The organism is Flavobacterium sp. 120 (genome assembly GCF_003633605.1).
Classification (GTDB): Bacteria; Bacteroidota; Bacteroidia; order Flavobacteriales; family Flavobacteriaceae; genus Flavobacterium; species Flavobacterium algoritolerans.
Genome location: NZ_RBKZ01000001.1, coordinates 1,614,805 through 1,672,475 on the forward strand (window position 1 = coordinate 1,614,805; position 57,671 = coordinate 1,672,475).

General features: G+C 34.2%; 50 protein-coding genes (2 of these 50 only partly in view). 25 read left to right on the forward strand and 25 right to left on the reverse strand.

Annotation, left to right across the window (positions count from 1 at the left end):
- The 5 genes from C8C87_RS06945 to C8C87_RS06965 form a co-directional block, all read left to right on the forward strand.
- A protein-coding gene (locus C8C87_RS06945; protein WP_121342078.1) for a response regulator crosses the window boundary here: on the forward strand, nucleotides 1-1,050 show its 3' portion. It extends 504 nt beyond the left edge of the window; only the last 1,050 of its 1,554 coding nucleotides appear in the window; its start codon lies beyond the left edge, outside the window; it ends in the stop codon at nucleotides 1,048-1,050.
- A gap of 72 nt (nucleotides 1,051-1,122) precedes the next feature.
- A complete protein-coding gene (gene tsaE / locus C8C87_RS06950; RefSeq protein WP_121342079.1) occupies nucleotides 1,123-1,530 on the forward strand; it encodes a tRNA (adenosine(37)-N6)-threonylcarbamoyltransferase complex ATPase subunit type 1 TsaE in 408 nt (135 codons plus the stop codon).
- A 9-nt stretch (nucleotides 1,531-1,539) separates the two neighbouring features.
- On the forward strand, nucleotides 1,540-2,013 hold the full coding sequence (locus C8C87_RS06955; RefSeq protein ID WP_121342080.1) for a GNAT family N-acetyltransferase: 474 nt from the start codon (nucleotides 1,540-1,542) through the stop codon (nucleotides 2,011-2,013).
- Nucleotides 2,014-2,107: 94 nt separating this feature from the next.
- Complete coding sequence (locus C8C87_RS06960; protein WP_199074797.1) at nucleotides 2,108-3,307, forward strand: alanine dehydrogenase; 1,200 nt, start codon at nucleotides 2,108-2,110, stop codon at nucleotides 3,305-3,307.
- Between the two features lie 36 nt (nucleotides 3,308-3,343).
- Nucleotides 3,344-3,718, forward strand: coding sequence for a DUF4258 domain-containing protein (locus C8C87_RS06965; RefSeq protein WP_099715469.1), 375 nt, complete (start codon nucleotides 3,344-3,346; stop codon nucleotides 3,716-3,718).
- Nucleotides 3,719-3,859: 141 nt separating this feature from the next.
- Here the strand turns inward: C8C87_RS06965 and ung are convergent, their stop codons facing one another.
- The gene (ung, locus tag C8C87_RS06970; RefSeq protein ID WP_121342081.1) at nucleotides 3,860-4,531 is read right to left on the reverse strand and encodes a uracil-DNA glycosylase; all 672 of its coding nucleotides are present in this window, start codon (nucleotides 4,529-4,531) and stop codon (nucleotides 3,860-3,862) included.
- Nucleotides 4,532-4,644: 113 nt separating this feature from the next.
- Here ung and C8C87_RS06975 point away from each other — a divergent pair, with 113 nt between their 5' ends.
- The 4 genes from C8C87_RS06975 (at nucleotide 4,645) to C8C87_RS15950 (ending at nucleotide 7,967) form a co-directional block, all read left to right on the forward strand.
- The gene (locus tag C8C87_RS06975) at nucleotides 4,645-6,810 is read left to right on the forward strand and encodes a DNA mismatch repair protein MutS (protein WP_121342082.1); all 2,166 of its coding nucleotides are present in this window, start codon (nucleotides 4,645-4,647) and stop codon (nucleotides 6,808-6,810) included.
- A gap of 107 nt (nucleotides 6,811-6,917) precedes the next feature.
- Nucleotides 6,918-7,136, forward strand: a complete 219-nt coding sequence (locus C8C87_RS06980) for a GIY-YIG nuclease family protein (RefSeq protein WP_369869776.1) — start codon at nucleotides 6,918-6,920, stop codon at nucleotides 7,134-7,136.
- Between the two features lie 206 nt (nucleotides 7,137-7,342).
- On the forward strand, nucleotides 7,343-7,759 hold the full coding sequence (locus C8C87_RS06985; RefSeq protein WP_121342083.1) for a thiol-disulfide oxidoreductase DCC family protein: 417 nt from the start codon (nucleotides 7,343-7,345) through the stop codon (nucleotides 7,757-7,759).
- 76 nt (nucleotides 7,760-7,835) lie between these two features.
- The gene (locus C8C87_RS15950) at nucleotides 7,836-7,967 is read left to right on the forward strand and encodes a hypothetical protein (protein WP_255409051.1); all 132 of its coding nucleotides are present in this window, start codon (nucleotides 7,836-7,838) and stop codon (nucleotides 7,965-7,967) included.
- Nucleotides 7,968-8,028: 61 nt separating this feature from the next.
- Here the strand turns inward: C8C87_RS15950 and ettA are convergent, their stop codons facing one another.
- From ettA to holA, 3 genes are all read right to left on the reverse strand, one after another.
- Nucleotides 8,029-9,723 carry an energy-dependent translational throttle protein EttA gene (gene ettA / locus C8C87_RS06990; protein WP_099715464.1) on the reverse strand — a complete coding sequence of 565 codons (1,695 nt, stop codon included), beginning with the start codon at nucleotides 9,721-9,723 and terminating at the stop codon, nucleotides 8,029-8,031.
- A 78-nt stretch (nucleotides 9,724-9,801) separates the two neighbouring features.
- Nucleotides 9,802-9,984, reverse strand: a complete 183-nt coding sequence (locus C8C87_RS06995; RefSeq protein WP_091169561.1) for a CAL67264 family membrane protein — start codon at nucleotides 9,982-9,984, stop codon at nucleotides 9,802-9,804.
- Nucleotides 9,985-10,060: 76 nt separating this feature from the next.
- Nucleotides 10,061-11,065 (reverse strand): DNA polymerase III subunit delta, encoded by a 1,005-nt coding sequence (holA, locus tag C8C87_RS07000; RefSeq protein WP_121342084.1) that lies wholly within the window; start codon nucleotides 11,063-11,065, stop codon nucleotides 10,061-10,063.
- A gap of 92 nt (nucleotides 11,066-11,157) precedes the next feature.
- Here holA and C8C87_RS07005 point away from each other — a divergent pair, with 92 nt between their 5' ends.
- Genes C8C87_RS07005 through C8C87_RS07015 form a run of 3 tightly spaced genes read left to right on the forward strand, consistent with a single transcriptional unit; the run spans nucleotide 11,158 to nucleotide 13,506 of the window.
- Nucleotides 11,158-11,607, forward strand: coding sequence for a type I restriction enzyme HsdR N-terminal domain-containing protein (locus C8C87_RS07005; protein WP_099715462.1), 450 nt, complete (start codon nucleotides 11,158-11,160; stop codon nucleotides 11,605-11,607).
- A 13-nt stretch (nucleotides 11,608-11,620) separates the two neighbouring features.
- The gene (locus C8C87_RS07010) at nucleotides 11,621-12,622 is read left to right on the forward strand and encodes a glycosyltransferase family 2 protein (RefSeq protein WP_121342085.1); all 1,002 of its coding nucleotides are present in this window, start codon (nucleotides 11,621-11,623) and stop codon (nucleotides 12,620-12,622) included.
- 50 nt (nucleotides 12,623-12,672) lie between these two features.
- Complete coding sequence (locus C8C87_RS07015; protein ID WP_099715460.1) at nucleotides 12,673-13,506, forward strand: OmpA family protein; 834 nt, start codon at nucleotides 12,673-12,675, stop codon at nucleotides 13,504-13,506.
- Nucleotides 13,507-13,607: 101 nt separating this feature from the next.
- On the opposite strand, the gene C8C87_RS07020 is transcribed toward C8C87_RS07015, so the two are convergent.
- From C8C87_RS07020 to C8C87_RS07030, 3 genes are all read right to left on the reverse strand, one after another.
- Nucleotides 13,608-14,228, reverse strand: coding sequence for an L-threonylcarbamoyladenylate synthase (locus tag C8C87_RS07020; RefSeq protein WP_099715459.1), 621 nt, complete (start codon nucleotides 14,226-14,228; stop codon nucleotides 13,608-13,610).
- 113 nt (nucleotides 14,229-14,341) lie between these two features.
- Entirely contained in the window at nucleotides 14,342-16,681 is a 2,340-nt protein-coding gene (locus C8C87_RS07025; RefSeq protein WP_121342086.1) for an ATP-dependent helicase, read from the reverse strand.
- A 125-nt stretch (nucleotides 16,682-16,806) separates the two neighbouring features.
- The gene (locus C8C87_RS07030) at nucleotides 16,807-17,577 is read right to left on the reverse strand and encodes a TSUP family transporter (protein WP_121342087.1); all 771 of its coding nucleotides are present in this window, start codon (nucleotides 17,575-17,577) and stop codon (nucleotides 16,807-16,809) included.
- Nucleotides 17,578-17,706: 129 nt separating this feature from the next.
- On the opposite strand from C8C87_RS07030, the gene C8C87_RS07035 reads away from it, so the two are divergent.
- Nucleotides 17,707-18,228, forward strand: coding sequence for a hypothetical protein (locus C8C87_RS07035; RefSeq protein ID WP_121342088.1), 522 nt, complete (start codon nucleotides 17,707-17,709; stop codon nucleotides 18,226-18,228).
- 8 nt (nucleotides 18,229-18,236) lie between these two features.
- On the opposite strand, the gene C8C87_RS07040 is transcribed toward C8C87_RS07035, so the two are convergent.
- Complete coding sequence (locus tag C8C87_RS07040; protein ID WP_121342089.1) at nucleotides 18,237-20,300, reverse strand: M1 family metallopeptidase; 2,064 nt, start codon at nucleotides 20,298-20,300, stop codon at nucleotides 18,237-18,239.
- Nucleotides 20,297-20,884 carry a transposase gene (locus C8C87_RS07045; protein ID WP_121342090.1) on the reverse strand — a complete coding sequence of 196 codons (588 nt, stop codon included), beginning with the start codon at nucleotides 20,882-20,884 and terminating at the stop codon, nucleotides 20,297-20,299. The genes C8C87_RS07040 and C8C87_RS07045 overlap by 4 nt, the downstream gene beginning before the upstream one ends.
- A 99-nt stretch (nucleotides 20,885-20,983) precedes the next feature.
- On the opposite strand from C8C87_RS07045, the gene C8C87_RS07050 reads away from it, so the two are divergent.
- Entirely contained in the window at nucleotides 20,984-21,721 is a 738-nt protein-coding gene (locus C8C87_RS07050; protein ID WP_121343319.1) for a diphthine--ammonia ligase, read from the forward strand.
- Between the two features lie 19 nt (nucleotides 21,722-21,740).
- Here C8C87_RS07050 and C8C87_RS07055 read toward each other — a convergent pair whose 3' ends face one another.
- From C8C87_RS07055 to C8C87_RS07075, 5 genes are all read right to left on the reverse strand, one after another.
- Nucleotides 21,741-22,961: an ATP-binding protein gene (locus C8C87_RS07055; protein WP_121342091.1), complete on the reverse strand. Its 1,221-nt coding sequence runs from the start codon at nucleotides 22,959-22,961 to the stop codon at nucleotides 21,741-21,743.
- Between the two features lie 307 nt (nucleotides 22,962-23,268).
- Nucleotides 23,269-24,753: an aminopeptidase P N-terminal domain-containing protein gene (locus C8C87_RS07060; RefSeq protein ID WP_121342092.1), complete on the reverse strand. Its 1,485-nt coding sequence runs from the start codon at nucleotides 24,751-24,753 to the stop codon at nucleotides 23,269-23,271.
- Nucleotides 24,754-25,006: 253 nt separating this feature from the next.
- Nucleotides 25,007-25,432, reverse strand: a complete 426-nt coding sequence (locus C8C87_RS07065; protein WP_121342093.1) for a hypothetical protein — start codon at nucleotides 25,430-25,432, stop codon at nucleotides 25,007-25,009.
- 205 nt (nucleotides 25,433-25,637) lie between these two features.
- Nucleotides 25,638-26,183 carry a DUF1697 domain-containing protein gene (locus C8C87_RS07070; RefSeq protein WP_121342094.1) on the reverse strand — a complete coding sequence of 182 codons (546 nt, stop codon included), beginning with the start codon at nucleotides 26,181-26,183 and terminating at the stop codon, nucleotides 25,638-25,640.
- 42 nt (nucleotides 26,184-26,225) lie between these two features.
- Entirely contained in the window at nucleotides 26,226-27,173 is a 948-nt protein-coding gene (locus C8C87_RS07075) for a hypothetical protein (RefSeq protein WP_121342095.1), read from the reverse strand.
- Between the two features lie 206 nt (nucleotides 27,174-27,379).
- Between C8C87_RS07075 and recG the strand changes: the two genes are divergently transcribed.
- The 6 genes from recG (at nucleotide 27,380) to C8C87_RS07105 (ending at nucleotide 37,294) form a co-directional block, all read left to right on the forward strand.
- Nucleotides 27,380-29,485, forward strand: coding sequence for an ATP-dependent DNA helicase RecG (gene recG / locus C8C87_RS07080; protein ID WP_121342096.1), 2,106 nt, complete (start codon nucleotides 27,380-27,382; stop codon nucleotides 29,483-29,485).
- 294 nt (nucleotides 29,486-29,779) lie between these two features.
- Nucleotides 29,780-30,838 (forward strand): efflux RND transporter periplasmic adaptor subunit, encoded by a 1,059-nt coding sequence (locus C8C87_RS07085; RefSeq protein WP_121342097.1) that lies wholly within the window; start codon nucleotides 29,780-29,782, stop codon nucleotides 30,836-30,838.
- A gap of 68 nt (nucleotides 30,839-30,906) precedes the next feature.
- The gene (locus C8C87_RS07090) at nucleotides 30,907-34,002 is read left to right on the forward strand and encodes an efflux RND transporter permease subunit (RefSeq protein WP_099715445.1); all 3,096 of its coding nucleotides are present in this window, start codon (nucleotides 30,907-30,909) and stop codon (nucleotides 34,000-34,002) included.
- Nucleotides 34,003-34,091: 89 nt separating this feature from the next.
- Complete coding sequence (locus C8C87_RS07095) at nucleotides 34,092-35,405, forward strand: TolC family protein (RefSeq protein WP_121342098.1); 1,314 nt, start codon at nucleotides 34,092-34,094, stop codon at nucleotides 35,403-35,405.
- A gap of 28 nt (nucleotides 35,406-35,433) precedes the next feature.
- Nucleotides 35,434-36,297: a bestrophin family protein gene (locus C8C87_RS07100; protein WP_099715443.1), complete on the forward strand. Its 864-nt coding sequence runs from the start codon at nucleotides 35,434-35,436 to the stop codon at nucleotides 36,295-36,297.
- Nucleotides 36,298-36,370: 73 nt separating this feature from the next.
- Complete coding sequence (locus C8C87_RS07105) at nucleotides 36,371-37,294, forward strand: AraC family transcriptional regulator (RefSeq protein ID WP_121342099.1); 924 nt, start codon at nucleotides 36,371-36,373, stop codon at nucleotides 37,292-37,294.
- A gap of 1 nt (nucleotide 37,295) precedes the next feature.
- On the opposite strand, the gene C8C87_RS07110 is transcribed toward C8C87_RS07105, so the two are convergent.
- Nucleotides 37,296-37,670, reverse strand: a complete 375-nt coding sequence (locus C8C87_RS07110; protein ID WP_121342100.1) for a DUF779 domain-containing protein — start codon at nucleotides 37,668-37,670, stop codon at nucleotides 37,296-37,298.
- Nucleotides 37,671-37,747: 77 nt separating this feature from the next.
- On the reverse strand, nucleotides 37,748-39,253 hold the full coding sequence (locus C8C87_RS07115) for an aldehyde dehydrogenase family protein (RefSeq protein ID WP_121342101.1): 1,506 nt from the start codon (nucleotides 39,251-39,253) through the stop codon (nucleotides 37,748-37,750).
- Nucleotides 39,254-39,518: 265 nt separating this feature from the next.
- On the opposite strand from C8C87_RS07115, the gene pheT reads away from it, so the two are divergent.
- Complete coding sequence (gene pheT / locus C8C87_RS07120) at nucleotides 39,519-41,939, forward strand: phenylalanine--tRNA ligase subunit beta (RefSeq protein WP_121342102.1); 2,421 nt, start codon at nucleotides 39,519-39,521, stop codon at nucleotides 41,937-41,939.
- Between the two features lie 126 nt (nucleotides 41,940-42,065).
- On the opposite strand, the gene C8C87_RS07125 is transcribed toward pheT, so the two are convergent.
- From C8C87_RS07125 to lon, 6 genes are all read right to left on the reverse strand, one after another.
- On the reverse strand, nucleotides 42,066-42,620 hold the full coding sequence (locus tag C8C87_RS07125; protein WP_099715439.1) for a fasciclin domain-containing protein: 555 nt from the start codon (nucleotides 42,618-42,620) through the stop codon (nucleotides 42,066-42,068).
- 328 nt (nucleotides 42,621-42,948) lie between these two features.
- A complete protein-coding gene (gene rpsA, locus C8C87_RS07130) occupies nucleotides 42,949-44,724 on the reverse strand; it encodes a 30S ribosomal protein S1 (protein WP_099715437.1) in 1,776 nt (591 codons plus the stop codon).
- Nucleotides 44,725-45,095: 371 nt separating this feature from the next.
- Entirely contained in the window at nucleotides 45,096-46,472 is a 1,377-nt protein-coding gene (locus tag C8C87_RS07135) for a nucleoside permease (protein ID WP_099715436.1), read from the reverse strand.
- 73 nt (nucleotides 46,473-46,545) lie between these two features.
- A complete protein-coding gene (gene cmk / locus C8C87_RS07140; protein ID WP_121342103.1) occupies nucleotides 46,546-47,238 on the reverse strand; it encodes a (d)CMP kinase in 693 nt (230 codons plus the stop codon).
- Between the two features lie 63 nt (nucleotides 47,239-47,301).
- Nucleotides 47,302-48,324, reverse strand: coding sequence for a type IX secretion system protein PorQ (gene porQ / locus C8C87_RS07145; protein ID WP_121342104.1), 1,023 nt, complete (start codon nucleotides 48,322-48,324; stop codon nucleotides 47,302-47,304).
- A 164-nt stretch (nucleotides 48,325-48,488) separates the two neighbouring features.
- Nucleotides 48,489-50,942: an endopeptidase La gene (gene lon, locus C8C87_RS07150; RefSeq protein ID WP_099715433.1), complete on the reverse strand. Its 2,454-nt coding sequence runs from the start codon at nucleotides 50,940-50,942 to the stop codon at nucleotides 48,489-48,491.
- Between the two features lie 308 nt (nucleotides 50,943-51,250).
- Between lon and C8C87_RS07155 the strand changes: the two genes are divergently transcribed.
- From C8C87_RS07155 to C8C87_RS07170, 4 genes are read left to right on the forward strand one after another with little or no spacing between them, the layout of a single operon-like run.
- Nucleotides 51,251-51,805 carry an RNA polymerase sigma factor gene (locus C8C87_RS07155; RefSeq protein WP_099715432.1) on the forward strand — a complete coding sequence of 185 codons (555 nt, stop codon included), beginning with the start codon at nucleotides 51,251-51,253 and terminating at the stop codon, nucleotides 51,803-51,805.
- Nucleotides 51,802-52,338, forward strand: a complete 537-nt coding sequence (locus C8C87_RS07160) for an anti-sigma factor (RefSeq protein WP_121342105.1) — start codon at nucleotides 51,802-51,804, stop codon at nucleotides 52,336-52,338. The genes C8C87_RS07155 and C8C87_RS07160 overlap by 4 nt, the downstream gene beginning before the upstream one ends.
- A complete protein-coding gene (locus tag C8C87_RS07165; RefSeq protein ID WP_121342106.1) occupies nucleotides 52,322-53,386 on the forward strand; it encodes a hypothetical protein in 1,065 nt (354 codons plus the stop codon). Before C8C87_RS07160 ends, C8C87_RS07165 begins: the two co-directional genes overlap by 17 nt.
- 16 nt (nucleotides 53,387-53,402) lie before the next feature.
- Entirely contained in the window at nucleotides 53,403-54,137 is a 735-nt protein-coding gene (locus tag C8C87_RS07170) for a head GIN domain-containing protein (RefSeq protein WP_099715430.1), read from the forward strand.
- A gap of 34 nt (nucleotides 54,138-54,171) precedes the next feature.
- Here the strand turns inward: C8C87_RS07170 and C8C87_RS07175 are convergent, their stop codons facing one another.
- From C8C87_RS07175 to C8C87_RS07185, 3 genes are all read right to left on the reverse strand, one after another.
- The gene (locus C8C87_RS07175) at nucleotides 54,172-55,497 is read right to left on the reverse strand and encodes an MFS transporter (protein ID WP_121342107.1); all 1,326 of its coding nucleotides are present in this window, start codon (nucleotides 55,495-55,497) and stop codon (nucleotides 54,172-54,174) included.
- Between the two features lie 184 nt (nucleotides 55,498-55,681).
- Nucleotides 55,682-56,497, reverse strand: a complete 816-nt coding sequence (locus tag C8C87_RS07180) for a M48 family metallopeptidase (protein ID WP_121342108.1) — start codon at nucleotides 56,495-56,497, stop codon at nucleotides 55,682-55,684.
- Nucleotides 56,498-56,585: 88 nt separating this feature from the next.
- Nucleotides 56,586-57,671: the end of a glycoside hydrolase family 31 protein gene (locus tag C8C87_RS07185; RefSeq protein ID WP_121342109.1), read on the reverse strand. 1,314 nt of this gene lie beyond the right edge of the window; the window shows 1,086 of its 2,400 coding nt (coding positions 1,315-2,400); its start codon lies beyond the right edge, outside the window; it ends in the stop codon at nucleotides 56,586-56,588.

Genomic DNA, 57,671 nt, shown 5'->3' on the forward strand with positions numbered 1-57,671 from the left:
AATATCGACGATCAGGGTATGGTTGAAATTTTGGAATCCCAAAAAACAGAAGCCAATTCACAATTTGGAAAATTCATTGAGCGCAATTATGAGGATTGGTTTGCACCAAAAGCGGATAAACCGGTTCAATCGCACACGTTATTCAAAGAATTAGTACTTCCAGAACTTAAGAAAAAAGACAAGCCTATTTTGTTTGTAGTGATTGACAACCTGCGTTACGACCAATGGAAAGCCTTTGAAAGTGTGGTGGGAAATTACTATAAACTGGAAAAAGAAGTGCCCTACTACTCTATTCTTCCTACGGCAACGCAATATGCGAGAAACGCTATTTTCTCAGGTTTGACACCATTGGAAATGGAAAAACAGTTCCCTCAATACTGGAAAAATGACCCGGAAGAAGGTGGAAAAAATCTTTTTGAAGCCGAATTTTTGACAGCACAATTGAAACGATTAGGTTTGAATATCAAGGAAGATTATTTTAAAATAACCAGTCTTGCAGGCGGAAAAAAATTAGCCGAAAGCTTTAAAGCTTTAAAAGATAATGATTTGGTTACCATAGTTTACAACTTTGTGGATATGCTTTCGCATGCCAAAACAGAAATGGATGTGGTAAAAGAACTGGCCTCTGATGATAAAGCGTATCGTTCGCTTACGTTGAGTTGGTTTAAGAATTCCCCACTTTTGGAAATCATTCAACAGGCTCAAAAAATGGGTTTCAAATTGATTTTAACAACAGATCACGGAACGATAAACGTAAAAAATCCATCGAAAGTGGTAGGTGATAAAAACACCAGTTTAAATTTACGTTACAAAACCGGACGTAGTTTGACCTACGAACACAAAGATGTTTATGCGGTAAAAGAACCAAAAAATGTTGGCTTACCTACCATAAATATGAGCAGTTCTTATATTTTTGCAAAAAATGATTTGTTTTTGGCGTATGTCAACAACTACAATCATTATGTGAGTTATTACAAAAATACGTATCAACACGGTGGAATTTCATTGGAAGAAATGATTATTCCGTTTTTAGTTTTTAATCCGAAATAAAAAAGTAGTCAGACTCCGTTTTCAGTTTTTTGGTAGAACCTTAAACTTTAAACTTTAAACAATTTTAAAAGAATGAATATCATTTTTTCTATCGACCAACTCGAAGAAGTAGCACAAAAAATCATAGCCGAAAACCCCAAAAAAGTGATTCTGTTTCATGGTGAAATGGGCGTTGGGAAAACCACTTTGATCAAGCAATTGTGTAAAACACTTGGTGTAACCGGCGCGACGAGTAGTCCAACCTTTTCTTTAGTTAATGAATACGAAACCGATGATAATCAGCTGGTTTATCATTTTGATTTTTATAGATTAAATCATGAAACAGAAGCTTTGGATATGGGTGTTGATGATTACTTGTATTCCGGGAATTGGTGTTTTATAGAATGGGCAGAGAAGATTCCAAATTTGATTCCTGAAACACATTCGGTTATAACTATTTCATTGCTTCCTGACGGAAAGCGTTCTTTAACCTTAAGTTAAAAAGTAATTATGAGTTTAGACAATACAGTAGAAATCATTCCTTTTTCAACCGCACTAAAAGAACCTATAAAAACCTTAAACCTGGAATGGTTGAAAAAGTATTTCAAGGTAGAACCTAAAGACGAAATTGTACTTTCGGATCCGCAAGGTCAAATTATAGACAAAGGCGGAATGATTTTTTATGCTAAATACAATGATGCTATCGTAGGTACAGTTTCCTTAATGAAAATTGATAGCACTACCTATGAATTAAGCAAAATGGCAGTAACAGATGGCGTTCAGGGCTTAGGCGTTGGAAAGAAATTGATGCTGCATTGCCTTGCCGTTGCTGAAGCAAAAGGAATTGAAAAGCTGATTTTATATTCGAACAGGAGATTACTGCCGGCGATTCATTTGTATGAAAAATTTGGTTTTGTAGAAGTACCTTTGGAAGGTGGCGTTTATGAAAGAGCCGATATAAAAATGGAAAGAGTCATGCACTAATTTCAGATGTAAGTTCACGTGCATTTATCCCCGTAAATAGTGCACTTTTTTTAAAAGTTTTTACGTAAATTGTACCCTTAATTTAACAACATCAATGTCAATTACTATAACGCCATTCACAAAACAACAGCTATTACCCCAAGAAGAAAAACTTGAGGTAGCAAGAAAAAAAAGCGAGCTTTTTATAGGAATCCCAAAGGAAACCAGTTATCAGGAACGCCGTATCTGTCTTACTCCAGACGCTGTAAACTCGCTGACCTATCATGGACATCGGGTGATGATTGAGGCTGGCGCGGGTTTAAATTCCAGTTATACGGACAAAGAATATTGTGATGCCGGTGCCGAAGTTACCAGTGACACCAAGAAAGTTTTTAGTTGTCCGATGATATTGAAAGTAGAACCGGCAACGCTTGCCGAAATTGAAATGATGAATCCTCAAACGATTCTGCTCTCAGCAATTCAACTGAAAACCCGAAAGAAAGTCTATTTTGAGGCTTTGACCAAAAAGAAAATTACCGCACTGGCTTTTGAATACATAAAAGATGAAGATGGCACCTATCCTGCAGTGAAAGCGTTAAGCGAAATTGCCGGAATTGCATCGATTCTAATTGCTGCCGAGTTGATGATTACCAATGAATTCGGAAAAGGACTGTTATTCGGGAATATTACAGGCGTTCCTCCTACTGATGTTGTAATTCTTGGCGCAGGAACTGTTGGAGAATTTGCCGCTAAAACCGCCATTGGTTTAGGTGCCAATGTTAAAGTTTTTGATAATTCTATTACCAAATTACGCCGTTTACAGAACAATTTGAATCAGCGTATTTTTACTTCTACCATACAACCAAAATCTTTACTGAAAGCATTGAGACGATGTGATGTCGCTATTGGCGCCATGCGAGGAAAAGAACGTTGTCCCGTGATTGTTACGGAAACCATGGTGGAGCACATGAAAAGTGGTGCTGTAATTGTGGATGTAAGCATTGATACCGGCGGTTGTTTTGAAACTTCAGAAGTGACTTCACACGAGAAACCTACGTTCATCAAAAACAATGTCTTGCATTATTGCGTACCCAATATTCCTTCCCGATATTCTAAAACAGCATCGTTGTCCATTAGCAATATCATAACGCCTTATTTGATGCAAATCGCTGCAGATGGCGGTATCGAAAGCGCTATTCGTTGTGATAAAGGATTGAAAAATGGTGTTTATATGTACCACGGAATCCTCACAAATAGTGCCATTGGCGATTGGTTCGATTTGCCTAACAACGACATTAATTTAATTGTTTTTTAAGAAAACTTTCTTCTACCTTTGCCAAAAATTTAATTCATGAAGTTTATACATCGTTTTGCTTATTATTTAGTAGGTTTAGTTATCGGATTGTTTTTTGTAGCGTTAGTTTTCAGTGGTAAAGACACTCGTTGTAACTATTTTCCAAATGCCAGAGTCTTGAATGATTTAAGAAACAAACCTTTCCATTATTCGGATAAAGCATCACAGATTTTGGCTGAAAAATGGATTGATACTTCCGATATAAAAAATACATTGCAATATGGTGATGTAGATTTTGACAAAAGCAATATAGAACTTAAAAAAGGAAAGCTGTATATCATCGAAGGGAAAACAATCAAAAACCAAGAGGTTACTTTGAAAGTGATTAATTACGCTGATAAAGCTGTCTTAGAAGATATTATAAAAAAATAATTTCTCTTTTATACCAAAAAAAGTAAATTTTAGGAAACAGTACTTTTAAAATAAAACCATTAAGCTATTTAGAAAATTAAGTTTTATAGCCTTAATTAAACTTAATTTCTTAATGGTTTAGAAAAAGATAATCTTAAAAAACTACAACCACTTTATAGGTTCTAATCCGTTTTGTTTTAAATACGCATTCGTTTTACTGAAATGCTTATTCCCAAACCATTTCCCTTGATTGGCACTCATAGGCGAAGGATGCCCGGATTCTAAAACCAAATGTTTGTTTCGGTCGATTTTTAGTCCTTTTTTGTGCGCAAAATTTCCCCAAAGCAAGAAAACAACATGCTCTTTTTCTTCCGAAATTTTTTGGATTACTGCATCAGTAAAAACATACCATTTCAAGTGTTTATGACTATTTGCATTGTCTTCTCTAACCGTCAGCGAAGCATTTAACAATAAGACGCCCTGCTTTGCCCAAGTTTCTAAATTCCCTGAAGTCGGCATAAAAATAGTCCCTAAATCATCACTCATCTCCCGAAAAATATTACGCAACGAGGGCGGAATTCGAACGCCATCATTTACAGAGAAACACAAACCATTCGCTTCACCTTTCCCATGATACGGGTCTTGACCAATAATAACCACTTTTACATCTTTGAAAATGCAATAGTTAAACGCAGCAAAAATCAATTCTTTGGGAGGGTAACAGGTATAATTTTTGTATTCCTCCGCAACAGTTTCCATTAAATCCTGAAAATAGGGTTTCTTGATTTCATACGATAAAATGGTTTGCCAAGAGGTATTTAGATTGATTTGCATGTAATTTATTTTGCCGTAAAGTTCGCAAAGTTTTTCGCAAAGTCCGCTAAAAAAATTAATGCATTTCACTTTGAATCTTTGTAACTTTGAAGCTTTACAACTTAGATCATAAAATGATATCCATCACCGAAAAAACATTACAAGATTTACAATTTCCAACTGTTCTCGAAACCATTTCGACAATTTGTAATACTGACATTGGAAAACAAAAAGCATTAGAAATAACTCCTTTTAAAGACAAGGAAACGTTGATGCAGGCCTTAATGCAAACATCTGAATATGTTTCGTCTTTCCAAAATAACAATGCCATTCCAAATCATGGTTTTGACGCCATTACGCATGAGATAAAATTTCTGGCCATTGAAGACAGTTTCTTGGAAGTGGGCAGTTTTAGAAAAATTGCCACGATTTCTTCAACGGTAAATTTCCTGTTGAGTTTTTTGAGAAAATTTGAGGATTATTATCCAAATTTAAACGCAAGAGCAAACCAAGTCGAACTGACTAAAGAAATCATCACTATGGTCGATGAAGTAGTCGATAAATATGGCGAAATAAAAGACAATGCCTCCCCGGATTTATTGAACATCCGCAGAAGTATGAATGCAGTTCGCGGGAAAGTCAACCAAAGTTTTGGATCAGCAATGACCCAATACAATGCGCTGGGATATCTTGACGACATCAAAGAAAGTTTTGTGCAAAACAGACGTGTTTTGGCTGTTTTAGCGATGTACCGCCGTAAAGTCAAAGGATCGATTCTGGGCAGTTCCAAGACAGGGAGTATCGCCTATATTGAACCCGAAGCTACTTTGCAATATTCTCGGGAATTGAGTAATCTTGAATACGAAGAAAAAGAAGAAATCACCCGAATATTAAAACAGTTATCGAATCAGATTCGTCCTTTTTTACCGCTGTTAATCAAATACCAGGATTTCCTTAGTGATATTGACGTAATTGCCGCCAAAGCAAAATATGCAAATAAAATCAATGGAATTTTACCAACAATTACTGAAGAACGCCGACTTTATTTTAGAGATGCCTACCATCCTATTCTGTATTTGAATAACAAACAGAAAAACGAAATTACACATCCGCAAACCATTGAATTAGGTCAGGAAAACAGAATTATTGTGATTTCAGGTCCTAATGCAGGAGGGAAAACTATTTCGTTAAAAACTGTTGGATTACTGCAATTAATGTTACAATCCGGAATGTTGATTCCGGTACATGAACGCAGTGAAACTTTTTTGTTTGATAGAATTTTAACAGATATTGGAGACAATCAATCTATTGAAAATCATCTAAGTACATACAGTTACCGATTGAAGAACATGAACTACTTCCTAAAGAAGTGCAATAGAAAAACCATGTTCCTAATTGATGAATTTGGTACGGGTTCTGACCCTGAATTAGGAGGTGCTTTAGCCGAAATTTTTTTGGAGGAATTCTACCATCGGGAAGCTTTCGGGATTATTACAACCCATTATTCAAACCTAAAAATTCTGGCTAACGAATTGCCTTTTGCCACCAATGCCAACATGCTTTTTGATGAAAAATCATTGGAACCCATGTATAAATTAGCTTTGGGACAAGCAGGAAGTTCATTCACTTTTGAAGTGGCTTTAAAAAACGGAATTCCTTTTAGCTTAATCAATCGAGCCAAAAAGAAAATTGAAGTTGGAAAAGTACGTTTCGACAAAACCATTGCAACCCTTCAGAAAGAACGTTCCAAAATGGAAAAAACTTCTCAAACGCTGAAAGAAGAAGAAACCAAAGCGCGTGAAGAAGGCAAAAAAATGGAGAATATCAATGTAAAAATCAAGCAAAAACTGGAAAGCTATCAAGAATTGTACGACAGCAACCAGAAAACGATTTACATTGGTCAAAAAATTGAAGACATTTCGGAGAAATATTTTAATAATAAGAACAAGAAAGAACTCCTTGGAGAATTTTTGAAAATCATTGAAATCGAAAATTCAAAACGCAAAAAAGCCACAACCAAAGAGGCAAAAGCACTGATTGAAAAGAAAAAAGAAGTCATTCAAGAAGTGACCGTTCAGGTTGAAGAAATCAGAAAAGAAAAGAAAGAGAAGAAATTAAAAGTGGTGGTTGAAAAACCAAAACCTATCCTAAAAGTAGGCGATCGCGTGCGAATGTTTGACGGAAAAGCGGTGGGAACGATTGATTCTATTGAAAAAAACAAAGCAACGGTTAATTACGGTGTCTTTACTTCAAAAGTGAGTCTGGAAGCACTGGAATTTGTTGAAGCGGGGAAAAAATAGACTAAAGTCATTGTGAGGAACGAAGTAATCACACTAACGAGGATAAAAGTTGAGCAACTAAATGCGATTGCTTCGTTCCTCGCAATGACAAATTCAAATAAAAAACCATGAAACCTGGATTTATCTATATCATCACTAATAAATACCAAACCGTAGTTTATACAGGTGTTACTTCTAATCTTCCGCAAAGAATTTTGGAACATAAAGAAAAAAGATATCCTACTTCATTTTCTGCTTGTTATAATGTGAATATATTAGTTTATTATGAGCAATTTCAATGGATTGGTGATGCTATAGCTAGAGAAAAGCAAATAAAAGCAGGTTAAAGAGAAACAAAAAACACTTTAATTCGTTCTCTAAACCCTACTTGGAAAGATTTATTTGAAGAAATTAAAGATATAATGACGGAATGACTCTCACATGACAAACACTAGTCATTGCGAGGAACGAAGCAATCACACTAACGAGGATAGAAGTTGAGCAACTAAATACGATTGCTTCTTTGCTCGCAATGACATAAGGACACATAAAAATGGAAAACTTACCTAAAGACAAAAAAATTATCCTCTTTGATGGCGTTTGCAATCTGTGTGATTCGGCAGTGCAAAGAATCATTAAGCATGATTCAAAAGATGTTTTCAGGTTCGTTGCCTTACAATCTGATTTAGGTCAAAAAATCATTAAGCACTTGGGAATTGATACACAAAAAACGGATAGTATTATTCTGTATCAGCCCGGTTTTGCCTACTATTATAAATCCGAAGCAGCTTTAGAGATTGCAAAAGATTTATGTGGACTATTTTATTTTGGCACTTTATTTTCAATATTACCCACTTCACTAAATAACCATATTTACGATTATATTGCTAAGAATCGTTACAAATGGTATGGAAAAAAGGAAACTTGTCTGATTCCCACAAAAGAGCTCCAAGCTAAGTTTTTAGAATAAATGACCAATATGATAATTATCATACCTTTTATTTTGCAAGAATAATATATTTGGACAATCTTAAATTTAATTAATCATGAAAGACACTACACTTTTTTCTTGGGATAACGGTTCCTTTATAATGATTGTCGTATTTGGTTTAGTAATCATAGGACTGGTTGCCGCAGTTTTAATTATGATGAATTCCGACAAAAAAATAAAAAAATAGCACAAAAAAAAGAGGATGCCCAGTGGACATCCTCTTCTATTATTAAGACAATTAGAATGAATTAGCTTCTAATTAACTTTCTGTATTTCAATCGCTTTGGAGTTAAATCACCACCTAAACGTTTTTTCTTGTTTTCCTCATAATCAGAGAAACCACCTTCAAAATAATATACTTCAGAGTTTCCTTCGAAAGCTAGAATGTGGGTACAAATTCTGTCCAAAAACCATCTATCGTGAGAAATAACTACCGCACAACCTGCAAAACTCTCCAAACCTTCTTCTAATGCACGTAGCGTATTGATGTCCAAATCATTCGTAGGCTCATCCAGTAAAAGTACGTTTCCTTCTTCTTTTAAAGTCATTGCAAGGTGCAAACGGTTACGTTCTCCACCAGAAAGCATAGAAACTTTCTTGTTTTGTTCACCACCACCAAAATTAAATCGTGATAAATAAGCTCTTGAATTTACTTGCTTTCCGCCCATCATAATCAATTCCTGACCGTCAGCAAAGTTTTCCCAAATTGATTTATTAGGATCTATGTTTGAGTGTGCTTGATCTACATAAGCGATTTTTACAGTGTCTCCAATTAAAAATTCTCCAGAATCTGGTTTCTCTTCACCCATTATCATTTTGAAAATGGTTGATTTACCAGCACCATTTGGTCCAATAATCCCAACAATTCCTGCTTGTGGTAACGTGAAATTTAAATTATCATACAGTAATTTATCTCCAAAAGCTTTAGCTACATTTTTGGCTTCAATTACATTAGTTCCTAAACGTGGACCATTTGGAATATAAATTTCCAGATTTTCATCCAATTGTTTTTGGTCTTCATTCAGTAATTTATCGTAGTTCTGCAAACGCGCTTTTTGTTTCGTTTGACGCCCTTTGGCACCTTGACGAACCCAGTCCAACTCACGTTCTAAGTTTTTTCTGCGTTTCGAAGCTACTTTTTCTTCTAGTGCCATACGGCTTGATTTTTGGTCTAACCAAGAAGAATAATTCCCTTTCCAAGGAATTCCTTCACCTCTGTCTAATTCCAAAATCCAACCGGCAACATTATCCAAGAAATACCTATCGTGCGTTACTGCAATAACAGTTCCGGCGTATTGTGCTAAATGTTGTTCTAACCAAAGTACACTCTCTGCATCCAAGTGATTCGTAGGCTCATCCAAAAGCAAAACATCAGGTTGTTGCAACAACAAACGACATAAAGCTACACGACGACGCTCACCACCAGATAAATTCTTGATTGGCGTATCACCTTCAGGCGTACGCAAGGCATCCATTGCAATTTCTAGTTTGGTATCAATTTCCCAAGCTCCCAATGCATCAATTTTATCTTGCAAAAGCGCTTGACGATCCATCAATTGCTCCATTTTTTCGGCATTTTCATAGACTTCAGGCAAACCAAAACTATCATTGATTTTATTGAACTCATCAAGAACTGCCATTGTTTCAGCAACACCTTCTCTTACAATTTCAATAACCGTTTTACTGTCATCTAAAATAGGTTCTTGTTCTAAATAACCTACCGTATATCCAGGAGCAAAAACCACATCGCCTTGATAGTTTTTATCAACACCGGCAATAATTTTTAATAAGGAAGATTTTCCGGAACCATTTAAACCTAAAATACCAATTTTAGCTCCGTAAAAGAAACTCAAATAGATGTTTTTAAGTACTGGTTTATCTGCTCCTTGATACGTTTTACTCAATTTTGACATTGAGAATATCACTTTTTTATCGTCTGCCATCTTTATTTTTTAATTTAAAATTTAAAATTACATTATCAATTTTCACTTTCAGTCTCGAATCTACATTTAAAACAACTACTACAGTCTGCCTTTAAGCGAACTAAACACCCAAGCATTAGCCAAAAAACCAACACCTACAGCTGCAAATCCCCAGCCTGCTACATCATCATATCTAAAAGCGCCTAATGCAATAAGCAATAAACCCATTACAATCATTATCAAAGTAGCCCAACCTAAAATAGTGTTTTTATTCATTCCCATAATTGTGGTATTTGTTTTTAATAAACCGATTCCGAAGTCTCGGAACGGGAGTGCAAATATCGGAAATTTTTGTCCTTTAATTAAATATTTTATAAAGCATTTCTCGTAACAAATCGGATTGTGACATTGCATTAGCACCAACACCTTTACTTTTTACATCAATATCTCTTAAAGCACCAACAATTTGACTTACTTTTTTCATCGGATAGTTTTTCAAAGCCACATCATATTCTTTCAAAAAGAATGGATTTACACCCAATACAGCCGACACATTTTTGGGATTTCTGTCCTTCAAACCGTGGTATTTCAGTAATTGGATAAAAAATCCAAAAACCAAACTTGTAGTCACCACCATTGGATTGTCTTTTGGATTTTGTGCAAAGTTTTCCGCAATCGTATACGCTTTTAGCTGGTTGCGTTCGCCAAGTGCTTTTCGCAATTCAAATACATTAAAATCTTTACTGAACCCTATATTTTCCTCAATATGCTTGGGAGTTATGGTGCTTCCAACCGGCAAAATGATTTGTAATTTCTCCAGTTCATTGTTTATTTTACTCAAATCTGTTCCAAGAAATTCTACCAGCATGGCATTTGCTTTGGGCTCTATGGAATATTTTTTACCTGACAAAACACGTTTGATCCACTCTCCTACCTGGTTTTCATATAGTTTTTTACTTTCGTAGACAATACCGTTTTTCGCTAACAACTTAGTTACTTTTTTGCGTTTATCCAACGTTTTGTATTTATAGCAAAAAACTAAAACCGTTGTTGCCATTGGGTTTTCAGCGTAGCTTTCCAGTTTATCTATGGTTCTGATTAAATCCTGTGCTTCTTTTACGATGACCACTTGACGCTCTGCCATCATTGGATAGCGTTTTGCTGTCGAAATGATATCTTCTATAGAAACGTCTCTTCCGTATAAAACGGTTTGATTGAAGCCTTTTTCTTCTTCGGATAAGACTTTTTCTTCAATATAATCTGATAGTTTATCAATATAATACGGTTCTTCACCCATCAAAAAATAAATTGGTTTGATGTTGCCGCTTTTTATATCATTTACAATTTTTATAACCTCGTCCATTTATTTTTGGTTTAAAGTTTAAGGTTTAAAATTTATAGCATCGTGTGAAACTTTAAATCTTAAACTTTAAACTAAATAACTATTTTTGCTTCATGCAAAAACTCAATTTTCAGCTTTATAATTTTCGTTTCAAAAATAGCGAAAATAAAGTCTCCATTTTTGATGAAATCAGGAAAAAATTTATCATTCTTACTCCCGAAGAATGGGTTCGTCAGCATGTAGTCCAATTTTTATTGGAAGAAAAAAAATACCCAAAATCATTGATTAACGTAGAGAAAGTTTTAAAAGTCAATGGCTTGCGCAAAAGATATGATGTTGTGGTTTTCAATTCTGATGGTTCCATTTTCATTTTAATCGAATGCAAAGCCCCTGAAGTAAAAATTGCACAAGCGACTTTTGATCAAATCGCCCGTTATAACATGACTATGAATGCACAATTTTTGATGGTAACCAATGGTTTGAATCATTACTTTTGCCAAATGGATTTTGAAAATGAAAAATATCAATTCCTCCCCGAGTTGCCAATGTATAAAAATATATAATCAAGTAATCTAAATGAAAATAGCTGTTGTCATCCTGAATTGGAATGGAATTTCATTGTTAGAAAAATTTTTACCTTCGGTGTTGAAATATTCTCCAGAAGCCACCGTGTATGTTGCTGATAATGCCTCTACAGATGATTCTGTTTCCTATGTGAAAGCTTTTTTTCCTTCGGTTAAAATTGTAAAAAACGACACTAATTTAGGATTTGCAGATGGATACAATCAATCTTTGAAGCATATTGAGGCTGATATATATGCCTTAATCAACTCGGATATTGAAGTAACCGAAAATTGGTTACAACCTATTCTTAAAACTTTCGAGAATGAGCCAAAAATCGCTATAATTCAGCCTAAAATATTGGATTTCAAAAATAAGGAATACTTTGAATATGCTGGTGCTGCCGGTGGTTTTATAGATCAATATGGATATCCGTATTGTCGCGGTCGTATTTTTGATACTTTAGAAAAAGACAACGGACAATACGATGACAACTGCGAAATATTTTGGGCAACAGGAGCTTGTTTTTTTATTAGAAGCGTAGTTTATAAAGAACTAAATGGTTTTGATGATGTTTTTTTTGCACATCAGGAAGAAATCGATTTATGCTGGCGTGCTTTTAATAAAGGATATAAAATAAAATACATTTCAGAATCGGTTGTGTATCATGTAGGAGGAGCAACTTTACAGCAGGGAAACCCAAAGAAAACGTTTTTGAATTTCAGAAACTCCTTATTGATGCTGACAAAAAACCTTCCTAAAAATAAATTGTATTCAATTCTTTTAGGTCGAATGGTTCTGGATGGAATTGCTGGAATACAATTTCTTATGAAAGGAAAATTCAATCATTTTATTGCCATTTTAAAAGCACATTTTTCTTTTTACAAACTTTTTTTAGATCATTATAAAAAAAGAACTAAATTTCAAGAACAAAGATACTACAACACAAAAAGTATCGTTTACATCTATTTTATTAAGAAAATCGTCGTTTTTAACGATTTATTTAGAACAAAATAAATATAAAAAAGTAAATTTGTCTTTAACATTTAATTAAATTAATACCATTTATGAAAAAAATAGTAATTGCCTTATCTGTATTAGCACTATTGACTTCATGTGTTTCTAAAAAGAAATACACTGATTTAGAAGCTAGAAATAAAGAAACTCAAGACTTATTAAATACTGCAACAGTAAAATTGAATGCTTGTTTAGAAGAAAAAGCAGCACTTTCTGCTACTGCGTCTCTTTTAAAAGAGCAAAACCAAGGATTAATAAGCACTTCAAAAGACATGACTATCTTGTCTACAAAAGGAGCTGAAAATATTGAAAAAGCTTTAGAATCTATCAAAGAGAAAGATTTAAAAATCAGTAGAATGCAAGATGCTTTGACTAAAAAAGACAGTGTAACACTTGCTGTAGTTACTAGTTTGAAAAGCGCTGTAGGAATCTCTGATCCAGATATCGAAATAAATGTTGAAAAAGGAGTTGTATTTATATCTATTGCTGACAAATTGTTGTTTAAAACAGGAAGTTACGATGTAACTGATAAAGCAAAAGGTGTTTTAGCTAAAGTGGCTAAAGTAGTAAATGATAAACCGGATTTTGAATGTATGGTTGAAGGTCATACTGATAATGTTCCTTACAATGGTTCAGGTATTTTATTAGACAACTGGGATTTAAGTGTAAAACGTTCTACTTCTATCATTCGTGTATTAACAACTCAATTAGGTGTTAAACCAGAACAATTGATTGCAGCAGGAAGAAGCTCATATATTCCTTTAGTAGCAAATGATTCAGCTGAAAACAGAGCTCGTAACAGAAGAACACGTATTGTTGTTTTACCTAAAATCGATCAGTTTTATGATATGATTGAAAAAGAGATGAAAAAACAAAGACCATAATTTCAGATTGTATTTGAACTAAAAAACGTCCCGATATTCGGGACGTTTTTTTTATGTTTTCTACTGAACACTAATCCCAACTCTTTGGGACTGAATACTAATTAAAGAATGTCCAAACTTCCTTTACCTTCTCTCACTACAATAGGCTCATCACCTGATAAATCAATAATTGTTGACCCCATATTATCACCATAACCGCCATCAACAACCATATCCACTAGGTTTTGCCATTTCTCAAAAATAAGTTCCGGATCAGTCGTATATTCAATCACATCATCATCATCGTGAATAGAAGTCGAAACAATTGGATTCCCTAACTGCTTCACAATTTCTATAGCTATCGCATTATCAGGAACCCTGATTCCAACAGTAGTTTTCTTTTTAAATTCCTTTGGTAAATTATTATTTCCGGGTAAAATAAACGTATAAGGTCCTGGCAAAGCTCTTTTTAATAGTTTAAAAGTAGGTGTGTCAATTTGCCTTACATAATCGGATATATTACTCAAATCGTGACAGATAAAGGAAAAATTAGCTTTATCCAGCTTTATTCCTTTAATCTTTGCGATGCGTTCCAAAGCTTTGGTATTGGTAATATCACAACCCAAACCATAAACAGTATCCGTTGGATAAATTACCAATCCTCCATCTTTTAAAACCTTAACTACTTTGGCAATTGCCGCTTCGTTAGGTTTATCTTCGTATATTTTTATAAACTGAGCCATCAGATTTAAGATTTTTGATTAACGATTTTTGATTTCCTGATTTAAAACTTCAGTCATCTGATTTTAGATTTACTCAAACTGTCACTGAACACTGAAAAACTGACCACTTGGTACTATCCAATAATATCCAGTTTTGCAAAGCGTAACAATAATTTCTTTATTCCACCAACCTCAAATTTAATTTCGGCTTTTTTATCTGCTCCCACTCCTTCCAGGTTTAAAACTTCGCCTTTACCAAAACGTTCGTGCATTACAATATTTCCGGCAACCAATTTATTATCAAACAAATTTGCACTACCGCTTGAAGTTGCAGTATTGGATACAGGTTTCAACTTGCGAATATTTATATCCGATTTGGGTTCATTATCATTATTATATTTGACTGGTGGAGTTCCGTTGGCTGGTTTTGCCAGACGTAATTTGGATTTATCCACATCTCCAAAAATATCACTGTCAATCATTGGTTTATACCTGTAATTTGATTCAGCCGGAGTTAGATATTCTAAATACTGTGCATCAATTTCCTCAATAAATCGGGAAGGTTCACTATCAGTCAATTTCCCCCAACGGTAGCGCGATTGTGCATACGTCAAATAGGCTTGATGCTCCGCACGAGTCAGAGCCACATAGAACAAACGACGTTCTTCTTCGAGTTCACTTCTTGTACTCATACTCATCGCACTCGGAAACAAATCTTCTTCCATTCCTACTACGAAAACATGAGGAAATTCCAATCCTTTTGCCAAGTGAATTGTCATCAAAGCCACACGATCTTCATCGCTGGTATCTTTGTCTAAATCTGTTGCCAAAGCCACATCTTCCATAAACTCAGACAAGGCGCCACGAGCACCATCGATTTCTTTTTGCCCTTCGGTGAAATCTTTGATACCGTTTAATAATTCCTCTATATTCTGGATTTTAGCCATTCCTTCCGGAGTAGCATCTTTCTTTAATTCTTGAACCAATCCCGTTTTTTTCGCAACGTGATCAGTGATATAAAACGCATCTTGATTTTGATCAATAACCTGAAAACTCTGAATCATCGTTACAAAATCCTGCAGTTTTTGCTTGGTTCCCGAATTCAGTTTCAAGTCAATTTTATCAATATTCTGCATCACTTCCCAGATGGAACGTTTGTAGTGATTTGCTGCAATCGTAAGCTTTTCAACAGTTGTATCTCCAATTCCTCGAGCCGGATAATTGATTACGCGAACCAAAGCTTCTTCATCTTTTGGATTGATAACCAACCGCAAGTAACACAATACATCCTTGATTTCTTTCCTTTGATAAAAAGATAAACCACCATAAATTCGATATGGAATATCTCTTTTTCTAAGGGCATCTTCCATCGCACGGGATTGCGCATTGGTACGATACAAAATTGCAAAAGAACCGTTACTAAGTTGGTTTTGCATCTTTTGTTCGAAAATAGTACTGGCCACAAAACGCCCTTCTTCGGCATCAGTCATGCTGCGGTGCACTTTTATTTTTGGACCAAAATCATTGGCAGTCCAAACTATTTTATCCAGCTTTACTTTATTCTTATCGATAATAGTATTTGCAGCTTCCACTATATTTTTTGTCGAACGGTAATTTTGTTCCAATCTAAAGGTTTTCACACCTTCATAATCTTTTTGGAAATTCAAAATGTTGTTGATATTCGCACCACGAAACGCATAAATACTTTGCGCATCATCACCCACCACACAAATATTTTGGAATTTATCCGATAAAGCACGAACAATCAAATATTGAGAATGATTCGTATCTTGGTACTCATCCACCAATATATAACGGAAACGGTTTTGATATTTGGCTAAAACTTCCGGAAAACGAGTCAATAATTCATTGGTTTTCAATAATAAATCATCAAAATCCATCGCGCCGGATTTAAAACATTTATCTACATAATTTTGATAAATTTCTCCTAATCTTGGCTTTTTAGCCATCGCATCTGCTTCTTGTAATTCAGGATTATTGAAATAGGCTTTTACCGTAATCAAGCTGTTTTTATAACTGGAAATTCTGCTTAAAACCTGTTTTGGTTTATACACATCCCTGTCCAATTGCATTTCTTTGATAATCCCGGAAATACAACGCAATGAATCTTGGGAATCATAAATCGTAAAATTCGAAGGATATCCCAAATGATCGGCTTCGGAACGTAAAATTCTGGCGAAAACCGAGTGGAATGTTCCCATCCAAAGATTTTTGGCTTCACTTGCTCCAACAATTTGGGAGATTCGGGTTTTCATTTCCCGTGCCGCTTTGTTGGTAAACGTAAGCGATAAAATATTGAAGGCATCAACGCCCTGATTCATCAAATAAGCTATTCTAATAGTCAACACACGCGTTTTCCCAGAGCCCGCACCAGCAATGATAATCATTGGTCCGTCTTTTTGAAGAACAGGTTCACGTTGGGCTTCGTTGAGTTGATCGATATATTTATGCATGGAGAAATTTAAATTTATTATGCAAAAATAAGAATTTAAGATTTAGAAAACAGGTTTAAATTACAATCATAATGAGTTCTGATTTAACCAAAAATTCACTTGCTATAAAGTCATTATCAAAGTTGCTAATCTTTAAAAAACACATCGTACGCAAAACGAATTAGAGTACCAACAACAACTACCAAAAAGAAAATCCGAATAAAACTGTTTCCTTTATTAATGGCTAATTTAGCACCAATCCAACCGCCAAGAGCATTACTGGCAGCCATAGGCAATGCAACTGCCCAAATTATTTTACCTTTTAAAATAAAAAGACAAATGGAACCAAAATTTGTCGACAGATTCACCATTTTGGCATTTGCGGAAGCATGCAAAAAATCGAATCCCATAATGGCAATAAAAGCCACTACTAAAAAACTTCCTGTTCCTGGACCAATAAATCCATCGTATAAACCAACTACAAAACTGATTCCAATCGCATTCCATATTTGGGTTCTCGAAGAATGATTCTTTTCAATATGTTGTCCAAAATTTTTCTTGGCGTACGTGTAAATCACTAAAAAAGAAAGAACGACCAACAATAATGGTTTCATGAAATCATTGCTCACATACGTCAATAAAGTAGAACCTAAAAATGCCGAAGGAAATGCCAAAAGCATCATGATAGCCAGCAATTTCCAGTTCATATCTACTTTTTTAAGATACTGATATGCAGCAAACGAAGTTCCACTAAAAGCAGGAACTTTCAAGGTTCCAATTACGGTTGAAACAGGAAGATTAGGCAATAAAATCAAACCCATAGGTGTTTGTATCAAACCGCCGCCACCAACAATGGCATCTATAAATCCTGCAGCGAAAGCAGCCAAACAAAGTAAAACTAATATGTAGGTTTCCATTTAACTATTATTTTTAATATTCCCGTAGTGATTGGCAAAAATACTATTCGTATTGATGTATTGCTATTAAAATGGAATTGATTTATAGTCAAAAAAGTATATTTTTGCTTTTATAAATTTTATCAAAGCATGGATACTACAAAAATTATAGAATTACTAAGTTATACGTTACCGGCAATAGTTACAGGTCTTGTTGCCTATTATTTTTTTGATTTACATACCAAAAATGAAGAAGGAAGACGTCGTTATTTACTCAACAAAGAAGCACAAAAAAATGCTTTACCCCTGCGTTTACAAGCCTATGAGCGCATGTCATTATACATGGAACGCATCAATCCTACTAAATTATTGATTCGGATTACACCAATCTCTAACGATAAAAACGATTACGAAAATCTGATAATTGCACAAATCGAGCAAGAATTTGAGCACAATTTAACCCAACAAATCTATATGTCAGATGAATGTTGGACTATCATTGTAACTGCAAAAAATGCTACAATACAAATGATTCGAAAAGCGAATATGAGTGATCGTGTGGACAATGCCGATAAATTGCGTGAAGTAGTTTTAAGCGATTTGATGGAAAAGCAATCACCAAGTAATGCAGCATTAGCCTACATCAAAAACGAAGTGGGTCAGTTGTGGTAGATATTTAATTATTCTTTCAACAATCGGTTCAACTGAAATTGCTCGGCTTCATTTAAATTCGGAATAATTCTTTCCAATGAAACTCTCATTTCCGGATTTTTCAATAATTTTCTAATATTATCCCTTCCAAATTTCGAGAATTGCCACATGTGATGTGTGGTTGCGTTGACCAAATTCTCCAAAACAACATCATTTATTATTTTGAAAGAAAGCAATTTCTCCAAAGCATTTTGCCTGGTATTTGCTTCATAATTAATTGACGAATACTGTATTAATTCGTTTACGAGGGAAACCTTTTCTTCAGCATAATTGGGTGTTGACAAAGCGAGTGTCAACCACAATGTCCTTAAATTGTAATCATTAAAACCAATCCAGGTTCTTGATTTATCTAAATATTGAATGCGTTGCTCCGGAAAATTATTCCATAAATTATACAGCGCCATTTCTTGTGTTTGATAGGATTTGTCCTCTAATAAAGTTTCATATTGGGCTCTAAAACTTTCAGGAATTTCATTTAATGATGCAGCAACCGCTTGACGTAATTGTATGTTTTTAGTTTCTAAAGCTAAAATAAAAAGGCTCGTTACATCTTCCCATTTAGCATTTTTCAATTGGTTTACTATTGCTTCTTTTACCGTAAAATGCACCTCAGACTGGAGTGTTTTTTCAAAAAATTCTTTTTTCTCAAATAACGGTTGGTTCTTTAATTTCTCCACTTCAAACAATACTTGTATTGATTTATTTTTAAGCAATAAACTATTGGCTTGTTGTGTTTTAAAAACAGTTTTTTCAAGCCATACTTTACTAAAATTATCCAAATCATAATCCGATACTTTTTTGATTTCAGCAAAGAAATCTTCCGTATTTACACTCTGAAACGCATGTTTTTTCAAATAGTTTTTCACCGCTTTTTTAAACACCTTATCGCCTATTTCTTCGTGCAAAACAAAAAGTGCCCAAGCGCCTTTTTGATAGAAAGTCAACGAACTGGCTTTGGCATTCAAAACGGGAATCGTATCCGTTCGGGAAGCAAATTTCAATTGTTGCGCCGACTCATATAATTTAGAATAAAAATAATCTTCGCCATAGATTACCTTTTCGGCTAACAGCGCGTAATACGTGGCGAAACCTTCCTGCAACCAATGGTGTTTTCCGCTTTCGGCGGTGACTAAATTTCCAAACCATTGATGTCCTAATTCATGCGCATTGACATTTGTGTAACTTCTGTCCTCAAAACCTGTTGAATCGACCACATAACGGGTGTTGAAAAGCGTTGCCGATGTATTCTCCATTCCGGCATACAAAAAATCACGAACAGGCGCTTGTTTGTAAATTCCCCAAGGAAACTTCACTCCTATTTCCTTTTCTAAAAAATCAAACATTCTTTTTGAATCGCGATATGTTGGTTCAAATTTAGTTGCGTCTTTTGTTTCCAAATACATTTCTAAAGGAATTCCAGAATTTGATTTTTGACTGTTTTTTTCAAATTTTCCGATGGCGAGCATCAATAAATACGAACTCATCGGTTTTTGCATTTGGTATTGCCAAACCGAAAGTCCATCAAGTCCTGACTTAAATTTCAACACTCCATTTGAAATTACCTGATAGTCTTTATTATATACAATATTCAAATTGAAAATTACTTTTTCATTCACATCATCAAAACTCGGAAACCAATGACTGGTATATTTTCCTTGTCCCTGTGTCCAAATTTGTATATTGTCATTTGCTTCTGAACCAATGAAATACATCGTTTGCTTTGGCTTAGCCGAATACTGAAAAGTCAGGTTGTTTTTCCCTTTTTTAAACGGAAAAATGATTTGTAATTGTTTCTGTGTATTGAGAAATTTAATGGATTTTCCGTTGAGTTTTAAATTCGAAAATTCCATATTTTGAGCATCAATTTTAATCGTGTCAATCGATTTCAAAACATCAAAATCATAATCGACATCTCCTGAAACTATTTTTTCAATCGGATTTATGGTAATTTTTCCAAGAACAGATTTAAAATCAACAAATTGAGTTTGTTGGGCAAATGAGAACGTGGAAATAAAAAAGAATAGGTATTTCATTCTGAACTTGAATTTATGGAATCTGTATTCCAATTTTTTGGATTATTTTTTATGTAATGATATATGGTATCGAATGAATTATAATTTCGGACAATATGATCATGATAATTTGATTGCCAAATGGTATTGGCGTCGTAATTCATAATTACATTTATTTGTTTGGTTGTAACCGATTTAAAAATCGCAACAAACGATGAAATGGAATTGGGCTTTCGTGATAATTTTTGTGGTTTTGATTCCGAATGGGATTCCGATTCCAATTGTAGAGACGCACTAGGTAGAGACGCACTGCAGTGCGTCTCTACTTCGGATGATGAAATAATTTCAACTAACAAATGAATATGGTTGGGCATAATAACCCAATTATGGAAAAACCAACGTTTCCTAATTGTAATTGATTTCAATAATTCCGTTTCAATTATTTTCCCATTATCGTTTAATATCATTTTATTGTCATCAATCGCACCAAAAATACATTCTCTGTTTTGGGCAACTAACGTAATGAAATAGATAGCTTCACTGGAATAGTCCCAATTTTTTAATCGATTTGATTCGGTTTGATATCTATTTTTAAATAATGGCATTTAAAATGATTAGCTAAGATTCCCAAAGTTACAAAGGTTTACCAAACTAACCCGACTAATTTTGTAAGTTTGCCTCCAGAAAATTACAAGAAAATTACATTGAAAACGAAAGCCCTATTTAATTGGAGCAGCGGAAAAGATTCTGCGCTGGCCTTATATAAAACACTACAAAATCCTGAAATTGAAATTGCCTGTTTACTGACCAGCGTAAACCAACAATACCAGCGTATTTCTATGCATGGTGTTAGAGTTGAATTATTGCAACAACAAGCTGAAAGCATTGGATTACCGCTTGAAATCATGCAAATTCCCGAAATGCCCACCATGAAAGTTTACGAAAATGTGATGCGGAAAACATTGGCTACACTAAAAAACCAAGGCATAACCCATTCTGTTTTTGGGGATATTTTTCTGGAAGATTTGCGTAAATACCGCGAAGACAAATTAGCTGAAATAGGTTTTCAAGGTGTTTTTCCGCTTTGGAAAATCCCAACTCACGAACTCATTCAAGAATTTATCAGTTTAGGTTTTAAAACAATTGTGGTTTGTGTCAACGAACGATTCTTGGATAAAAGCTTTGTTGGTCGCGTGATTGATCAGGATTTCATAAACGATTTGCCTGAAAATGTTGATGTTTGTGGTGAAAACGGTGAATTTCACACCTTCACATTTGATGGTCCTATTTTTTCGAAACCAATTGATTTTGAAATTGGAGAAATTGTGTACCGAAAATATGAAAAACCAGAAAAAGAAGATTCCTCAGATACCGCTTGCGATACCAGTGCTTCTGATGCATTTGATTTTGGATTTTGGTATTGTGATTTAGTATCAAAATAGTTTCTCTAAATAGAAAAACCTAGACTACTAATTCTTTTTCGCGACCTAATGTGAATTTAAATTTTGATCCTTTTCCCATTTCAGACTCAATATCGATAGTTCCGTCTAAAGCTTCCACTATCTTTTTTACCGTTGCTAAGCCTATTCCGTTTCCTTTTACACCGTATCGATCTACTGTTGAAATTACTTCAAATATTTCAAAAATAACTTTATGATATTCTTTTAAAATTCCCGGTCCGTTATCGCTAACGGCAATTTTATAAAAGTCATTTTCTTCAATTATTTCAATTTCAATCTCAATATTTTCTTTATCGTTATACTTTATAGCATTTGTAACGAGATTAATCAATATTTGCTCAATCGCAGTTTTATTGGTGTACACAGAGCTTACATTTGATTTGAAAGTAATGGAACAGTTGTTTTTGAAAATAAAAAGATTCGAAAGTTCTTTTTCTAAAACAGCAATTTCTACTTCACTATTGTTTTCTTTCTCAATCACATTTGACTTGCTGTACGCTAACAAGCTGTCAATCATCTCTCGTAACTTAGCCGAAGAACTTTTAATTAAATTAATAATTTCTTTTCCATCCTCATCAATTGTTTCGTTGTAATTATCAATAAAAAAATCAGTCAGCCCAGATATATTAGCCAAAGGAGATTTTAAATCATGCGCCGCGATGTAAGCAAATCGTTCCAGTTCCAGATTCTTTTTTCCCAAGGCTTCCATTGTTTTTTCTAATTGCAATTTATTCAACCTCAGTTCCAATAATTTCATCGTCTGTTCAGAAAGTGCTTTTAACGAACCAATTTGAGCAGGAGTCAAAATTTTTGGCTTGTGATCAATTACACATATGGTTCCAAGTGGCAATCCATCTTCATTTGTCAAAGGTACACCGGCATAAAAAATCACGTTGGGTTGGCCGGCAACTATTGGATTATCATGAAAACGAATATCATTTCTTGCATCCGGAATAATGAAAACATTTTTGGGGTCATTGATTGCATATGCACAAAAAGAATAATCTCTTGGAGTTTCTGAAATATCTAATCCTGCATGCGATTTAAACCATTGGCGTTCTTCATCAACAAAAGTGATAAGAGCTATTGGAGTTCCACATATTTGCGATGCTATCAAGGTCAAATTATCATAGTCTGCTTCTGGAAGGGTATCTAGAATAGAATAGGATTCCAATAATTTAATTCTTTCTTCTTCTTGGATATACTTTTCTGGTACAATCATTTTTGTGGTATTTTTTTATGCTTTATTTTTGGAATGCTTTGTATAATACCATCTTAAATATTTTTAGTAGCACTTATTCGCTCATCATTAATATACAAATAGTAAAACGTTTGCAAAAGTATTTATTTTCTTAAGCTTTACTTTCTATAAGCATTCTTTTTATATAAATTTTAATACAAAAAGAAAGAACCGCTCTAAGTTAATTTGTGTTTATTAACTTAGAACGGTTCCTTACGTATTCAAATCTATCGCTATTAAATAGTAAAAAGTAATAAGACATTAATCTAATTACTTGAAAATAAATTAATTAATCTAAATTTGGTACAGAGAAAGTATCCAAAACACTTTTTTCATTCATAAGTGCTTCAATTTCATTTGATTTTCTAGGTGCTTCTCCAGATAAATTTACGGGTCCATTTGTAGTTATCAAAATATCATCTTCAATTCGCACCGCAATTCCCCACCATTTTTTATCACAATCACTACCAATAGGAATGTAAATTCCCGGTTCTACAGTAACGACCATATCAGCCTCAAAAGCATTGTACAAGCCCGGATCATGGACATCTAACCCAATGTGATGCGAAGTTCCGTGCGGAAAATATTTACGGGATTCTTGTTCCGTTTTAACAATTCCTAGTTTCACTAAACCGGCACTGATTATTTTGCGTGCCGCAGCATCTGGTGCATTAAAATTATTTCCAATTTTAGCAGCAGCAATTCCCGCTTCTTGAGCATCATATACTAAATCATAAATAAGCTTTTGCTCAGTAGAAAATTTTCCGTTAGCAGGAATCGTTCGAGTTACATCGGCAGTATAGCCGTGATATTCAGCACCTAAATCCATCAAAACCAAATCATTTTCGACTTTCATTTTGCTGTTTTCAATATAATGCAACACACAACCGTTGTTTCCAGCGCCTACGATTGACGGATAACCTTCAAACTCGCTGCCGTACTTTTTATAAACAAATTCGTGAATTCCCTGTATTTCCGTTTCAGACATTCCTGGATGCATCGCTTTCATAATTTCGCGTTGTCCCATTGCCGAAATTCGCACGGCTTTTGTCAACAAAACCAACTCTTCTTTGGATTTTTTCTCACGCAAACTCGCCATATAAGTCAAAATCGATTTGGTATTTATAGTGGCTTTTTTTGAAGTGATGCTTTTTTTAGCATTAATTTCGTTTTGCACATTCGAATCCATTTGAGATTTTACTTTTTCATTGTAGCCAATTTGGGATTTAAAGGCGCCAATTAACTTGTATAAATCGGCTTTTTCATTTTTCGAATTTCGAGTGTCTTCTTCAAATTCCTTAAAGAAAACAGTGTCAAAACTGGCGTAATCAATCCCCGAATTTAAAAACGCTGCTCCATTGAAAGCATTTTCAAAACCCAACTCTTTTTTGGCACCTTCCGTTCCTAAACGCACTCCTGTCCATTGCTCCGCTCTTGGATTTTTTTCCTGAACATACAATAACTCATTGAATGACCTTCCATCTTTATTAGTTTGATTGTTCGAAAAAATTACCAGAACTGAATTCGGCTCTTTATATCCTGTTAAATAATAAAAATCAGGATCTTGATGGTAGATAAAATCCACATCATTGGCTCGGTTCCTAATAGGATTACCAAAAAATACCGCCACACTATTCTGAGGCATTTTAGCACGCAAAGCTTCTCTACGCTCTTTATGGAATTGAGCCGATAAATAATCGTTTGGATTTCCGTTTTGTGCTATTGCTGCACAAACAAAAAGAACTGAAAAAACAAAAGAAAGTTTTAAATTCATAGCATTAAAATATTAGAGTTTTGCAAAATAAAGCGACGTTTTGGATGAATGAATTAATAGGTAAATATAATTTTTTTGTGCGTACCAATTACTATTTTTATTGAAACTCCCTTTCTTTTATTCGTTTAAAAATAGAAAAAGAGCACCAAAAGTTTTTCAACTTCTGAGTACTCTTTAGCAAAAGTGCTTCATCATTCTAAAATTAACCAAAACTAAATTTTATGAAAAATGTTTTTTAATAAGCACTTATAATTTACTTTTTATACTTTAATCCGGGACCATCGCAATAACTCCAAGTGCTGGACAAGGAATTATTGTCCGTTAAATACAATCCTTCTTTTTGATTTCCGTAACAGCTTCCTATAATTTCGCTGTCATTGGGATATGTTAATTCAAAAAATATTCCGTCTGATTGAGTGGTAGTCGTGTAGGTTCCGGAAAGTGTTGTTGTTACCCCATTTCTTTCTCTGGATTTTGTAAAAGTTCCGTTGGTGTTGAACAAATAATATTCTTGCCATTCCATTGCTGCACCTGTAGTTCCAGAATTTTGAAAAGAACCTGTCATCGCAACCAAAGTCCATTTTCCGTAAAAATCCGTAGTAACAATTGCTTCAGCTTCGTCCTTTGAACAGGAGCTAAAAATAGCAAGGAAAGCAACAAGAATGATTTGTTTTTTCATGTATCAGATTTTACAGATATTCTTTAGATGCTAATTCTTGTAAAAGGTTGCGTCAAATTATAATTATTTTTTTCTAAAGTAAAAAAATGCATAAAACGATACTATTTATAGGTTCTCGGTTGCCTATAAATAAATAGCCACAGATTAACTGATTTAAAAAAATCGGAGAATCTGTGGCTTATTTTATTACTTGTGAAGTCCTTATTTATCTTTCCTCATAGAGTTTCAGTAGCTGCGTCACCGTATTCCAATTGCGGATTGTTGCGGTAACATTCAATTTTTTCTCGATGTATTTTTGGTCAAATCTAGTTTTTCCGGCTCCAACAGCGTATTTAATAAAAATTCTGCTGCCGTCAATACTGGCTTCATCCGGTTTGAATTGGCTAATTTTCAAATCATTGATACTGGTACTTTGCAAGGTTGTAGAAATAAACGCCACGTATAACTTTTTAATATCAATGTCTTTTTCTTTCAAAAAAGGATTGTTCTTGAAACACGCTTCCAAGTCTTCTTTGGCAATTACCACAATAGGCACTTCATGTCCAAAAACCTTGAAAATTTCCTGCTTGATTAGAAAACCAACCTTCGCAGGGCTTTCTTCCTCCGTTTCCACAAAAACATTTCCCGATTGAATATATGTTAGCACATTTTGAAAACCAATGGCTTCCAAAGTCGTTTTTAGCGCCTCCATTTTTATCATGTTGTGACCGGAAACATTAATACCACGAAGCAATGCGAGATGAGTTGTCATTTTTTAAGCTTTTTATTTTGCGAAGGTAGTATGTTTTTGTTTTTATTTAAATAAAGCTGGATCTTTAAGATATTTTTTCTTTTCGGATCGACTTAATTCCTCTGAAAATACTATTTCATTACAAACAGACGTATATTCTGTATTGGAAACTAATTTTTCTACACCCTTTTCAGTTACAAAATATGGAGTTACAAATTCATACTTGCTTTTGTAATTCTGCAAAGATTGCATAGTAATAGAGTTAAAACTTTTATCAGATAAAAAAGCTATAGAAATATCTGCTCTGTAAACATTTGAATTAAACTCATCTATTACTCCTAATTCAGTTTGTGGATAGACAGTTTGACCTAATTTTACAAATATTAGATTTTTTTTAAATCCATTGTACATCGCTATTGTTCCATCTGAATGTTCTACAGTTATAGAATTTCTTTTGCTCGTATAAATCATATCTCGTGAAGAATTTTGATATTGATTATCAATTTTAACGACAATTCCTTTTCTCATACTACAAATTGTATCTGGCGTTGTAGAATTGATTACATAAGATTTCCAATTTTTAGGTTTTACTTGGTCAAAATATTTTTCACCTAAATTTGAAGCTTCAATAATATTATGTTTTTTCCCTTTCTTAAAAGGTAAAACATAATGAAACAAGCTGTCGACTTTTGGATTAGGTTTACCAAATATTACATAATACTGTAATGCATAACCTACTGATTGCTTGTTATTTGATGGCTTAAGTGTAAGTAAATTGCCTGAATGACCATCGATAACGGTTTTATAATTCGAAACGTAGCTATTTGTAACATTTGAAAAATTTAAATAAATAAAATAACTACCCGGTTCTTCCTTTTTATAACTCAAAACAATACTATTATCAGAATTAACAGTTCTTTCAATAGTTATTTTTGGCGATTGGGCATTTAAATTGAAATTTATTCCTACAATAGTTAAAAGTAGTAACAAGTATTGAATTTTATATTTCATATGATTTTAGAATTTTTATTTTTATTCTTTTTTTTTCAAATATACATATTTTCCTACGCTATTTCCAAACATTCCCATTTCCAAATTTCCAAACAAAAAACTATCTTCGCTCCATCGAATTAAAAATCCGTTTTAATCTGCGTTTTGCCATCTCGAGCGAAGTCGAGAGAAGCAAATCCGTTTCATCCGTGTCCAAAAAAAACTAAATGAGCAACCTCCTACTCACTCCCATTGAATACCTCAAAGGCGTTGGACCCAATCGGGGCGAATTGCTGCGTAAGGAATTGGGAATTTATAAGTATCAGGATTTGGTTAATTTTTTTCCAAACAGATACATAGACAGAACACGGTATTACAAGATTAACGAACTGCAAAACAACATTGCCGAGGTTCAGATTATCGGTAAAATCATCAACATAAAAACCGTTGAATTTGGACGAAATCAAAAACGATTGGTGGCGACTTTTGTGGATGATACAGGACAAATGGAACTCGTTTGGTTTCAAGGTCACAAATGGATTCGAGAGAGTTTGAAGCTGAATGAAATCTGTGTGATTTTCGGAAAATGCACGTCTTTCGGGAATGCGTTCAATATGGCACATCCGGAAATCGAACTGATGAGCGAACACGAACAAAGTCTGCGTTCGGCGATGCAACCCGTTTATCCTTCGACAGAAACCTTAACCAATCGTGGGATTTCAAACCGAGTGATTAATAAACTGATGCAACAATTGTTTCTTGAAACGCAAGCATTGTTTACGGAAACTTTACCAGATTATTTAATCAACGAACTGAAGCTAATTCCTAAAAAAGCAGCTTTATTTAACATTCATTTTCCAAAAAGTGCAGACGTTTTGGCGAAAGCCAAATTCCGATTAATATTCGAAGAATTGTTCTTTATTCAACTGCAATTAATCACTAAAAATCTGATTAGGAAACATAAAATAAAAGGGCATCCGTTTGCGACTGTGGGTGAATATTTCAATGATTTTTATCAGAATCATTTGCCTTTTCAACTGACCAATGCCCAAAAAAGAGTTATCAAAGAAATACGAACCGACATGGGAAGCAACGCCCAAATGAACCGTTTGTTGCAAGGCGATGTAGGTTCAGGGAAAACCATTGTGGCTTTTATGAGCATGCTCTTGGCACTTGATAATGGATTTCAAGCGTGCTTGATGGCGCCCACCGAAATATTGGCTAACCAACATTTTATTGGTTTATCTGAATTAGCAGAAACTCTAAATATAAACATTAGAATCCTAACGGGTTCCACCAAAATAGCACAACGCAGAATTATCCATGAAGAACTGGAAAACGGCACGTTACACATTCTCATCGGAACGCATGCTTTACTGGAAGACAAAGTAAAATTTAAAAATTTAGGGCTAGCTGTAATTGATGAACAACATCGTTTTGGCGTAGAACAACGCTCTAAATTGTGGAAGAAAAATGTGATTCCGCCACACGTTTTGGTGATGACTGCCACGCCTATTCCTCGAACTTTGGCGATGAGTTTGTATGGCGATTTAGACATTTCAGTAATTGATGAATTGCCTCCGGGACGAAAACCGATTCAGACCGTACACCGTTTTGACAGCAACAGATTGAAGGTTTGGAAATTCCTTCGGGACGAAATCGCTTTGGGTCGCCAGATCTATATTGTGTATCCGCTGATTCAGGAATCGGAGAAAATGGATTTCAAGGATTTGATGGACGGTTACGAAAGTATTTCCCGAGATTTTCCGTTGCCGCAATATTCAATTTCCATACTTCACGGAAAGATGAAACCGGCGGATAAAGATGCCGAAATGAAACGCTTTTCGGAAGGAAAAACCAATATTATGGTAGCTACAACCGTAATTGAAGTTGGCGTGAATGTTCCTAACGCCAGTGTGATGATTATCGAAAGTGCGGAACGTTTTGGATTATCACAACTGCATCAGCTTCGCGGTCGCGTGGGTCGTGGTGCGGAACAAAGTTATTGCATCCTGATGACGAGCCATAAATTGAGTTCTGACAGTAAAACCCGAATGGAAACAATGGTGCAAACGAACGATGGTTTCGAAATTGCCGAAGTCGATCTTAAACTTCGCGGTCCGGGAGATTTAATGGGAACCCAACAAAGTGGCGTACTTAATCTTCAAATTGCCGATTTGGTTCGAGACAGAGACACTTTGGCATTAGCCAGAAATTATGCTTTGAAACTACTTAAAGAAGATGCGAGCATGCAAAAACCGGAACATGCTGCTTTAAGAGCTGTTTTTATCGAAATGACCAAAAAGAAAAATATCTGGAATTATATTAGTTAATTCAATACGTGATGTGCATTTTTTATCTGTTTAAAATTACGCTACTAAATTTATTTTCTTAAAAAAGGGTTCTTTTTTCAATTCTTGATTAAACCATTTTCATTTTTAGCAGTCTCTACTAATTAGAGGTTGTTATTGCTTGCAATGATTTGTAAATCTTGTATTTTCTAAATGTTAATATTTGTATGTACAAACGTTAAATAAAAATTAACAAGATCATAATTGCCATTTCTAAAACCTAAATTTGTTTTTAACTAAAATTACTGAAACCTAATCCTACATTACTCTATACCTATGAAAATCAAATACCTAGTTTATGCCTTGTTGACCATTGGAATCATTGGATTTATTGGCTACCGAATCACAGAAAACAAAAATAAAAATGCCGATTCGAAAGATCAAAAAGGAAAAGGCAAATCCATGAGCGTTAACGGAATTGTGGCAATCCCACAAACTTTTGACAATAATTTATCCCTTTCGGGTTCAATTGAAGCCAACGAACAAGTAGAAATTCGTAGTGAAGTTTCTGGAATTGTGGAGGCTATTTATTTTCAGGAAGGAAGCAATGTGAGCAAAGGACAAGTACTTTTTAAAGTAAATGATTTAGAATTAAGAGCACAATTGAGACAAACGTCTACCAGAGAAGGATTGGCTTCGGAAAACGAAAGAAGAGCTAAATTGTTATTACAAAAAGAAGCCATCAGTCAGGAAGAATATGATTTGGCCAGAGCCGATTTAAAATCTGCACAAGCGCAAAGTCAGTTGATAAAAGCACAAATTGCAAAAACATCGGTTAGAGCCCCATTCTCAGGAAGAATCGGATTGCGTTCTATTTCGCCAGGAACCTACATTACACCTACAATTTTGGTGGCGAAACTAGTAAATACAGGAAAACTAAAAATCACTTTTTCAATCCCTGAAAAATACGCCAGTCAAGTAAAAACGAATACCTATATCAGTTTTACCGTTTCGGGTTCTACTGAAAAGTATACCGCTAAAGTATATGCTATTGAGCCAGAAGTTGCCGTAGCGACCAGAACATTACAAGTTCGTGCGATTGCCGAAAATAAAAACGGAAAATTATTACCGGGAACATTTGCTGATGTCGAATTGCCTTTGGACATCATAAAAGATGCCATCGTTGTACCTACAGAAGCTATTATTCCGGTGCAAAACGGTAAAAAAGTTTTCATCTCCAGCAATGGTCAAGCCAAAGAAGTGATGATAGAAACTGCCACAAGAACGGATGCTTCTATTTTAGTGCTTTCTGGTTTGAAAGCGGGTGATACCATTATTACCAGTGGTGTTATGTCTCTAAAAAATGAAACTCCGGTGACCGTTAAAATTAAATAGATTGAGATATTAGATTCCTTCAGAGCCATCTACAATCTAAAATCAGCAATCAAAAATCTAAAATCTAAATGAGTTTATCTACAACAAGTATTAGAAGACCCGTATTTACAATAGTAATCAATTTATCCATCGTATTGTTTGGAATAATTGGCTATACCTTCCTGGGCGTTCGAGAATTTCCATCGATTGATCCTGCACAAGTTTCCATCAGTACTCGATATGCCGGCGCAAATGCTGATATTATTGAGTCACAAATTACAGAACCGTTAGAAAAAGCAATCAATTCCATTGATGGGATAAGAAACGTGACTTCTTCGAGTGCGCAAGGAAGCAGTAACATCACCATCGAGTTTAATCTGGACAAAGATCTGGAAGAAGCTGCAAATGATGTACGAGATAAAGTTTCTCAAGCGGTTAGAAACCTTCCACAAGATATCGACTCTCCACCAGTAGTTTCTAAGGCTGATGCCAATGGTGAGGCGATTATTTCAATGACAGTTCAAAGTGATACGAGAAACGCATTAGAATTAAGCGATTACGCCGAAAATGTAATTTCACAACGTCTAGAAACGATTCCCGGTGTGAGTGGTGTCCAAATTTGGGGACAAAAAAGATACGCAATGCGTTTGTGGATTGATCCCATAAAACTGGCTGCTTATGGTTGCACCGTTTCTGAAGTGAGAGATGCATTGAACAAACAAAATGTAGAATTACCTTCTGGAAAACTAACGGGAGACAATACCGAATTAACGGTAAAAACAGTGGGAAACCTTTCTACAGCTGAAGAATTTAACAATATTATTATTCGTACCGAAGGGGAAAAAGTAGTTCGTTTTAGCGATGTGGGATTAGCAAGTCTTGGACCAGAAAATACGGAAACCAAAATGACGCAATCAGGTACGCCTTTAGTTGGTGTTGCTATCGTACCACTTCCAGGAGCTAATTATTTGGATATTTCTACTGCTTTCTATAAAGAATTCGAACGTTTAAAAAAGGATTTACCAAAGGATATTAAACTTAATATTGCCATTGACAATACTATTTTTGTGAAAAAATCAGTTATTGAAGTAGCTGAAACATTGGGAATTTCAATAATTCTGGTGATTTTGATTATCTATTTATTCTTTAGGGATTGGGCAATTGCTTTTAGACCATTGATTGATATTCCTGTTTCCTTAATTGCTACTTTCTTTATCATGTGGCTTTTCGGGTTTTCCATAAATGTATTGACTTTATTGGCTATCGTTTTGGCAACAGGATTGGTGGTCGATGACGGAATTGTAGTCACCGAGAATATTTTCAAAAAAGTAGAAGAAGGAATGACGCCTATCGAGGCAGCCATCAAAGGATCTAACGAAATATTCTTTGCGGTAATTTCGATTTCGATAACCTTGGCAGCGGTATTTCTTCCCGTGATTTTCCTCGAAGGATTTGTCGGGCGATTGTTTAGGGAATTTGGCGTCGTCATAGGTGCTGCGGTATTGATTTCGGCTTTTGTATCGTTGACATTAACACCAATGCTAAACGCCTATTTGATGAAAGGCGGCGAACAAAAAAAATCAAAATTCTACATTCGTACAGAACCTTATTTCCAAAAACTAAACAGTGGTTACGCCAGTGCATTAGACCGTTTTATGAAGAAAAAATGGTTGAGTTTCCCTATTTTGATTGCTTGTTTTGGATTAATTTATTTGTTTTTCAACCTTTTGCAAAAAGAAACCGCACCTTATGATGACCGTAGTGGTTTCGTATTGCGTATGTCTACTCCCGAAGGCTCTTCTTATGAATATACCGATCGCTTTATGCAAGAAGTATCTCAATTAGTAGATGACTCGATTCCCGGTAAAAAAGTAGCCTTAGTTATTACGTCTCCTGGTTTTGGATCTTCATCCGTAAATAGTGGTTTTATTCGGGTATCATTGGTTCAACCTGATGAAAGAAAAGATTCTCAAAAAGAAATTGCAGAGAAATTAACCAAATGGACCAAACAATATCCAGATGCAAAAACATCCGTAATTGAGCAACCAACAATTGCTGTAAACAGACGCGGTGGATTGCCGATTCAATACATCATACAAGCGCCAAACTTTAAAAAACTGGAAGAAAAAATTCCTGTTTTTATGGATGAAGTAGCTAAAAACCCAACTTTTGCGGTTAGTGATGTCAATTTAAAATTCAACAAACCAGAAGTTAATGTAACCATTGACAGAGAAAAAGCTGAAAGTTTAGGAATTTCAGTTATTGATATTGCACAAACCTTACAGCTTTCCTTGAGCGGACAACGTTTTGGTTATTTCATGAGAAATGGAAAACAGTATCAGGTTATTGGTCAATTTGACCAAAAAGACCGTTCGAAACCATTGGATTTAACATCAATGTATGTCAAAAATAATTTGGGACAATTAATCCAAATGGACAATGTGGTAACTATTGAAGAAAAAAGTAATCCGCCACAATTGTACCACAACAATCGTTACATGGCTGCAACTGTTTCTGCAGGTCTTGCTCCAGGCAAAAGTATCAGCGATGGAATTGATGCGATGAACGAAATTAAAGCTAAAGTTCTTGACGATACATTTACCACCGATTTAGGTGGAGAATCAAGAGATTTTGTTGAAAGTAGTTCGAATACTGCTTTTGCATTTGGATTGGCTTTAGTATTAATATTTTTGATTTTAGCGGCACAATTTGAAAGCTTTATTGATCCTTTTATCATTATTTTGACCGTTCCAATGGCTGTTGCAGGAGCGTTATTCTCATTATGGTTGTTTGACCAGACTTGGAATATTTTCAGTCAAATTGGAACTGTAATGCTTATTGGTCTGGTAACCAAGAACGGAATCTTAATTGTCGAATTTGCAAACCAGCTTCGAGAACAAGGAAAACCGAAAATGGAGGCCATTTTAGAAGCTTCGGAAGCGAGATTACGACCTATTTTAATGACAAGTTTGGCCATTTCATTAGGAGCTTTACCAATTGCAATGTCGCTTGGAGCAGCTTCAACCAGTAGAATTGGGATGGGTGTTGTAATTGTTGGAGGAACTATTTTCTCTTTGGTTTTAACGTTATTCGTTATTCCAGCAATGTATTTAATGTGGTCTAAAGCCAGAAAACATTATCCTGAGTTTGATCATATTGAAGAATATGAAAAAGAAGTTAAATAATTTGAATGGAACGCTGATGACGCGAATTAAATAGATTTATCAGAATTTTTTATATAAAATTCATTGATTCGTGGCTAAAAAATATAATTATGACACATACTAAAATACTATTTCAAAGCTTTATACTACTCGTATTTTGTGTAGTTAAAACCAATGCGCAAGAAGTTTTGACATTGGAAAGCGCAGTAAAAATTGCATTGGAAAACAATTACGAAATAAAAATTGCCACCAACAATTTAACCATTGAAAAAACAAACGTAGCTATTGGAAATGCAGGAATGTTGCCCACAGTTACTGCAACAGTTGTGGATAACAACAGCATTCAGAATAGTTCACAAACGCGTCAGGACGGAACAGAAACCGAATTAGACAATGCCAAAAACAATAGTTTGACGTATGGTGTCGGATTGGATTGGACTATTTTTGATGGAATGCGAATGTTTGCCAGACTGGATCAGTTGAAAGAATTGCAAAAATTAGGTGAAGCACAATTAAAACTGACTGTAATCACACGAATCAGCGACGTGAATGCAGCATATTACAATTTAGTTCAGCAACAGCAGCAATTGGCCGCTTTGGATTCGACAATTGTTATTTCAAACCAGCGATTGACTTTGGCACAAAACAGATTTACCATTGGAAAAGCCTCTAAATTAGAAGTTTTGAATGCTCAAGTAGATTTGAATACCGATCAGGTTGCATTGTTAAGACAAAAAGAATTGTATGCTAATAGCAAGATTTTATTAAACCAACTATTGGCCAGAGATGTTGCCACTGATTTCAAAGTAATTGATCAACTTCAAGTAGATGGATTATTATTACTGCCGGAACTTACTGCCTTAGCTAAAAAACAAAACCCACAATTAGAAGCCCAGATTATCAATAAAAGAGTAGCCGAATTAGAATTAAAACAAATTAAAGCGGCACGTTATCCTACTGTTCGAGTGAATACCGCTTACAATTTTTCAGAAAGTCAATCGAGTCTTGGGTTTGTGGCACAAGCACAATCCAGAGGTTTGAACTATGGTTTTAGTGCTTCCTTGAATATATTTGACGGTTTTGCACAGCACCGAAATGAAAAAATTGCCAAGATTCAAATTGAAAATTCTAAATTAAATATAGAGCAGCAAAATTTAGCTTTAAACTCACAATTAGCTACTTCCTATCAAACGTATTTAACTAATTTAGAATTGATTGCTTTAGAAGAAAAAAATGAATCGATTGCGAAACAAAATCTAAATATTACTTTAGACAAATTCAGAATTGGGACGATAACTACTTTAGAATTCAGAACCGCTCAATTGAATTATGTGAATGCCAAAGTGCGTTACAGCAATGCACAATTTCAAGGAAAATTATCTGAAATTGCGCTTCGAGAATTAGCAGGAAATCTTAATTTTTAATTTACTTTTGCTAAAAATAGTATCTTAAATGGTTTCATATAATACAAAAGACTGGTTTACTTTTATTTTTCGTTTCCACAAAGCGGACACTTTTAGAACATTAATGCCAATAATGCTCGCTATTGGAATTTATTCTGGAATTATCGGTTATTTAGAGGTTGAATATTGGAAATTAGCTGACAACAGTTATGTAAAGAATATCACAATCATGCACGGAATGCTTGGTTTCGTGATTTCATTATTGCTTGTTTTCAGAACCAATACTGCCTATGACCGTTGGTGGGAAGGACGCAAAATGTGGGGTGCTTTAGTAAACAACAGTCGTAATTTTGCCATTAAATTATCTGCAATATTGCATGATGAAAAAGATCGTAAATACTTTCGAAAAATGATTCCTGGTTATGCTTCCATTTTGCATAAACATTTGAATGATAATGATACCAGCAAACAATTGTTTGAAGATGTTGATTTAGAAATAGATCATCACAAACACAAACCCAATCAAGTCGCTAAAATGTTATTTCAGAAGATTAATGATTTATACGATTCCAAAAAAATAACCGGTGATCAACTGATTATTTTAAACGAAGAAGTAAAATCATTTACTGATATTTGTGGTGCTTGCGAACGAATCAAAAACACGCCTATTCCCTACTCCTACAGTGCTTTCCTTAAAAAATTCATCTTCTTTTATGTCATGACACTGCCTTTTGGATATTCTTTTAGTTTGGGTTATTATGTTGTTCCTGTTGTGGTATTTATTTTTTATGTTTTGGCAAGTTTAGAGCTAATTGCTGAGGAAATTGAAGATCCTTTTGGAAGCGATGAGAATGATTTACCAACTCATAAAATTGCGGAGAACATCAAAAAACATGTGGAAGAATTAATTTAAATTTTGTTAAACAGTGTTCCGGTTCTAATTATTTTCATTAAATTTAAGCTTTGCCTTTTTAAAGTTTAAAACTATGAATAGTAACCGCGCTTTTATAAATCCACCGCATTTATCAAACGAGAAATCGTTAAAAACATTAGTTGAAAACAGAACCGTTTACTCTTTAAACCATTGTGAACTGAACCTTTTTGAAACGTATGAATCTTCGGCATTAGTTCCTTTGAAATTCAATGATTTGGTCGTTACAAGCATGTTGCGAGGCAAAAAAATAATGCATCTTTTTGACGATCCAAGTTTTGTCTATTTACCGGGTGAAACCGTCGTGATTCCTTCTAATGTGGAAATGAAAATCGATTTTCCGGAAGCTTCAAAAAATAATCCTACACAGTGTTTGGCTTTGGCGATAGACCAAACTAAAATTACCGATACTTTACAGTTTTTAAACGAACGCTACCCAAAAGAAGGAAAAGACCAATTCTGGCAATTGAATTACCAAAATTATTTCTTTTACAACAATGTGGAATTGGCAACGACGATTAATAAATTGATTAAAGAATGCATGAGCACGTCAATTACTAAAGATGCTTTAGCCGATTTGACTTTGCAGGAATTATTAATTCGAATTATTCAGACACAAACTGCAAAAGCAATAGATGACGGTTTATTTGCTGATCCAAAAAATCCCATTATACAAGTAGTAGAATTCATCCGATTGAATTTGAAGGAAAATATCAGTATGAAACACTTGAGTGAGAAAGCGTGTATGAGCACAACATCTTTCTATCGTTTTTTCAAAAGAGAATTGGGCATGAGCCCTATAGAATTTGTGATTAGCGAAAAAATGAAATGCGCCAAACAGTTGCTGAAAAACCCTTCGATACAAATCAATGAGGTTTGTTATTTATCAGGATTTGAAGATTGTAATTACTTCATTCGTTTGTTTAAAAAACATGAAGGAATTACCCCAAAACAATATCAATTACTGTACGTAAACTAGATTATTCAATAAATGTCACTGGCTCAAGCGATAATTCTTCTTCTGGAGTAAAAATTCTATATTCAATTCGGAATGTTTTTTTCAATGGCGTTTCTAAGGAAAATCCTCCCACCCCAAACGCATCAATTACATCCAAAGTAAAATGAGCATGTTTCCAATATTCGAATAAATCTTTGTCAACCCAAAATTCAGTTCCTTCGATTGTACCAATACATACATCACCCATTCGCTGATAAAATCCGCCTTTTTCAAAACATTGTGGCTGCGTTCCCTCGCAACATCCTCCTGCTTGATAGAACATCAAATCACCGTATTTTTCCTTTAGGATCTTGATTAATTCTATTGCTTTTTCTGTGGCATCAATTCTTTTTATCATCTTTTTTAAATTTAAAATAAAACCTGACAAATTATAGAATCTGCCAGGTTTATGATTAACCAATAATCAGTAATTAACTAAAAGAAACCTAATTTCTTTTTGTCATAAGAAATCAGCATGTTTTTTGTCTGACGATAGTGTCCAAGCATCATTTTATGGTTTTCACGACCAATACCTGATTGTTTATAACCTCCAAAAGGAGCTCCCGCAGGATAAGAATGGTACTGATTAATCCAAACACGACCTGCTTGAATCGCTCTTGGAACCTGATAAATTTCGTGTGCATCACGTGTCCAAAGTCCGGCTCCCAAACCATACATCGTATCATTTGCAATAGCAATAGCCTCTTCAGTAGTTTTGAAAGTGGTAACTGCTAAAACCGGTCCAAAAATCTCTTCTTGAAAAATACGCATTTTATTGTGTCCTTTGAAAAGAGTTGGTTTGATATAATAACCTCCTGCTAAATTTCCGTCCAAATGATTTTCTTCGCCTCCAATTAAAACTTCAGCACCTTCTTCTTTTCCTAATTTAATATAAGTCAGAATTTTTTCTTTTTGAACCAAAGAAGCCTGTGCTCCCATCATAGTGGTTCTGTCTAAAGGATTTCCTAATTTGATTGCGGCTGTTCTTTCAATTACTCTTGCGATGAATTTATCATAAATATCTTCGTGAACTAATAATCTGGATGGACAAGTACAAATTTCTCCTTGATTCAAAGCAAACATTACCGCACCTTCAATTGCTTTGTCAAAGAAATCATCATCAGCATCACCAACGGACTTCATGAAAATATTTGGGGATTTTCCTCCAAGTTCTAAAGTAACCGGAATAATATTTTCGGTAGCATATTGCATCACTAAACGACCGGTTGTTGTAGAACCAGTAAAAGCAGCTTTTGACACTTTTTTATTGGTTACCAAAGCTCTTCCAAGTTCAGCACCAAAACCATTAACAATATTTATAACTCCTGGAGGCAAAATATCACCAATCAATTCCATCAAAACCATAATGGAGATTGGCGTACTTTCTGCTGGCTTTAAAACCACGGTATTTCCTGCAGCTAATGCTGGAGCTAGTTTCCAAACAGCCATTAAAATAGGAAAATTCCAAGGAATAATTTGAGCAATTACTCCCAAAGGTTCGCTTAAAGCGATAGAAACAGTTTGGGAATCCAATTCGGCGATGGAACTTTCCTCAGCACGGATTACACTTGCAAAATATCTGAAGTGATCAATTGCCAAAGGCATATCGGCAGCTAAAGTTTCACGAATGGCTTTTCCGTTGTCAATAGTTTCCACAGTTGCAAGATATTCGAGGTTATCTTCCATAACCTGAGCAATTTTATTCAATAGATTACTACGTTCTGTAACAGATGTTTTTCCCCATGTCTGGAAAGCTTCATACGCAGTATCAACAGCTAAATCTAAATCTACTTTAGTGGAATGCGCAGCTCTTGTAAATACTTTCCCGTCAACCGGAGAAACCACGTCAAAATACTGCCCACCAATTGGAGCAACAAATTTGCCACCTATATAATTATCATATGTTGCCTTAAAATCAGGTCTTTTTACCACGTTATCCATGTCGTTATCTTTTTATGTTTTATCAAATATACCTTCATCCTTATTCTTAGAATAGCACAATTCATTCAACTAATAGCATTAAATTTTCATATTTGTTTTTTTAACCTAAATTTATTATTTAATTCATATTTATTTACAACTAATAGTATTGAATTCTTATTTTAAATTCTTACTTAATACACCAAATCAGTTATAAAAAACCAAAAAAATTGTTTCTTTCTCCAAACTGCAATCCTTATATTTGCATTCTCATTAAAATTGACAGATGAAAATATCTTACAACTGGTTAAAACAATTCATTAAAATAGACTGGAAATCCGAAGAAACTGCAGCACTACTTACCGATTTAGGTCTGGAAGTAGAAATTGTTGACAAATACCAATCGGTAAAAGGCGGATTAGAAGGCATTGTTGTGGGACATGTTCTTACTTGTATCCAACATCCGGATGCCGACAGATTAAAAATAACTACCGTAGATTTAGGAAATGGCGTTCCTGTACAGATTGTTTGCGGTGCCAGTAATGTTGCTGCGGGACAAAAAGTACCAGTCGCCACAATTGGAACTACATTATACGATAAGGAAGGGGTTGCTTTTTCAATCAAAAAAGGAAAAATTCGGGGACAGGAAAGTCACGGAATGATTTGTGCCGAAGATGAATTAGGTCTTGGTGAAAGCCATGATGGAATTATGATATTGGACGATGCATTAATGCCTGGAACTCCTGCTGCAACGGTTTTCAAAATTGAAAATGACGAAGTTTTCGAAATTGGTTTAACACCCAATCGTGCCGATGCAATGAGTCATTTAGGGACTGCACGTGATTTGAGAGCAGGAATGTTGCAAAGCGGTGTAAACGTAGAATTGATTACACCATCAGTGAGCAATTTCAGAGTGGATAAAAGAACTTTGAAAATTGATATTGACGTAAAAGAACCTAAACTAGCTCCAAGATATTGCGGAGTGACAATTTCTGGCATTGAAGTAAAACCTTCACCAGCTTGGTTGCAAAACAGATTGAAAGCTATTGGATTGAATCCAAAAAACAATATTGTCGATGTAACTAATTACGTTTTGCACGAATTAGGTCAGCCGCTTCACGCCTTTGACGCTTCAAAAGTTAACGGTAAAATAGTAGTTCAAACACTTCCTGCGGGAACAAAATTTACTACACTTGACGATATTGAAAGAACTTTACACGAAGAGGATTTAATGATTTGTGACGAAAAAGGACCTTTGTGTATTGCAGGAGTTTTTGGCGGAAAAAAATCTGGAGTTTCAGAAAGTACCAATTCTATATTTTTAGAAAGTGCTTATTTCAATCCGGTAAGCATTCGTAAAACAGCCAAAAGACATCAATTAAACACTGATGCTTCTTTCCGTTTTGAAAGAGGAATTGACCCGACTATCACTGAATACGCATTGAAACGTGCTGCTTTATTGATTCAAGAGGTTGCCGGCGGAGAAATAACATCAGATGTTGTTAATGTGTACCCAAAGAAAATTGAAGACTTTTCTGTGTTTTTAAACTTCAGTAAAGTAGCTAAAATTATTGGACAGGAATTACCGAAAGACACTATTAAGAAAATATTAGTTTCATTGGACATTAAGGTAAACAGCGTTTCAGATGCAGGATTAGGATTGACTATTCCTTCTTACCGTGTTGACGTTCAAAGAGAAATAGATGTTATTGAAGAAATATTGAGAGTATATGGATACAACAATATTGATTTTTCTAAAAAACTAAATGCCACGGTTTCTAATTCTCCAAGAAACGAAGATTACAAAATACAAAATGTGATTGCTACGCAATTAAATTCTCAAGGATTTAATGAAATGATGGCAAACTCATTGACTACTGCGTCTTATGTTGAACTTTCAGAAGTTTTGAATCCAGCAAACAATGTGACAATGTTAAATCCGTTAAGTGCTGATTTAGCTACCATGCGTCAATCTTTGTTGTTTTCCGGACTAGAAGCAATCTCATATAATATCAATCGCAAAAATGCTGATTTGAAATTATTTGAATTTGGAAAAACGTACCATAACTATCTTGCCGGTTACGAAGAGAAAAAGCATTTGACTTTATTCCTTTCCGGAAATAGAAATCAAGAAAATTGGACTAGCGCTCAAAAACCATCTGATTTCTTTTTATTCAAAGGATATGTGAATGGAATCCTTTCCAGATTAGGCATTCAAAAAATACAAAATGTACCTGTAACTTCGGATGTATTTTCTGAAGGGATTGCTATTAGCGTTGGAACCGAAATACTGGTAGAATTAGGAGTAGTTAAAAAATCAATATTAAAACATTTCGGAATCAAACAAGAAGTATTTTTTGCAGATTTTAACTGGGCTTTGATTTTGAAATTGATTTCTACCAAGATAAAATATACTGAGATTCCTAAATACCCTGAAGTTCGTAGAGATTTAGCGTTGCTAATTGATCAAAACGTAACCTATGACAGCATTTACAATATTGCACGCCAAACAGAGAAAGCACTCTTAAAAGACATTAATTTATTTGATGTATATGAAGGGAAAAATCTTCCTGAAGGCAAAAAATCATACGCGCTAAGTTTTACTATTCAAGACAGTTCTAAAACTCTGACCGATACGCAAATTGATAAAATTATGAGCAAACTGCAAAATAATTTTGAAACTGAACTTGGAGCCAGCTTACGATAATAGCTCTTTTTACATACTATAAAATCCCAATTCTAAATTTTAGATTTGGGATTTTTTTTATACAAAAAAGCCCCGCAAGTTGCAGGGCTCTTAAGACTAACAAAATATCAACCTCTAATCCAAAAATTATTGTTTAGGCAATACTACAGCATCTATCACGTGAATCACACCATTTGATTGATTAACATCTGCAATTGTTACCTTAGCTTTATTCATATTCTCATCTGTAATGTATAAATCTTTTCCTTGCATCCAAGCTGTCAAAGTTCCACCACTTACTGTTTTCATTGTAGCTTTTCCATTACCCATTTTAATAGCTTTTGCTATATCCGAAGCGTTCATTTTTCCTGCTACAACATGATAAGTAAGGATTGTTTGCAATGTTTTTAAGTTTTCTGGTTTTAATAATGTGGTTACAGTTCCAGCAGGCAATTTGTCAAACGCGGCATTTGTTGGGGCAAAAACGGTGAATGGTCCTTTACTTTGTAATGTTTCAACTAATCCGGCTGCTGTTACTGCCGCAACTAAAGTTGTATGATCTTTTGAATTAACAGCATTCTCAACAATATTTTTAGATGGATACATAGCAGCTCCACCAACCATAACTGTTTTTTGAGCGAATGAAGTTGCTCCTAATACTACTGTAAATAATGCAATGGATAAAAATTTTCTAGTTTTCATAAAATCTATTTTTTAAGTTATATAATTTCATTTACGGTGTTTAATTGTGTTTGGTTTTAAAAAATGAAATTATTTTTTAAAATTTAATTTTTCTAAATGAGATGAAATTGACATTAGTTCTAATTAGCCCCGATGGCAGCAAGTATCCTTTTTATTGTGTTATACAAAAGTTGATTTTGAAAATAGGCTTTCTGCACAATAAAAAGATACTGCGTACAGCGGGAGGATTGTGGATTGCGAATTCAACTGCTCTGCTCCTAAAAAATAAAGCACAAAAAAAAAGCCCCGCAAATTGCGGGGCTTTCTATATTCAAAAAATTTCAAGAAATTATTTTTTCTCTGATTTTTCCATTTTAGCTTTCAATGCAGCTAACATATCATTGTTATCACCTAAAGTTGCAGCTGGTGCATTTGTAGATGAAGATGAAGTGTTTTCAGAAACTGCTTTCACATTTTTCTCTTCTTCTTCACGGAAGATAGCAGTGTGAGATGCAACTACTCTTTTGAATTCTTTGTTGAATTCGATTACTTTGAAATCAGCTGAATCACCTTTTTTCAATTTCTTTCCGTCTTCTTTTTCAAGGTGACGAGTAGGAATGAAAGCAACGATATCATCTCCGAATTCTACAGTAGCTCCTTTGTCAACGATTTCAGAAATTTCACCTGTGTGGATAGTTCCAACTGCGAAAGAATCTTCATACTGATCCCAAGGATTAGCAGTAGTTTGTTTGTGACCTAAAGATAATTTACGTCCTTCAACATCTAATTCTAATACTACAACGTCAAGTTTTTCACCAACGTTTACAAATTCAGATGGGTGTTTGATTTTCTTAGTCCAAGATAAGTCAGAGATGTAAATTAATCCATCAATTCCTTCTTCTAATTCTACGAAAATACCAAAGTTTGTAAAGTTTCTAACAATACCTGTATGTTTAGAACCTACTGGGTATTTAGCAGTGATATCAGTCCAAGGATCTTGAGACAATTGTTTGATACCTAATGACATTTTACGGTCATCTCTGTCTAATGTTAAGATAACTGCTTCAACAACATCTCCTACTTTTACGAAATCTTGAGCAGAACGTAAATGAGTAGACCAAGACATTTCAGAAACGTGGATTAAACCTTCAACACCTTCAGCAACTTCAATAAATGCACCGTAATCAGCGATTACAACTACTTTACCTTTTACTTTATCACCAATTTTTAAGTTAGCATCTAAAGCGTCCCATGGGTGAGCGTTTAATTGTTTCAATCCTAATTGTATTCTTGTTTTTTCGTCATCGAAATCAAGGATTACAACGTTTAATTTTTGATCTAATTCAAGAACTTCAGATGGGTGGTTGATTCTAGACCAAGAAAGGTCAGTAATGTGAATCAATCCATCAACACCACCTAAGTCAATAAAGACACCATAAGAAGTAATGTTTTTAACAACACCTTCTAATACTTGTCCTTTTTGTAATTGACCGATGATTTCTTTTTTCTGGATTTCGATATCCGCTTCAATAAGCGCTTTATGAGAAACAACAACATTTTTGAATTCGTGGTTGATTTTTACCACTTTGAATTCCATCATTTTGTTTACATATACATCGTAGTCTCTAATTGGTTTAACATCAATTTGAGATCCTGGTAAGAAAGCTTCAATTCCGAAAACGTCAACGATCATACCACCTTTAGTTCTGCATTTTACAAAACCATTAACGATTTCTCCTGTTTCGTTAGCCGAAATAACTCTATCCCATGATTTGATAGTACGTGCTTTTCTGTGAGATAATACTAATTGACCAGTTTTATCCTCACGGATGTCAATTAATACTTCAACAGTATCACCTACTTTTAATGCTGGGTTGTAACGGAATTCGTTTAATGAAATAACACCTTCCGATTTTGCGTTGATATCAACGATAACGTCTCTATCTGTAATTCTAACAACTACACCATCTACAACTTCTTCTTGATCAGTAGCGATAAATGTTTTTGAAACTAGTTCTTCGAATTCTAATAAGTTTTTCTCATCAACAGCATCAATACCTTCTTCGAAATTGTGCCAGTTAAAATTTGCTAAAAACTCTTCTTGTGATTTTAATTGTTCAGACATGCTGATTAAAAATTTGTATTCTGTATTTTCTCGAGTTTCTTAATGTGCTAGAAAACAACAGAAGTTGTTTGTATAATTAGTTGAACCCTAAAGGAAACTCTTATTCACCAAAAGGACTGCAAAAGTAACACATTTATCTTAAACAGCAAAATTTTACAGACAAGATAATCGATTGATAATCAGGAGCGAATTAATTGGCTTTTTTGCAGGCAAAGTTCCCGCTATCGCCTTTATCTCCTCTCTCGTCCCAAAAGACGAGATGCGAGGATATCAGCTCCATCGGGGCTAGATAGGTTTTATCCTGATTTTTCAGCATAAAAAAACCCGATATCGTATAAAAATATCGGGTTCTATATTATTTCAATCCTGTTTTAGTGACTTACATTTTCAACATCCATAGGATTGTGTTTGTGCTTGAACAAAACTGCAAATGCAACGGCAATTATCAATGCGTAAATTGCAAAAGCCAGCCAAATTGTATGCCAGTCTTTCATAAAAATTACTTTACTAAACAATCCATCGGCAGTAATTGAATTCCCTTGACCGGTAACAAATTCCAACATTTTTGGATTAGTCGTTTCTGTTTCCAGAAAACCAGCCAAATCAGTAGTATTATTAAATGATTTTGTAAAATATTTATCAATAGCCCATCCCGAAGTAAAACTTCCTAAAACTGCTCCAAAACCATTGGTCATCATCATAAACAAACCTTGTGCTGAGGAACGATTTTTAGGGTCTGTATTCGTTTCGACAAATAATGATCCTGAGATATTAAAGAAATCAAATGCCATTCCGTAAACCACACAAGACATAATAATCATCCATAAACCACTTGTCGGATTTCCGTAAGCAAATAGTCCAAAACGCAATACCCAAGCAAGCATACTAATCAACATCACTTGTTTGATACCAAAACGTCTTAGAAAAAAGGGAATCGCAAGAATAAATAAGGTTTCCGAAATTTGAGAAATTGACATTATAATAGTCGAATATTCTACAACAAATGAATCAGCATATTTTGGAAAATGTTTGAACTCATCTAAGAAAACATCTCCATAGGCATTTGTCAACTGTAAAGCGCCTCCTAAAAACATTGAGAAAACAAAAAACAAAGCCATCTTATAATCAGCAAATAATTTAAACGATTCTAACCCTAATGTTTCCATGATAGAAGCATTTTCTTTAGACAAACGTTGCGGCTTACACTTTGGCAAAGTGAAGGAATAAATCCCTAGAAATACTGCCGCTAAACCTGCGATATAAAACTGATATTCTGTTGATTTGTTTCCCGTTAAATTAGTAATCCACATCGCAACAATAAAACCTATTGTTCCCCAAACCCGAATAGGTGGAAAATTTTTAATAATATCTTTATTGTTTAATTTGAGTGCATTATACGATATAGAGTTGCTCAAAGCAATCGTTGGCATATAAAAACACATCGCCAAAAGCATAATATAAATAAAAGAATTTGGAGTGGTAACTTGAGGAATATAGAATAAAACCGCAGCATATAAAATATGTAGCGTTCCATATAATTTTTCAGCATTTATCCATCTGTCAGCGATAATCCCAGTTAGTGTTGGCATAAATAATGAAGCAATTCCCATAGTTCCAAAAACCAACCCAAATTGAGTTCCTTCCCAGTTTTTTGTGCCAAACCAGTAATTTGCAATGGTAATCAGCCAAGCTCCCCAAACAAAAAACTGAAGAAAGCTCATTATTACCAATCTATTTTTAATTCCCATGAGATGAATTGTTTTTTATTTTTAAAAATTAACAAGGCGTAAATCTACTATTAAAAATGAGATCTGCAAATAATTATGCCGTTTTAGTAATTTCATTTACCAATTCCAACACAAGCTCGAATTGTTCCTCACGATTCAAATGCGAATTATCAATTTCTATAGCATCTTCCGCCATAACCAAAGGGGAATCCTTACGGTGCGTGTCAATGTAATCGCGTTCTTCTACATTTGCCAAAACTTCATCAAAAGTTACTGTATCACCTTTTTTAACTAACTCATCGTAACGCCTTTGTGCTCTTGTAGTTGCGCTTGCTGTCATGAAAATTTTAAGCTCTGCATCCGGAAAAACTACAGTCCCAATATCTCTTCCGTCCATTACTATTGCTTTGTCTTTTCCCATTTCTTTTTGCTGCTCGACTAATTTGGCACGAACTTCAGAAACTTCAGCTACTTTACTCACAAAACTGGAAACTTCAATCGTTCTGATTTCGGTTTCAACATTTACTTCATTCAAATACATTTCTGCAAAACCTAAATCAGCATTGAATTTGAATTGCAATTTTATATTTGGCAAACTGTTAATTAATGTCTCTTTATCAAAAGAATCCGCATTTATGTAACCGTTTTGCATGGCAAATAAAGCTACAGCACGGTACATTGCTCCAGTATCAACGTAAATATATCCTAAATGATTCGCAAGTTGTTTGGCCAACGTGCTTTTTCCTGTCGATGAAAATCCGTCAATTGCGATGGTAATTTTTTTCAAAATATTATATTTAAATTTTAATAATTAATCAAACTGTCCTTCCATAATTTTCAAAGGAGAAAATTATTCTTGAAAGTTAATGGTTAACCCAAAAAGGCTTGTATTTCCTGCCAATGTGTATCTGGAATACGAATAATTGAATTTCAACTTATTCAATTTAAGTCCGAAACCTAATGAAACTCCCGAAAAATTACGTTGTTCCTGAAGGCGTAATTCCTCTGCTCTTCGAAAATTATATCCCACACGCAAATTAAATGCTTTTTTTGGAAAAAGCTCTACTCCTACAATTACATGTCGCAATGCATTATTTACAAATGAAATTTTTTCTTCAGTCTCCGTTCCGTCAAATGATGATTCTGCCCTGACCGGATTTGAAAAAGCTATATTCCATTGCTGCAAATTTTCCAAAGTAAGATGCCAACGAATAGGCACATTTTCTAATTCTTGCGAAACGCCCGCAATTATTTCGAGTGGCAGCTTTTCATTTGTACCATTATAAGTAGAAAATTGAGTTCCAATATTTCGAATAGCCAAACCCCAATTTACATCATTTTTTTCATCTATAAAAAGTGCCCCAATATCAATTGCACCACCTAAAGAATTGTAACTTTCCAAGGTAGAAGAAATTAATTTGGCACTGGCACCTAAATGAATATTGGTATAGGGAATGTTATAGGCATACCCAAAAGAAAGGGCAATTTCGCTTCCGGTAAATTCTGAGGTTGGTTGACCGTTTTCGTCATAGCCTTCAAAATTGCCATAGTTTACATAATTTACTCCAGCCTGAAAAGTTTGCAAATGTCGATCGTACGTGTACGCATAAGAAGCCGTTCCGTATGTTACTTCCTTGAAATAGCTTCCATAATTCAAAGCCAAATGGTTGTCCATTTCAGCATTTATGGTTGCTGGATTAAAATGGGCCTGATTGACATCATCATCATAAATAGTGATTACTTTTCCTCCCAGTGCCGCTTGTCTTGGCGAAGTGACCAAATTCAAAAACTGATAGGTATACTTACCTCCTATTTGACTGTAAGACACAGAACAAATGAAAAAAGAGGTGTATAATAAAAGTTTTTTTAACATGCTTTAAAGTGCAACTTATGTAAGGTAAAACGTAAATGCGAAGATAAAATTATAAATACAATAAATGGCAACTTTAAAACCCGTAATTACAAATAAAAATTCCAAATTCTAAGCACTGAAAATCAGGTTTTAGAATTTGGAATTTTAAAATTTGGAATTAACTTTTATTTTAAATCCTTGGCATTTTTCACTTTCTGATCAGTCAAAGCATATTTCAATACTTCGCTCATTTCCTTCACATAATGAAAAGAAAGTCCTTCCAGATATTCTGGTTTTATTTCATCAATATCACTTTTGTTTTCGTGACAAAGAATAATTTCTTTGATATTCGCTCTTTTTGCCGCCAAAATCTTTTCTTTGATTCCGCCTACTGGCAAAACTTTCCCACGCAGGGTAATTTCTCCTGTCATCGCCAAGTTTTTCTTCACACGTTTTTGTGTAAACAACGAAACTAATGATGTCAACATTGCAATACCGGCACTTGGACCGTCTTTTGGAGTGGCTCCTTCCGGAACGTGCAAGTGAATATTATATTTAGAAAGTATCTCTGAATCCAATCCTAAAAGTTTCGCATTTGCCTTAATATATTCTAAAGCAATGGTTGCTGATTCTTTCATTACCGTACCTAAGTTTCCGGTAATGGTCATAGTTCCTTTTCCAGGAGAAAGCAACGATTCTATAAACAGAATGTCACCACCAACTGAAGTCCAAGCCAAACCAGTTACCACTCCGGCAACATCATTGTTCTCGTATTTATCTCTTTCCAATCTTGGAACACCAAGTGTTTTTATGATATCTTCGTCGGTAACTTTTTTGTTATACTCCTCTTCCATCGCAACAGATTTGGCTGCATTACGAATTACTTGAGCAATTTTAGCTTCAAGACCACGAACACCAGATTCACGTGTATATCCTTCGACGATTTTCTCTAATTGTTTTTTTCCAATGGTCAAATCTTTAGTTGTCAAACCGTGTTCTTTCAATTGTCTTGGAAACAAATGCTGACGCGCAATTTCAACTTTCTCTTCAATCGTATAGCCTGACATTTTAATGATTTCCATCCTGTCTTTCAACGCAGGTTGAATCGCTGCCATATTATTAGACGTAGCAATAAACATCACTTTAGACAAATCATATCCCATTTCAAGGAAATTATCATAAAAAGAATTGTTTTGTTCCGGATCTAAAACTTCCAATAATGCCGAAGATGGATCTCCTTGATTGCTATTTGATAATTTATCGATTTCATCCAAAACAAAAACTGGATTTGAAGTTCCCGCTTTTTTCAAACTTTGAATGATTCGTCCCGGCATGGCACCAATATACGTTTTTCTGTGTCCGCGAATCTCCGCTTCATCACGCAAACCACCAAGCGAAATTCTAACGTATTTTCTACCCAAAGCTTCTGCAATAGAGCGTCCAATTGATGTTTTTCCAACTCCCGGAGGTCCTGTCAAACAAATAATTGGAGATTTCATATCATTTCGCAATTTTAAAACTGCCAAATGTTCGATCATTCTTTTCTTGACGTCTTCAAGACCAAAATGGTCTCTGTCCAATATTTTTTGTGCTTTTTTTAAATCGAAATCATCTTTAGAATATTCATTCCAAGGCAATTCCAAGAACAACTCTAAATAGTTTCTTTGAATTCCAAAATCAGGCGCTTGCGGATTCATGCGTCGCATTTTAGACAATTCTTTATCGAAATGTTTTTTAGTTTTTTCGTCCCAGTTTTTAGTCAAAGACTTCTGCAACATTTCGTCCATTTCTTCTTCCTGAGAAACGCCACCCAATTCTTCCTGAATGGTTTTCATTTGTTGGTGAAGGAAATATTCGCGTTGTTGTTGGTCTAAATCAAAACGAACTTTAGATTGAATATCATTTTTCAATTCGAGTTTTTGCAACTCAACATTCATATAACGTAACGTTTCTAAAGCCCTACCTTTCAATTCATTAATAGCTAATAGATCTTGTTTCTCTTCAACAGACAAGTTCATATTAGAAGTAACAAAATTGATCAAGAAGGATTGACTTTCAATATTTTTGATGGCAAAGGTTGCTTCGCTTGGAATATTTGGACTTTCTTTAATGATTTGAATCGCTAATTCTTTGATTGAATCCAGAATTGCTACAAATTCAGTATCGTTTTTCTTAGGTCTTTTTTCAGGAACTTCCTTGATTTTTGCAGTAATGTATGGCGTTTCAGAAACAACTGAATCAATTTCAAAACGCTTTTTACCTTGAAGAATTACAGTGATATTACCATCAGGCATTTTTAGCACACGTAAAATGCGGGCTACAGTTCCTATTGCATGAATATCGTCTTTGGTTGGATCTTCGTCTTCTTCATTTTTTTGAGCAACAACTCCTATCGTTTTACCGGCAGCATTAGCGTCATTGATTAATTTTATTGATTTATCTCGCCCAGCAGTAATTGGTATTACAACCCCAGGAAATAAAACCATATTCCGCAAAGGTAAAATAGCCAATGATTCCGGTAAAGCCTCATTATTCATTTCCTCCTCATCTTCAGGAGTCAAAAGTGGAATTAAATCTGCTTCTGAATCAAATTCCTGAAGTGACAGATTGTCAATAGTAAGTATTTTATGATTTGACATATATTATTTAAGTCTTTTTGTCATTAAAAATTTTCATTTATTAAGCAAATATAAGGATCATGCCGTTTATTTTGAATAAAATCGACATCTGACATGTATAATTCACTTCCTACTAAAAGAGACAATCATTATGCCAAAATAAAAATTAAATCTGTTTAGTCTTTGGCAAAAAACAATGATTCTAAGGTTAGAATAATTTTATAATTTAAATAATATTGAACTCTATTTTAAAAAAATATAATTTAGTTTTATAAAAGTGTAACAAACGTGAAAAGGTCGAGTCCTTATAATAAACTAAAATCAGCTGTTTGAGTTTAACCAACCATAATATCGAAGAATTAATCTTGCTCTGCAGGCAAAAAAATCAAAAAGCACAGTGTGAACTTTACAATCGCTATGCAAAAGCGATGTATAATGTGTCCTTTCGTATTGTCAAAGATGTTCATTTTGCTGAAGATGTTATGCAGGAAGGTTTTTTAAAAGCATTCACTAAGATAAACGACTATAAACAAGAAGTTGCTTTTGGTGCTTGGTTAAAAAGAATAGTCGTGAACTGTAGTATCGATTTTTACAAAAAAAATAATCAATTCAAACCAGAAGACTTTGATACTACACTTTATAAAATTGAAGAAAAAGAAACGGCTTTAACTGAAATTACAGATTTCAATGAGTTAAAAGTAAAACAAATTTTAGAGGTCATCAACTCCCTGAAATATAATTACAGAATGGTTTTGACTCTTTTTTTCATCGAAGGTTATGACCAAGAAGAAATCAGCGAAATACTCAATATCAGTTATGCCAATTGCAGAACTACACTCAGCAGAGCCAAGGATTGTTTAAGAAAAAAACTAGAGGAAATATGAAAAAGGAAAATAAAAAACTAGATAAATTATTTGACAAATTTGAAAATCAATGGGACATTGAGACTATTGAAAATCATCATGAGGAACGGTTTTTAAAAAAATTAAAATCTAAGAAATCAAATTGGAAACGTTTCGTTTCTATTGGAATCGCTGCTTCTATCGTAGTTATGTTTGGACTTTCAATCTTCAATACTACTCCTAAAAAAACAGAAGAATTGCGATTTGCATCAAAAGAAACTAAACAAACAGATTCTATTTTTACCGTTTTAATTGAAAATGAATTAGAAAAAATAAGAGAGAAAAAATCACCTGAAAATGAAAAAATAATTTCCGATGCACTCAAACAAATGAGAACATTAGATAGTGATTATGAAAAAATAATTAAGGAATTAGAAACAAATGGAGAAAGTAAGCAAATTATTTATGCGATGATCAGCAATCTTCAAACCCGAATTTCTTTTTTACAAAATGTACTGTTACACATTGAAAACAATGAAAAATTAAAAAATATTTCTGATGAAAAAACAATTTAAACTACTCCTATTATTCGTTTTAATTCCATTTTTAGGATTTTCCAATGATCCTGATTATATCCATACCAAACAAAAAAATATTAAAAAAGCCTATTTCGTAAACTCGGATGCTGGTCTTTATATTGATAACTCTTACGGCAATATTTCAGTAACAACTTGGGACGAAGATAAAACCGAATTGGATATTGTCATAAAAGTGAGTGGTGATAACGAAAATTGGGTCAACCAGCGTATCAATGATATTGATGTTGATATAATTGCGCTGAAAGGGATGATTACTGCAAAAACTATTTTAGGAAACTCCAGTTATAAGAGCAATGGCAAAAACAATAGTTTTCAGATTAATTATACGCTCAAAATACCAAAAAATGGAAGTGTAAAACTTCATAATAAATATGGAAATATCACTACATCTGACTTGTTTTCTGATGCTGAAATTAAATGTAAATATGGCAAAATAGCTTTAGGCAGATTATCCGGAAACTCCAGTAATATCCTAGTAGAATATTGTTCTAACTCAACTATTTCATTTTTAAAAAATGCTACTGTTACAGCAAAGTATTCGAATTTGAAAATTGGAGAAGTTGCAAAACTCGATTTAGCTTCGGATTATACGGATGTAGATATTCAAGAAAGTGATGTTGTTAAATACATCAGTAAATACGGAAATATTAAAATTCAGAATGTAAAATCATTAGACGCAACCGGAAATTATCTAACACTCAAAATAGGTGAAATATCCAATAATTTAAAACTGTCCACAAAATACAGTAATGTAGCTATTGGAACTATTAATGCGAAAGCCAACACTGTAAATATTGCCGCTGGTTACACGGGATTAAACATTGGATTTGATGCTAATTATGCTTTTGATTTTAATGTGACTGTAAAATATGCCAATTTTAAATATGACAATGAATTAGAAGTAAATTCTAAAGAAGACTCAAACAACTTAAAAAAATACAGTGGTTTTTATAAGAAAAGAGGAGTTAACAATGTCTCTATAATTTCAGATTACGGAAATGTAATACTAGTAAAAAAACAATAATCTTAAAGCTTTATTTATGAAAAATTCAATCAAATTATTTGTTAGTTGTTCACTATTACTAACTACAATGGCTAATGCGCAATGGTCATCCAATGAAAAAATAAAAGGAAATGGAAAAGTAACTTCTGAAAAAAGAAGCACCGCTTCATATGATGAAATTGCAATAACAGGATTTTTTGATGTCGAATTAGTTTCCGGAAAAGAAGGGAATATTACGATAAAAGGGGAAGAAAACTTATTGTCTTACATTAAAGTCGAGGTTGTCGATCAGGTATTGAAAATTTCTACTGAAAAGAACAAATATATCAGCGTAAGCAAAGGACAACAAATTATCATAACTGTACCTTTCGAGAGTATAAATCAAGTGTCTTTGACAGGTTCTGGTGATGTAATGACTAAAAATAGCATTAAAACGAAATCATTTTCAGCTAAATTGACCGGTTCGGGTGATATGAAATTAGATGTTGAAGCAAATGACTTTGATGTTAATTTAAGTGGTTCGGGAGATATAGTTCTTGCCGGGAAAACTGAAAACTTCAACAGTAATTTAAATGGTTCTGGTGATATTGATGCCGGTGATTTGAAAGCTAAAAACGCTAAGATTACCGTTTCTGGTTCAGGAGACAGTAAAGTTTTTTGCAGTGAAAGTCTTCATGCCAGAGTTTCTGGTTCAGGAGATATTGAATACATTGGAGACCCAAAGAAAAAAGATACGAAAGTAAATGGCTCAGGAGCTATATCGAGAGCCTAATTTTAAAAATAATAACTATTATGAAGGTGTTTTATTAATTTAAAACGCCTTTTTTTGGCACTCTTTTTAATAACAGAATACCCACAACAAAGAATACACCAAGAAATACAATTGCTAACCTTGGACTTCCCGTGATTTGATCGATAATTCCATAGATACACATTCCTATAACAATTCCGATTTTCTCAGCAACATCAAAGAAACTAAAAAAGGAAGCCGTATCATCAGTTTCAGGTAATAATTTAGAATATGTTGAGCGTGATAAAGCTTGAATCCCTCCCATCACAAGTCCTACAATTCCTGCCATAACATAAAAATGTATTGGCAAAGTAATAAAAAATGCAATTGCACAAAATACTGCCCAAATACAGTTAATCACAATTAACGTTGGAATATTTCCGAATTTTTCTGAGGCTCTTGAAGTGATAACTGCTCCCAGAACAGCAACTAATTGTATGATCAAAATACAAATAATTAAACCCGTTGTACTTTCTGCTTTAGAGGACCAAGCAATTTCTTGTGCTCCAAAATAAGTGGCAACTAGCATTACCGTTTGTACGGCCATACTGTACACAAAAAAACTTCCTAAATACCGTCTTAATGCAATATTTTCTTTCAATAAAAACCAAACTTTTTTTAACTCTCTAAAACCATTAAATACAACATGATGCGTTACTTTACGGTCGGCGTTTTTATTCCCTTTTGGCAAATAATAGTACGTATATTGACTGAATAATATCCACCAAACTCCAACCATAACAAATGAATATCGCATGGCTTTCATGGCTGCTTCTCCATCAGTTCCAGTAATTCCAAAAAGTTTTGGTTTCATGATCATCGCTAAATTTATAATCAATAAAATAACACTTCCAATGTATCCAAATGAATATCCCTTGGCGCTAATTTTATCTTGTTGCTCTACAAAAGCGATGTCCGGTAAATAAGAGTTATAAAAAACTAAACTTCCCCAATACCCAATCAATCCAAAAAAATAAAATGCCAATCCGATGTATATATGTTCAAGATTAAACCAATACAATCCCATACAAGAAAGCGCTCCCAGGTAGCAAAAGAATTTCATAAATGATTTTTTATCCCCCACATAATCTGCAATACCAGACAATAAAGGCGAAATAAAAGCCACTAATAAAAATGCTAAAGCGGTAATAAAGCTAATTAAAGCTGAATTTTTTAGATGCAAGCCAAAAACATCAATGTAGTGATCACGCTCAGAAAACAAAGCTTCATAAAAAATAGGAAATACTGCAGATGCAATAGTTAGTGTATAAACTGAATTTGCCCAATCATAAAAAGCCCAAGCATTTAATAATTTTTTACTCCCTTTTTCTAAATCTGCCATGTTTATTTTTTTAGGATACGAATTTATTTATTTTTTGCTAAGAACGATATAAAAAGTAAATATTTATGCATTAACAAATCATTAATGAATAAAGAGACACATAATAATTATAACTCATATTCAAAAAAAAACAGGCTATCCATTTTAAGGACAACCTGTTTAGATATTTTATAATAATAAGTTACTATTTGTAAATAATACCAACTTTAGCCGCTAAAGCTTTTGCTTCCGGTATTAATGCTTTTAGATTTGCAATTCTCGTAGCATCAGATGGGTGTGTACTCCAAAATTCTGATGGTGCTTGTCCCGATGATTGCGCAGACATTCTTTGCCAGAAAGTAATTGATTCCTCTGGATTATATCCTGCAATTGCCATTAAAGTAAGCCCTATTTTATCTGCTTCCGTTTCATGACCTCTACTAAATGGAAGTATAACTAAACCTTGAGAACCAATGCCATATGCTTGACTCCATATTTGCTGTGTTTGTTCACTTTTACCTCCGGTAGCTACAGCAACTCCTACAGCGCCTAATTGTTGCAATTGAGAAGCACTCATACGTTGAGCACCATGATTGGCTAATGCGTGAGATACTTCGTGTCCCATTACAGTAGCTAAACCTGCATCATCTTTAGTGATTGGCAAAATACCAGAATAAACAACAATTTTTCCTCCAGGCATACACCAAGCATTCACTTCTTTATTCTCGATTAATTTATATTCCCAACGGTAGTCATTCAAATATTGATTTTGCCCTAAATAGGTCAAATATTTTTCTGCTGCAGCTTTAATTCTCATTCCTACTGCTTCCACTTTTCTAGCATCGGCAGTTCCGGTAATTACCTTATTTTCTTTTAAGAAAGTACCATATTGTTGAAAAGATGTTGGAAACAGTTCACTGTTAGAAACAAAATTTAAACTTTTTTTCCCTGTTATAGGATTCGTTGCACAAGAATAAACTAATCCTACTGCAAAAATCCCTACTATTAAATGCTTTTTCATAATTTTAGATTTTAAATATTAAACAAAAATACAATTATTATAAACATTTAAATTTACATAATTAAATGTAAAAGTATCAACTTTTTTGTTATTCACCAGTAATATGAAATGCCGTAAACCCTTTATCAACAATCAAGTAACCTTCATTTTCTAAAGTATTTTTATCAAATGACACTTCTACATTGTCAATTTCAATCATTTTAACTTTAAATGGCAATCCGATAAGATTTATTTTATATTTAGAATAATTCGTATCGTATTTTCCTTCTTTATGTAACTGAACAATCAGTTCTTTCTCTTTTCCAGTTGTTTGAAACGATAAGAAGCTGTATCTCCCTTTTTTATAATCATACCCATCTTGGGCATCTTCATAAACCACTGATTTTTCTTTTCCTTCTTTGTAGTAAATATCTAATGTTAACTCATCAAATTCTAACTCTCCAACATATTGCTGTACAGGATATTTAGGAATGATTGCCCCTGCTTTTACAAAAATTGGAATCTGATCAAATTTAGTATCTACCCAAATTTCTTTTCCTCCTTTAACTTCTTCGTTGGTCCAATAATTATACCATTGTCCTCGAGGAATATACATCCTTCTTCCTAAAGCATTTGGCTCTAAAATTGGACAAACTAATATTTGATTACCAAAAACAAATTCGTCATTTCTGTAATGCGTTTGAATATCGTCCTGATCATAATACACTAATGGCTTCAACATAGGAATTCCTTCCTCAATATATTGCCAAAACATAGTATATAAATACGGTAATAATTGATATCTTAAATTGACAAATTTTCTGGTGATATCGATAACTTCTTCATCAAAAGCCCATGGTTCCTGATCTCCGTGATCTCCAGAAGAGTGTGTTCTGCAAAAAGGATGAAAAACACCTAATTGAATCCAACGTGCATATAATTCCCCTGAAGGCTGTTCAGCAAATCCACCAATATCTGATCCTGTGAAACCCATACCAGAAATAGACATGCGCTGCACTTGAATATTTGCAATCCATAAATGTTCCCAAGTTGCAACATTATCTCCTGTCCAAGAAGACGTGTAGCGTTGTGCTCCAGCGTATGCAGATCTTGTTATTACAAAAGGCCTTTTTGGATATGCGAATCGTTTCACACCGTGATACGTTGCCCTCGCCATTTGTGTACCATAAATATT

Excerpts from the sequence above, each read along its gene's own strand:
- C8C87_RS06960 (WP_199074797.1), top strand. The coding sequence starts at position 2,108 with ATGTCAATTACTATAACGCCATTCACAAAACAACAGCTATTACCCCAA.
- porQ (WP_121342104.1), bottom strand. The coding sequence starts at position 48,324 with ATGTTAAAAAAACTTTTATTATACACCTCTTTTTTCATTTGTTCTGTG.
- pheT (WP_121342102.1), top strand. The coding sequence starts at position 39,519 with ATGAAAATATCTTACAACTGGTTAAAACAATTCATTAAAATAGACTGG.
- C8C87_RS07040 (WP_121342089.1), bottom strand. The coding sequence starts at position 20,300 with ATGAAATACCTATTCTTTTTTATTTCCACGTTCTCATTTGCCCAACAA.
- ung (WP_121342081.1), bottom strand. The coding sequence starts at position 4,531 with ATGCAAATCAATCTAAATACCTCTTGGCAAACCATTTTATCGTATGAA.
- rpsA (WP_099715437.1), bottom strand. The coding sequence starts at position 44,724 with ATGTCTGAACAATTAAAATCACAAGAAGAGTTTTTAGCAAATTTTAAC.
- C8C87_RS07070 (WP_121342094.1), bottom strand. The coding sequence starts at position 26,183 with ATGACAACTCATCTCGCATTGCTTCGTGGTATTAATGTTTCCGGTCAC.
- C8C87_RS07005 (WP_099715462.1), top strand. The coding sequence starts at position 11,158 with ATGCAAAAACTCAATTTTCAGCTTTATAATTTTCGTTTCAAAAATAGC.
- C8C87_RS06975 (WP_121342082.1), top strand. The coding sequence starts at position 4,645 with ATGATATCCATCACCGAAAAAACATTACAAGATTTACAATTTCCAACT.
- holA (WP_121342084.1), bottom strand. The coding sequence starts at position 11,065 with ATGGACGAGGTTATAAAAATTGTAAATGATATAAAAAGCGGCAACATC.
- C8C87_RS07170 (WP_099715430.1), top strand. The coding sequence starts at position 53,403 with ATGAAAAATTCAATCAAATTATTTGTTAGTTGTTCACTATTACTAACT.
- C8C87_RS15950 (WP_255409051.1), top strand. The coding sequence starts at position 7,836 with ATGAAAGACACTACACTTTTTTCTTGGGATAACGGTTCCTTTATAATG.
- ettA (WP_099715464.1), bottom strand. The coding sequence starts at position 9,723 with ATGGCAGACGATAAAAAAGTGATATTCTCAATGTCAAAATTGAGTAAA.
- C8C87_RS07030 (WP_121342087.1), bottom strand. The coding sequence starts at position 17,577 with ATGGAAACCTACATATTAGTTTTACTTTGTTTGGCTGCTTTCGCTGCA.
- C8C87_RS07180 (WP_121342108.1), bottom strand. The coding sequence starts at position 56,497 with ATGAAAAAGCATTTAATAGTAGGGATTTTTGCAGTAGGATTAGTTTAT.
- C8C87_RS07025 (WP_121342086.1), bottom strand. The coding sequence starts at position 16,681 with ATGCATAAATATATCGATCAACTCAACGAAGCCCAACGTGAACCTGTT.
- C8C87_RS07075 (WP_121342095.1), bottom strand. The coding sequence starts at position 27,173 with ATGAAATATAAAATTCAATACTTGTTACTACTTTTAACTATTGTAGGA.
- C8C87_RS07090 (WP_099715445.1), top strand. The coding sequence starts at position 30,907 with ATGAGTTTATCTACAACAAGTATTAGAAGACCCGTATTTACAATAGTA.
- C8C87_RS07105 (WP_121342099.1), top strand. The coding sequence starts at position 36,371 with ATGAATAGTAACCGCGCTTTTATAAATCCACCGCATTTATCAAACGAG.
- C8C87_RS06995 (WP_091169561.1), bottom strand. The coding sequence starts at position 9,984 with ATGGGAATGAATAAAAACACTATTTTAGGTTGGGCTACTTTGATAATG.
- C8C87_RS06965 (WP_099715469.1), top strand. The coding sequence starts at position 3,344 with ATGAAGTTTATACATCGTTTTGCTTATTATTTAGTAGGTTTAGTTATC.
- C8C87_RS07165 (WP_121342106.1), top strand. The coding sequence starts at position 52,322 with ATGAAAAAACAATTTAAACTACTCCTATTATTCGTTTTAATTCCATTT.
- C8C87_RS07045 (WP_121342090.1), bottom strand. The coding sequence starts at position 20,884 with ATGCCATTATTTAAAAATAGATATCAAACCGAATCAAATCGATTAAAA.
- C8C87_RS06980 (WP_369869776.1), top strand. The coding sequence starts at position 6,918 with ATGAAACCTGGATTTATCTATATCATCACTAATAAATACCAAACCGTA.
- C8C87_RS06955 (WP_121342080.1), top strand. The coding sequence starts at position 1,540 with ATGAGTTTAGACAATACAGTAGAAATCATTCCTTTTTCAACCGCACTA.
- tsaE (WP_121342079.1), top strand. The coding sequence starts at position 1,123 with ATGAATATCATTTTTTCTATCGACCAACTCGAAGAAGTAGCACAAAAA.
- C8C87_RS07160 (WP_121342105.1), top strand. The coding sequence starts at position 51,802 with ATGAAAAAGGAAAATAAAAAACTAGATAAATTATTTGACAAATTTGAA.
- C8C87_RS07060 (WP_121342092.1), bottom strand. The coding sequence starts at position 24,753 with ATGAATTTAAAACTTTCTTTTGTTTTTTCAGTTCTTTTTGTTTGTGCA.
- C8C87_RS07035 (WP_121342088.1), top strand. The coding sequence starts at position 17,707 with ATGGATACTACAAAAATTATAGAATTACTAAGTTATACGTTACCGGCA.
- C8C87_RS07100 (WP_099715443.1), top strand. The coding sequence starts at position 35,434 with ATGGTTTCATATAATACAAAAGACTGGTTTACTTTTATTTTTCGTTTC.
- recG (WP_121342096.1), top strand. The coding sequence starts at position 27,380 with ATGAGCAACCTCCTACTCACTCCCATTGAATACCTCAAAGGCGTTGGA.
- C8C87_RS07010 (WP_121342085.1), top strand. The coding sequence starts at position 11,621 with ATGAAAATAGCTGTTGTCATCCTGAATTGGAATGGAATTTCATTGTTA.
- C8C87_RS07095 (WP_121342098.1), top strand. The coding sequence starts at position 34,092 with ATGACACATACTAAAATACTATTTCAAAGCTTTATACTACTCGTATTT.
- C8C87_RS07135 (WP_099715436.1), bottom strand. The coding sequence starts at position 46,472 with ATGGGAATTAAAAATAGATTGGTAATAATGAGCTTTCTTCAGTTTTTT.
- C8C87_RS07065 (WP_121342093.1), bottom strand. The coding sequence starts at position 25,432 with ATGAAAAAACAAATCATTCTTGTTGCTTTCCTTGCTATTTTTAGCTCC.
- C8C87_RS07110 (WP_121342100.1), bottom strand. The coding sequence starts at position 37,670 with ATGATAAAAAGAATTGATGCCACAGAAAAAGCAATAGAATTAATCAAG.
- C8C87_RS07125 (WP_099715439.1), bottom strand. The coding sequence starts at position 42,620 with ATGAAAACTAGAAAATTTTTATCCATTGCATTATTTACAGTAGTATTA.
- C8C87_RS07015 (WP_099715460.1), top strand. The coding sequence starts at position 12,673 with ATGAAAAAAATAGTAATTGCCTTATCTGTATTAGCACTATTGACTTCA.
- C8C87_RS07175 (WP_121342107.1), bottom strand. The coding sequence starts at position 55,497 with ATGGCAGATTTAGAAAAAGGGAGTAAAAAATTATTAAATGCTTGGGCT.
- C8C87_RS07020 (WP_099715459.1), bottom strand. The coding sequence starts at position 14,228 with ATGGCTCAGTTTATAAAAATATACGAAGATAAACCTAACGAAGCGGCA.
- C8C87_RS07055 (WP_121342091.1), bottom strand. The coding sequence starts at position 22,961 with ATGATTGTACCAGAAAAGTATATCCAAGAAGAAGAAAGAATTAAATTA.
- C8C87_RS06985 (WP_121342083.1), top strand. The coding sequence starts at position 7,343 with ATGGAAAACTTACCTAAAGACAAAAAAATTATCCTCTTTGATGGCGTT.
- C8C87_RS07085 (WP_121342097.1), top strand. The coding sequence starts at position 29,780 with ATGAAAATCAAATACCTAGTTTATGCCTTGTTGACCATTGGAATCATT.
- lon (WP_099715433.1), bottom strand. The coding sequence starts at position 50,942 with ATGTCAAATCATAAAATACTTACTATTGACAATCTGTCACTTCAGGAA.
- C8C87_RS07115 (WP_121342101.1), bottom strand. The coding sequence starts at position 39,253 with ATGGATAACGTGGTAAAAAGACCTGATTTTAAGGCAACATATGATAAT.